The sequence below is a fragment of the Brachybacterium hainanense genome, from assembly GCF_042434575.1.
In the GTDB taxonomy this organism is placed as follows: Bacteria; Actinomycetota; Actinomycetes; order Actinomycetales; family Dermabacteraceae; genus Brachybacterium; species Brachybacterium hainanense.
Map to the genome: position 1 here is coordinate 1 of NZ_JBHLSV010000022.1, position 55,309 is coordinate 55,309.

52 protein-coding genes (1 of these 52 cut by a window edge) are annotated in these 55,309 nt (G+C 73.1%); 19 read left to right on the top strand and 33 right to left on the bottom strand.

Annotated elements, in window-relative coordinates:
* The 9 genes from ACFFF6_RS15190 to ocd all read left to right on the top strand — a co-directional run.
* On the top strand, window positions 1-726 hold a 726-nt coding region (locus ACFFF6_RS15190), incomplete at its 5' end, for a heterodisulfide reductase-related iron-sulfur binding cluster (RefSeq protein WP_376982227.1).
* 102 nt (window positions 727-828) lie between these two features.
* On the top strand, window positions 829-1,020 hold the full coding sequence (locus ACFFF6_RS15195) for a hypothetical protein (RefSeq protein ID WP_376982229.1): 192 nt from the start codon (window positions 829-831) through the stop codon (window positions 1,018-1,020).
* The gene (locus ACFFF6_RS15200; RefSeq protein WP_376982231.1) at window positions 1,017-1,754 is read left to right on the top strand and encodes a hypothetical protein; all 738 of its coding nucleotides are present in this window, start codon (window positions 1,017-1,019) and stop codon (window positions 1,752-1,754) included. The genes ACFFF6_RS15195 and ACFFF6_RS15200 overlap by 4 nt, the downstream gene beginning before the upstream one ends.
* Window positions 1,755-1,827: 73 nt before the next feature.
* Window positions 1,828-2,781, top strand: a complete 954-nt coding sequence (locus ACFFF6_RS15205; protein WP_376982233.1) for an ABC transporter ATP-binding protein — start codon at window positions 1,828-1,830, stop codon at window positions 2,779-2,781.
* Window positions 2,778-3,620: an ABC transporter permease gene (locus tag ACFFF6_RS15210; RefSeq protein ID WP_376982235.1), complete on the top strand. Its 843-nt coding sequence runs from the start codon at window positions 2,778-2,780 to the stop codon at window positions 3,618-3,620. The genes ACFFF6_RS15205 and ACFFF6_RS15210 overlap by 4 nt, the downstream gene beginning before the upstream one ends.
* Window positions 3,621-3,665: 45 nt before the next feature.
* The gene (locus ACFFF6_RS15215) at window positions 3,666-4,835 is read left to right on the top strand and encodes a sensor histidine kinase (RefSeq protein WP_376982237.1); all 1,170 of its coding nucleotides are present in this window, start codon (window positions 3,666-3,668) and stop codon (window positions 4,833-4,835) included.
* Entirely contained in the window at window positions 4,832-5,449 is a 618-nt protein-coding gene (locus ACFFF6_RS15220) for a response regulator (RefSeq protein WP_376982239.1), read from the top strand. Before ACFFF6_RS15215 ends, ACFFF6_RS15220 begins: the two co-directional genes overlap by 4 nt.
* Window positions 5,450-5,680: 231 nt before the next feature.
* Window positions 5,681-9,358, top strand: coding sequence for a pullulanase-type alpha-1,6-glucosidase (gene pulA, locus ACFFF6_RS15225; RefSeq protein WP_376982241.1), 3,678 nt, complete (start codon window positions 5,681-5,683; stop codon window positions 9,356-9,358).
* Between the two features lie 151 nt (window positions 9,359-9,509).
* Window positions 9,510-10,538: an ornithine cyclodeaminase gene (gene ocd / locus ACFFF6_RS15230; RefSeq protein ID WP_376982243.1), complete on the top strand. Its 1,029-nt coding sequence runs from the start codon at window positions 9,510-9,512 to the stop codon at window positions 10,536-10,538.
* Here the strand turns inward: ocd and ACFFF6_RS15235 are convergent.
* From ACFFF6_RS15235 to ACFFF6_RS15270, 8 genes are all read right to left on the bottom strand, one after another.
* Window positions 10,535-11,056, bottom strand: coding sequence for an AAA family ATPase (locus ACFFF6_RS15235; RefSeq protein WP_376982245.1), 522 nt, complete (start codon window positions 11,054-11,056; stop codon window positions 10,535-10,537). The genes ocd and ACFFF6_RS15235 overlap by 4 nt on opposite strands.
* 26 nt (window positions 11,057-11,082) lie before the next feature.
* Window positions 11,083-13,140 carry an iron ABC transporter permease gene (locus ACFFF6_RS15240; protein ID WP_376982247.1) on the bottom strand — a complete coding sequence of 686 codons (2,058 nt, stop codon included), beginning with the start codon at window positions 13,138-13,140 and terminating at the stop codon, window positions 11,083-11,085.
* Window positions 13,137-14,174, bottom strand: a complete 1,038-nt coding sequence (locus ACFFF6_RS15245; protein WP_376982249.1) for an ABC transporter substrate-binding protein — start codon at window positions 14,172-14,174, stop codon at window positions 13,137-13,139. The genes ACFFF6_RS15240 and ACFFF6_RS15245 overlap by 4 nt, the downstream gene beginning before the upstream one ends.
* A 20-nt stretch (window positions 14,175-14,194) precedes the next feature.
* Window positions 14,195-15,022: an ABC transporter ATP-binding protein gene (locus tag ACFFF6_RS15250; RefSeq protein WP_376982251.1), complete on the bottom strand. Its 828-nt coding sequence runs from the start codon at window positions 15,020-15,022 to the stop codon at window positions 14,195-14,197.
* 43 nt (window positions 15,023-15,065) lie between these two features.
* Window positions 15,066-15,890, bottom strand: a complete 825-nt coding sequence (locus ACFFF6_RS15255) for a GNAT family N-acetyltransferase (RefSeq protein WP_376982253.1) — start codon at window positions 15,888-15,890, stop codon at window positions 15,066-15,068.
* Window positions 15,887-17,155 (bottom strand): uracil-xanthine permease family protein, encoded by a 1,269-nt coding sequence (locus ACFFF6_RS15260; protein WP_376982255.1) that lies wholly within the window; start codon window positions 17,153-17,155, stop codon window positions 15,887-15,889. Before ACFFF6_RS15260 ends, ACFFF6_RS15255 begins: the two co-directional genes overlap by 4 nt.
* Window positions 17,156-17,179: 24 nt before the next feature.
* Window positions 17,180-18,880 carry a DUF7937 domain-containing protein gene (locus ACFFF6_RS15265; RefSeq protein ID WP_376982257.1) on the bottom strand — a complete coding sequence of 567 codons (1,701 nt, stop codon included), beginning with the start codon at window positions 18,878-18,880 and terminating at the stop codon, window positions 17,180-17,182.
* Window positions 18,881-18,992: 112 nt separating this feature from the next.
* Window positions 18,993-19,490 (bottom strand): flavin reductase family protein, encoded by a 498-nt coding sequence (locus ACFFF6_RS15270; protein WP_376982259.1) that lies wholly within the window; start codon window positions 19,488-19,490, stop codon window positions 18,993-18,995.
* Between the two features lie 39 nt (window positions 19,491-19,529).
* Between ACFFF6_RS15270 and argS the strand changes: the two genes are divergently transcribed.
* A complete protein-coding gene (gene argS, locus ACFFF6_RS15275; RefSeq protein ID WP_376982261.1) occupies window positions 19,530-21,293 on the top strand; it encodes an arginine--tRNA ligase in 1,764 nt (587 codons plus the stop codon).
* Window positions 21,294-21,409: 116 nt separating this feature from the next.
* On the opposite strand, the gene ACFFF6_RS15280 is transcribed toward argS, so the two are convergent.
* Together ACFFF6_RS15280 and ACFFF6_RS15285 are read right to left on the bottom strand one after the other, a co-directional pair.
* Window positions 21,410-22,486 carry a putative endonuclease domain-containing protein gene (locus tag ACFFF6_RS15280; protein ID WP_376982263.1) on the bottom strand — a complete coding sequence of 359 codons (1,077 nt, stop codon included), beginning with the start codon at window positions 22,484-22,486 and terminating at the stop codon, window positions 21,410-21,412.
* Window positions 22,487-22,673: 187 nt separating this feature from the next.
* A complete protein-coding gene (locus ACFFF6_RS15285; RefSeq protein WP_376982265.1) occupies window positions 22,674-23,570 on the bottom strand; it encodes an alpha/beta hydrolase in 897 nt (298 codons plus the stop codon).
* Window positions 23,571-23,636: 66 nt separating this feature from the next.
* On the opposite strand from ACFFF6_RS15285, the gene mtnN reads away from it, so the two are divergent.
* Window positions 23,637-24,383, top strand: coding sequence for a 5'-methylthioadenosine/S-adenosylhomocysteine nucleosidase (gene mtnN, locus ACFFF6_RS15290; RefSeq protein WP_376982267.1), 747 nt, complete (start codon window positions 23,637-23,639; stop codon window positions 24,381-24,383).
* A 10-nt stretch (window positions 24,384-24,393) separates the two neighbouring features.
* Here mtnN and ACFFF6_RS15295 read toward each other — a convergent pair whose 3' ends face one another.
* Window positions 24,394-25,338 (bottom strand): NAD(P)-dependent oxidoreductase, encoded by a 945-nt coding sequence (locus ACFFF6_RS15295; protein ID WP_376982269.1) that lies wholly within the window; start codon window positions 25,336-25,338, stop codon window positions 24,394-24,396.
* 82 nt (window positions 25,339-25,420) lie between these two features.
* On the opposite strand from ACFFF6_RS15295, the gene ACFFF6_RS15300 reads away from it, so the two are divergent.
* Window positions 25,421-27,172: an alpha/beta hydrolase gene (locus ACFFF6_RS15300; RefSeq protein ID WP_376982271.1), complete on the top strand. Its 1,752-nt coding sequence runs from the start codon at window positions 25,421-25,423 to the stop codon at window positions 27,170-27,172.
* Between the two features lie 28 nt (window positions 27,173-27,200).
* Here the strand turns inward: ACFFF6_RS15300 and ACFFF6_RS15305 are convergent, their stop codons facing one another.
* Window positions 27,201-28,046, bottom strand: coding sequence for a sulfurtransferase (locus tag ACFFF6_RS15305; RefSeq protein WP_376982273.1), 846 nt, complete (start codon window positions 28,044-28,046; stop codon window positions 27,201-27,203).
* 41 nt (window positions 28,047-28,087) lie between these two features.
* Entirely contained in the window at window positions 28,088-29,233 is a 1,146-nt protein-coding gene (locus ACFFF6_RS15310; RefSeq protein ID WP_376982275.1) for an endonuclease/exonuclease/phosphatase family protein, read from the bottom strand.
* Between the two features lie 72 nt (window positions 29,234-29,305).
* On the opposite strand from ACFFF6_RS15310, the gene ACFFF6_RS15315 reads away from it, so the two are divergent.
* On the top strand, window positions 29,306-30,139 hold the full coding sequence (locus ACFFF6_RS15315; RefSeq protein WP_376982277.1) for an NAD(P)-dependent oxidoreductase: 834 nt from the start codon (window positions 29,306-29,308) through the stop codon (window positions 30,137-30,139).
* Between the two features lie 2 nt (window positions 30,140-30,141).
* On the opposite strand, the gene ACFFF6_RS15320 is transcribed toward ACFFF6_RS15315, so the two are convergent.
* The 17 genes from ACFFF6_RS15320 to ACFFF6_RS15400 all read right to left on the bottom strand — a co-directional run bounded on the left by ACFFF6_RS15320 (window position 30,142) and on the right by ACFFF6_RS15400 (window position 48,110).
* The gene (locus tag ACFFF6_RS15320) at window positions 30,142-30,462 is read right to left on the bottom strand and encodes a hypothetical protein (RefSeq protein ID WP_376982279.1); all 321 of its coding nucleotides are present in this window, start codon (window positions 30,460-30,462) and stop codon (window positions 30,142-30,144) included.
* A gap of 35 nt (window positions 30,463-30,497) precedes the next feature.
* Entirely contained in the window at window positions 30,498-31,841 is a 1,344-nt protein-coding gene (locus ACFFF6_RS15325; RefSeq protein ID WP_376982281.1) for a TFIIB-type zinc ribbon-containing protein, read from the bottom strand.
* 13 nt (window positions 31,842-31,854) lie between these two features.
* Complete coding sequence (locus ACFFF6_RS15330) at window positions 31,855-33,561, bottom strand: FAD-binding dehydrogenase (RefSeq protein ID WP_376982283.1); 1,707 nt, start codon at window positions 33,559-33,561, stop codon at window positions 31,855-31,857.
* Window positions 33,558-33,821 carry a hypothetical protein gene (locus ACFFF6_RS15335; RefSeq protein ID WP_376982285.1) on the bottom strand — a complete coding sequence of 88 codons (264 nt, stop codon included), beginning with the start codon at window positions 33,819-33,821 and terminating at the stop codon, window positions 33,558-33,560. Before ACFFF6_RS15335 ends, ACFFF6_RS15330 begins: the two co-directional genes overlap by 4 nt.
* A complete protein-coding gene (locus ACFFF6_RS15340) occupies window positions 33,818-35,092 on the bottom strand; it encodes a TFIIB-type zinc ribbon-containing protein (protein ID WP_376982287.1) in 1,275 nt (424 codons plus the stop codon). Before ACFFF6_RS15340 ends, ACFFF6_RS15335 begins: the two co-directional genes overlap by 4 nt.
* A gap of 2 nt (window positions 35,093-35,094) precedes the next feature.
* Window positions 35,095-36,291, bottom strand: a complete 1,197-nt coding sequence (locus tag ACFFF6_RS15345) for an SHOCT domain-containing protein (RefSeq protein WP_376982289.1) — start codon at window positions 36,289-36,291, stop codon at window positions 35,095-35,097.
* A gap of 114 nt (window positions 36,292-36,405) precedes the next feature.
* A complete protein-coding gene (locus ACFFF6_RS15350; RefSeq protein ID WP_376982291.1) occupies window positions 36,406-38,202 on the bottom strand; it encodes an ABC transporter ATP-binding protein in 1,797 nt (598 codons plus the stop codon).
* 11 nt (window positions 38,203-38,213) lie between these two features.
* Window positions 38,214-40,457 (bottom strand): heavy metal translocating P-type ATPase, encoded by a 2,244-nt coding sequence (locus tag ACFFF6_RS15355; protein ID WP_376982293.1) that lies wholly within the window; start codon window positions 40,455-40,457, stop codon window positions 38,214-38,216.
* 56 nt (window positions 40,458-40,513) lie between these two features.
* Entirely contained in the window at window positions 40,514-40,723 is a 210-nt protein-coding gene (locus ACFFF6_RS15360) for a heavy-metal-associated domain-containing protein (RefSeq protein WP_376982295.1), read from the bottom strand.
* A gap of 123 nt (window positions 40,724-40,846) precedes the next feature.
* On the bottom strand, window positions 40,847-41,809 hold the full coding sequence (locus ACFFF6_RS15365) for a GlxA family transcriptional regulator (protein ID WP_376982297.1): 963 nt from the start codon (window positions 41,807-41,809) through the stop codon (window positions 40,847-40,849).
* 41 nt (window positions 41,810-41,850) lie between these two features.
* Complete coding sequence (locus ACFFF6_RS15370; protein WP_376982299.1) at window positions 41,851-42,657, bottom strand: class I SAM-dependent methyltransferase; 807 nt, start codon at window positions 42,655-42,657, stop codon at window positions 41,851-41,853.
* Window positions 42,658-42,720: 63 nt separating this feature from the next.
* A complete protein-coding gene (locus ACFFF6_RS15375; RefSeq protein ID WP_376982301.1) occupies window positions 42,721-43,710 on the bottom strand; it encodes a BadF/BadG/BcrA/BcrD ATPase family protein in 990 nt (329 codons plus the stop codon).
* Between the two features lie 21 nt (window positions 43,711-43,731).
* Entirely contained in the window at window positions 43,732-44,658 is a 927-nt protein-coding gene (locus ACFFF6_RS15380; RefSeq protein ID WP_376982303.1) for a bile acid:sodium symporter family protein, read from the bottom strand.
* 38 nt (window positions 44,659-44,696) lie between these two features.
* Complete coding sequence (locus ACFFF6_RS15385) at window positions 44,697-45,335, bottom strand: response regulator (RefSeq protein WP_376982305.1); 639 nt, start codon at window positions 45,333-45,335, stop codon at window positions 44,697-44,699.
* Window positions 45,332-46,417: a sensor histidine kinase gene (locus ACFFF6_RS15390; protein ID WP_376982307.1), complete on the bottom strand. Its 1,086-nt coding sequence runs from the start codon at window positions 46,415-46,417 to the stop codon at window positions 45,332-45,334. The genes ACFFF6_RS15385 and ACFFF6_RS15390 overlap by 4 nt, the downstream gene beginning before the upstream one ends.
* Before the next feature lie 14 nt (window positions 46,418-46,431).
* Window positions 46,432-47,205: an ABC transporter permease gene (locus ACFFF6_RS15395; RefSeq protein WP_376982309.1), complete on the bottom strand. Its 774-nt coding sequence runs from the start codon at window positions 47,203-47,205 to the stop codon at window positions 46,432-46,434.
* Entirely contained in the window at window positions 47,202-48,110 is a 909-nt protein-coding gene (locus tag ACFFF6_RS15400; RefSeq protein WP_376982311.1) for an ABC transporter ATP-binding protein, read from the bottom strand. The genes ACFFF6_RS15395 and ACFFF6_RS15400 overlap by 4 nt, the downstream gene beginning before the upstream one ends.
* Window positions 48,111-48,204: 94 nt before the next feature.
* Between ACFFF6_RS15400 and ACFFF6_RS15405 the strand changes: the two genes are divergently transcribed.
* From ACFFF6_RS15405 to ACFFF6_RS15420, 4 genes are all read left to right on the top strand, one after another.
* Window positions 48,205-48,744: a pyridoxine/pyridoxamine 5'-phosphate oxidase gene (locus ACFFF6_RS15405; protein ID WP_376982313.1), complete on the top strand. Its 540-nt coding sequence runs from the start codon at window positions 48,205-48,207 to the stop codon at window positions 48,742-48,744.
* A gap of 9 nt (window positions 48,745-48,753) precedes the next feature.
* Window positions 48,754-50,214 (top strand): amidohydrolase, encoded by a 1,461-nt coding sequence (locus ACFFF6_RS15410; protein ID WP_376982315.1) that lies wholly within the window; start codon window positions 48,754-48,756, stop codon window positions 50,212-50,214.
* 86 nt (window positions 50,215-50,300) lie between these two features.
* On the top strand, window positions 50,301-50,888 hold the full coding sequence (locus tag ACFFF6_RS15415; protein WP_376982317.1) for a hypothetical protein: 588 nt from the start codon (window positions 50,301-50,303) through the stop codon (window positions 50,886-50,888).
* Window positions 50,889-50,897: 9 nt separating this feature from the next.
* Window positions 50,898-51,449, top strand: coding sequence for a TetR family transcriptional regulator C-terminal domain-containing protein (locus ACFFF6_RS15420; protein WP_376982319.1), 552 nt, complete (start codon window positions 50,898-50,900; stop codon window positions 51,447-51,449).
* Between the two features lie 18 nt (window positions 51,450-51,467).
* Here the strand turns inward: ACFFF6_RS15420 and ACFFF6_RS15425 are convergent, their stop codons facing one another.
* Window positions 51,468-52,037 (bottom strand): GNAT family N-acetyltransferase, encoded by a 570-nt coding sequence (locus ACFFF6_RS15425; RefSeq protein ID WP_376982321.1) that lies wholly within the window; start codon window positions 52,035-52,037, stop codon window positions 51,468-51,470.
* 146 nt (window positions 52,038-52,183) lie between these two features.
* Between ACFFF6_RS15425 and ACFFF6_RS15430 the strand changes: the two genes are divergently transcribed.
* Window positions 52,184-53,065, top strand: a complete 882-nt coding sequence (locus tag ACFFF6_RS15430; RefSeq protein WP_376982323.1) for a serine protein kinase RIO — start codon at window positions 52,184-52,186, stop codon at window positions 53,063-53,065.
* Window positions 53,062-53,907, top strand: a complete 846-nt coding sequence (locus ACFFF6_RS15435; protein ID WP_376982325.1) for a nucleotidyltransferase domain-containing protein — start codon at window positions 53,062-53,064, stop codon at window positions 53,905-53,907. The genes ACFFF6_RS15430 and ACFFF6_RS15435 overlap by 4 nt, the downstream gene beginning before the upstream one ends.
* Here the strand turns inward: ACFFF6_RS15435 and ACFFF6_RS15440 are convergent.
* Together ACFFF6_RS15440 and ACFFF6_RS15445 are read right to left on the bottom strand one after the other, a co-directional pair.
* The gene (locus tag ACFFF6_RS15440) at window positions 53,885-54,628 is read right to left on the bottom strand and encodes a methyltransferase domain-containing protein (RefSeq protein WP_376982327.1); all 744 of its coding nucleotides are present in this window, start codon (window positions 54,626-54,628) and stop codon (window positions 53,885-53,887) included. The genes ACFFF6_RS15435 and ACFFF6_RS15440 overlap by 23 nt on opposite strands.
* A protein-coding gene (locus tag ACFFF6_RS15445) for a VOC family protein (protein ID WP_376982329.1) crosses the window boundary here: on the bottom strand, window positions 54,621-55,309 show its 3' portion. The gene runs 52 nt beyond the window's last position; only the last 689 of its 741 coding nucleotides appear in the window; its start codon lies beyond the right edge, outside the window — the gene reads right to left on this strand; it ends in the stop codon at window positions 54,621-54,623. The genes ACFFF6_RS15440 and ACFFF6_RS15445 overlap by 8 nt, the downstream gene beginning before the upstream one ends.

Genomic DNA, 55,309 nt, shown 5'->3' on the forward strand with positions numbered 1-55,309 from the left:
GGGCGGGGCCGCACCGGCGCGGAGACGACCGCGGTCTCCCTGCCCGCCTGCGTGCACACCATGTTCGGGGCGGAAGACGGCGGGATCGGCGCCTCGGCGGCGCTCGCCCGCCTCGCCGAGCGCGCCGGGGTGCGCCTCGCCGTGCCGGACGATGCGGCCGCCCTGTGCTGCGGCACCCCGTTCTCCTCGAAGGGGATGCGCGAGGCGAAGGAGGTCATGCAGGCGCGGCTGAGGGCATCCCTCATCGATGCGGCAGCTGCCGCGGACTCGCCTCTTCCGGTGGTCGTGGACGCCGCCAGCTGCACCGAAGGGGTGCTCGGCGCGCTCGCGGGGACGGACATCGAGGTCATGGACGCGATCACCTTCACGGCGCGGCATCTGCTGGACCGCCTGGAGATCCGGCGGCGCATCGGCTCGGTGACCGTGCACCCCACCTGCTCGACCACGCAGCTCGGCGCGACCGGCGACCTGGAGGCGATCGCCCGGGCCTGCGCGCAGGAGGTCGTCGTGCCGGTGGACTGGGGCTGCTGCGGCTACGCGGGCGATCGCGGCATGCTCCACCCGGAGCTGACCGCATCGGCGACCCGCGCCGAGGCGGCGGAGGTCGCGCAGCGGCCCACGGACTGGTACGTCTCCGCCAACCGCACCTGCGAGCTGGGCATGCGGGCCGCGACCGGGCGGCCCTATCGTCATGTCCTGGAGCTGCTCGAGCACGCGACCCGCTGAGGAGCGGTGCCCGCGCCGGAGGCACGGGATGTCCGTCTGTCCGACCCCGACCGCACGATGGCATCGCGAGACCGACACGGCGAACGGGAACGGAGGTGCCCCATGGGCTCGGTCAACGTCATCACGCTCACCCACGACAGCGCGCGAACGAAGCTGTGTGAGCTCCGTCAGCAGCTCGGCATGCCCGAGCGCGAGGCGCGGGCTCTCGACCAGGCCGCCGCGCTCGATGAGGACCGTCTCGAGCTTCTGCGGCGGATCGACGAACTCACCTGGCTGCTCTCGGACGACGGATGAATGACGCGAGACCGGACGCATCGGCCAGAGGCGCCGCCGATGCATTCGCGCACCGTCTCACGGAGACTCTGACCGCGTTCGTCGGGAACCCCGTCCCCGTCGAATCGCAGGAACTCGGATCGAAGCTGAGCATCAGACCAGAACATGGTCCTGTTCGCCTGTCAATCGGAGACGTCGCCCTGCTCAGCCTCGACATCCTCTACCGGTGCCGCTGGAACGAGCAGGAGAAGTATCTTTCCACCGTGGAATCGTGGGTCAAAGTGTTTCCCGGTCCGGGCACACGCGGGGAACCGCTGTTCAGGTATGAGTACGACAGGGAAACAGTCCCTGGCCTGCCCAGCGCGCACCTGCAGATTCACGCTCACCGTGACTCGTTCACCCACATCATGGCGCTGGCAGGTGCCGCGGGAGCGAAGAGGCGCAGTCCGGATCCTCGCGGGGGCACGGACGCGGCACGACTGTCGAACATCCACTTCCCCCTCGGGGGAGATCGCTTCCGCCCCTGCCTCGAGGATGTCCTGCAGATGCTCAAGGCGGAGTTCGACGTCGCGACCGGACCAACGTGGGAGGCAACTCTCCGAAGACGCCGGTTGGACTACCGCCTCACCCAGCTCCGGGCGACCGTCGATGATCATCCCGAAACGGCTGCTCTGGAAATCGAACGACTCGGGTTCCACGTGACGAGGCCGGACCCTCCCATCAGCCCGCGCATCGATCGGATCTCCGCCTTCTGAGCACCTCCGTCCGGAGGACCCCTCCTCCGAACGGAGTATCGACCGTGCCGCGGGCGGGGGCTTCACTGGCGGCATGGACACGATCACACGCAGCGCCCCGGCGATCAGCGTCCGCGGGCTCACGAAGACCTACCGCAGCCGCAGCGGCGAGCCGGTCACGGCCGTCCGCGGCGTCGACCTCGAGATCCACGCCGGGGAGGTGTTCGCCCTCCTCGGCCCCAACGGCGCGGGGAAGTCGACCACGATCGAGATCCTCACCGGCTTCCGCACCCGCAGCGAGGGACAGGTGCAGGTGCTCGGCACCGATCCGCAGCGCCCCACCCGCGCCTGGCGCTCCCGTCTGGGCCTGGTCCCGCAGGAGACGGGCGACCCGGGCGTCGCCACGGTGCGCGAGGCGATCGCACACATCGGCGCGATCTTCCCGCGCTCGCGCGACGTCGACGAGGTGATCGCCGCCGTGGGCCTCCAGGAGAAGGCCCGCTCCCCCGTCCGCAAGCTCTCCGGCGGCCAGCAGCGCCGCGTCGAGGTGGCCCTGGCGATCATCGGCCGCCCCGAGCTGCTGTTCCTCGACGAGCCGACCACCGGCTTCGATCCCGCCGCGCGGCGGCAGTTCTGGGACCTCATCCGCTCCCTGCGCGAGGACGGCACCACGATCGTGCTGACGACCCATTACCTCGACGAGGCCGCGGCCCTCAGCGACCGGGCGGCCGTGATCGCGCGCGGTCGCCTGGTGGAGACCGCGCCGATCGACGAGATCGGACCCGCCCGTGCCCGCACCCCCGTGGTGCGCTGGCGCGACGGCGGCGGGGTGCCGCGCGAGCAGCGGACCGACGAGCCCGGACGGCTGGTGCGGGCTCTGGCGGAGCACGGCGAGCCCGCCGCCCTGGAGGTGGTCCGACCGAGCCTCGAGGACGTCTACCTCGCCCTCATCGGCGAGCAGGACGACGCCGAGGATCCCGGCGTGCGGCAGGACCGTCCTGCCGCCCAGGAGGCGCAGGACGTGCAGAAGGACGGTGTGCTGGCATGAGCTCCCCGACCGCAGAACCCGGGCCGGTCTTCAGCCCCGGCCACGACCTGGGCGTCGCGATCGCCCGGATCGGCTGGGAGGTCCGCTCCTACGTGCGGCAGACCTCCGTCATGATCTTCACGTTCCTGTTCCCCATCGCCCTGCTGCTGCTGTTCTCGGTGGCCTTCAGCGGGATGGGGGAGATCGGTCCTCCCGGCTCCGGGCTGACCATGGCGGACCTGTATCTGCCGGGGATGCTCGCCGCCGGTGTGATCCTCTCCGGGGTGCAGAACCTCGCGATCGACATCGCCACGGAGAAGGGCGAGGGCGGCCTGCGCCGGCTCGCGGCGACGCCGCTGCGCCCCTGGCAGTACATCGTCGGCAAGCTGGGACAGGCGCTGCTGACCGGCACCGTGCAGGCCGCGCTGCTGATCGCGGTGGCGGCCCTCGTGCTGCGGATCCCGCTGCCCGAGGAGCCGGGTCGATGGCTCACCGCGGGGTGGGTGTACCTGCTGAGCCTGACCGTGTGCGCCCTGCTCGGGATCGCCTTCGCCGGCGTGCTGAAGGACGGCCGCGTCGCCTCGGCCGCGGTGATCCCCGTGCTGCTGGGGCTGCAGTTCGTCTCCGGCATCTATCTGCCGGGGTATCTGCTGCCGGGATGGCTGAGCACGGCGGTGGGCGTGCTGCCCTTCCGCTGGATCGGCCAGGGCTTCCGTGCCGCCTTCCTCCCGGAGGGGCTGGGCGTCATGGAGCCCGGAGGCGCCTTCGACCTGGGCACCGTCGCCCTCGTCCTCGGGATCTGGGCGGTGCTCGGCGCCGTCCTCGCGCGGCTCACCTTCCGCTGGATCCGGCGCACATGAGCGGATCCCTCCCCGTCCCCGGCCCGGATGCGGTGTGATGGTCGCATGAGGCCGCGCATCGGGTTCGACGTCACCATCGGGGTCCTCGGGGGCATGGGGCTGGTGCTGAACGCCGTCGAGCTGCTGGTCCCCTCGCCGTGGGGCTTCCACGTCCTGGGGATCAGCGGCGTGTTCGGCGTGCTGCTGCTGTACCGCACGATGTACCGGCCGGTGCTGCCGGCCGGGTGCCCCCGCCCCTGGTGGGCGAGCGTCCTGCTGGTCCTCGCCGTGGGCACGGCCTGCGCAGGCTTCACCCCGCTGATGCCGCTGCAGATCGCGGCCCATGTGATGGTCTGGGCGACCGCCGGCACCGCGGCCCGCGCCGTCACGGCGAGCGCCGCGGTCAGCGCCGCGGCCTACCTGGGGGTGCGGCTCGGGGAGCTGGGCGCCCCTGCGGTGATGCCGCCCGGGGCGATCGGAGGCATGTCCGTGCTCGCCTTCCTCGCGGCGCTCGGATACGGGTTCTGGATCCGGCAGGCGCAGCGGGACGCGAACGAGCAGGCGGCTCTGGTCGAGGAGCTGCGGGCGACCCGCGACGCCCTGACCGCTGCGTCCCGGCACGCGGGGCAGATGGAGGAGCGGGCCCGGGTCTCCCGGGAGCTGCACGACACCCTCACCCAGTCCGTCGCCGCTCTCGCCCTCGTCGCCGCGCAGGCCCGCCGGACGCGGACGCCGGAGACCCTCGACCTGCTCCATGAGATGGCGCAGGATGCGCTGCGGGAGGCGCGCGGCGTGCTCTCCGTCCTCGCGCCCGTGCCGACCCAGGGCGATGCCTCCCGCAGCGTCGAGGGCATCGCCGCCCGCTTCCGCCGGGAGACGTCGATGCCCGTCGAGGTCGATGCGGCTCCGGTGTCGATGGACGCCGCGCAGGAGCTGGTGATCATCCGCTGCCTGCAGGAGGGGCTCTCGAACGTGCGTCGGCACGCCCGCGCCTCCCGCGTCCTGGTGCGCCTGCGCGGCATGGGGGCGGATGCGGAGCTGGTGATCGAGGACGACGGGATCGGCATCGCCGCCGATGCCGAGCACGGCTTCGGCCTGCGGGGCATGCAGGAGCGGGCGGAGCAGGCCGGCGGGGTCCTCGAGGTCGGACGGGGCGACGGCGGCGGCACCCGGCTGCGGGTGCGCATCCCCGCGCTGGACGGGCAGGACGACCAGGAGCAGGAGGGCGCGACATGATCGCGCTGATGATCGCGGACGACCACCCGCTCATGCGTCAGGGCATCGCCCAGGTGCTGCGCGCGGAGCCGGGGATCCGGGTGCTGGCGGAGGTGGCGAGCGGCATCGAGGTGCTCGAGCATCCGCAGCTCGCGCAGGTCGACGTCCTGCTGCTGGACCTCAGCATGCCGCGTCTGGACGGGATCGGGGTGCTGCGCGTCCTCGCCGACCGCAGCCGGGCCCCGCGCGTCCTGCTGCTGACCGCGCACAGCGACGAGCGGATCGCCGAGGCGATCGAGGCCGGCGCCTCCGGCTGCATCATGAAGGACGCTCCGCCCGAGGAGCTGGCCGAGGCCGTGCGCGTCACGGCGCGCGGCGGCTCCGTCCTGAGCCCTGCCGCGGCCGACGCCCTGGTCCGCGCCGCCCGCACCGCGGCGCTGCCGACCGTCCTGACCCAGCGCGAGCGCGCCGTGCTCCGCCTGGTCGCGCAGGGACAGGCCAACAGCGAGATCGGCAGGCGCCTGGGGATCTCGGCGACGACGGTGAAGACGCATCTGCAGAACGCCTTCGCGAAGCTGGGCGCGCGCGATCGCGCCCATGCGGTGACGATCGCCCGGGATCGGGAGCTGCTGTAGGGCCACGGACCGCTCCCCGCGCCTCCCAGCGATCTGAAAGTTCTTTCATCTTTCTGCTCCATCTTGCAGGCGGAGCGCCGGCGATCTACGGTCGACCGTACGGCGATCTGCCCCTGTTCCCCCGCACGAGCGTCACCGTTCTTGCGACCCGTGCTGACGCCGCCGTCGGCGCAGGGGGCCTTTCGCTCATCTCCCCCTCTCCTCGACCACCGCCGGCCCCTGGAGGTCCCGATGCTCCCCGCCCCCGCACGTCCGCGCCCGGTCCCCCGCGCCGTCGCCCTCGCCGCCGCGCTCCTGCTCGGGCTCACGAGCCTGCTGGGCGCCGCCCCCTTCGCAAGCGCGCTGGGCCCCACGGCGGTGACGATCCCCGGCTCGCACGGGACGGCGCTCGGCTGCGAGAGCGACTGGGACCCGGCCTGCGCCGCCGCCCAGCTGACGCAGGACCCGGAATCGGGGCTGTTCACCGGCGCCTTCGACGTTCCGGCGGGCGAGTACGCCTACAAGGTCGCCCACGGCGGGACCTGGGAGGAGAACTACGGCGCCGGTGGCGCCGCCGGCGGCGAGGACATCACCTACCTGCACGACGGCGGGGAGATCTCCTTCTGGTACGACCCGGCCACACACCTCGCGACCAGATCCGCGGACGGCCCGCTCGTGACCCTGCCGGGCTCCTTCACCGCGGCGCTCGGCTGCGAGGAGGACTGGTCGCCCTCCTGCATGCGCACCCTCATGCAGGACCCCGACGGCGACGGCGTCTACACCTGGTCGGCCTCGGCGCTGCCGAGCGGCCGCTACGAGGTCAAGGTCGCCCACGGACGCTCCTGGGACGAGTCCTACGGCGAGGGCGGCGCGCCCGGGGGTGCGAACATGGCCTTCCAGGCCACGAGCGGGACGACGGTGTCGTTCCGCTACACGCTGGAGACCCACATCCTCGAGATCACCGCGGAGGACCCCGTGACCGACGGCATCGGCCAGCAGCTGGGCCATTTCCTGGACGTGAGCACCCTCGCCTGGCCGGCCGATCTCGCGGCGGACCCGGCCTCCGCACGCTTCGCCCTGCTCTCCGCGCCGGAGGGCGGGCTGAGCGTCGTGGACGGACAGGCCACCGGCGCCGAGGAGATCGGACGGCTGACCTACGAGCCCGCCGGGCTCACCGCCAAGCAGCTCGCGGGCCGCGGGCACCTCGCCGGGTTCCTGTCCCTGCGGCTGAGCGATCTGCCCCGCGCCGACCTCGAGCAGGCGCTGACGGGTCAGCTCGCGATCGCGCAGTACGACGCGGACGGATCGCTCCGCGCGCTCAGCGGCGTGCAGATCCCCGGGGTGCTCGACGACCTCTTCGCCGGCGACGCCCGCGCGGGCGAGGACCTGGGTCCCGTCTTCACGGGCGGCGCGCCGACCCTCACGCTGTGGGCGCCGACGGCCCGGGACGTGTCCCTGCAGCTGTTCTCCCCCGGGGCGGAGGATCCCGAGGTGCTGCCGATGCAGCGTCAGGCCGACGGGACCTGGACCATCCGGGGCGAGGCGGACTGGGAGGACCGCGAGTACCTGTTCGCCGTGGACGTGTACGTGCCCTCCTCGGACCGGGTGCTCACGAACGTGGTGACCGATCCGTACTCGAGAGGCCTTACGGTGAACTCGACGCGCTCCGTGCTCGTGGACCTGGAGGATCCGCGCTGGGCGCCGGAGGTCTGGCAGGAGGCGGCCGCGCCGGTCCTGGACCGCCCCGCGCAGCAGACCATCTACGAGCTGCACGTGCGGGACTTCTCCGCCGGCGACGAGGCCCTGCCGCCCGAGCTGCGCGGCACCTACGCCGCCTTCGGGGAGGAGCGCTCGACGGGATCGGCCCGCCTGCGGGAGCTGTCCGATGCGGGTATGACCACGGTGCACCTGCTGCCCACCTTCGACATCGCCTCGATCGAGGAGGACCGCTCCCGCCAGCTCGTCCCGGAGGTCGACGAGGAGGCCGGTCCCGCCTCGGAGCAGCAGCAGGCCGCGATCGGCGCCGTCGCCGACCAGGACGCCTACAACTGGGGCTACGACCCCTTCCACTACATGTCACCGGAGGGCTCCTACGCCCGGGACGGGCACCAGTCCGGCGGCGCGCGCACCGCCGAGTTCCGCTCCATGGTCGGGCAGCTGCACGAGATGGGCCTGCAGGTGGTCCTGGACCAGGTCTACAACCACACCGCCGCCTCCGGGCAGGCGGACACCTCGGTGCTCGACCGGATCGTCCCCGGCTACTACCAGCGGCTCAGCGCCGCCGGCGAGGTCGAGAACTCGACGTGCTGCGCGAATCTCGCGACCGAGCATGCGATGGCCGAGCAGCTCATGGTCGACTCGACGGTGCTGTGGGCCCGCCAGTACCGGGTGGACGGCTTCCGCTTCGACCTCATGGGCCATCATTCCCGCGTGAACATGGAGGCGGTGCGCTCGGCGCTGGACGAGCTCACCCTCGCCGAGGACGGCATCGACGGCTCCTCGATCTACCTGTACGGAGAGGGCTGGGACTTCGGGGAGGTCGCGGGGAACGCCCGCTTCGAGCAGGCCACGCAGGGGCAGCTGGACGGCACCGGGATCGGCACCTTCAACGACCGCATGCGCGATGCCGTCCACGGCGGCAGCCCCTTCGACATCGACAAGCGCACGAACCAGGGCTTCGGCAACGGTCTGGCGACGATGCCGAACGGACGCTCGGAGGCCTCCGAGGGCGAGCAGCTGGCGGATCTGCGCGCCCGCACCGATCTGGTCCGCCTGGGCCTCGCCGGGAACCTCGCCGACTACGAGCTGCTCGCCTCCGACGGCCAGATCCGCACCGGCGCGGAGCTGGACTACAACGGCGCCCGCGCCGGATACGCGAGCCGGCCCGCGGAGTCCGTGAACTACGTCGACGCGCACGACAACGAGTCCCTCTACGACATGAACGTGTGGAAGCTCCCGCAGGACGCGCCGATGGACCTGCGGGTCCGCATGAACACCCTGTCCCTGGCGACCACGGCGCTGGGCCAGTCGCCGTCGTTCTGGGCCGGGGGCACGGACCTGCTGCGCTCGAAGTCGCTGGACCGCGACAGCTACAACTCGGGCGACTACCGCAACGCGATCGACTGGACCGGGCAGGAGAGCGGCTTCGGCCGAGGCCTGCCGGGGAAGGAGAAGAACGCGGACGCCTGGCCGCTCATGGTCCCGATGCTCGAGGACCCGGCGAAGCGACCCGATGCCGCGGCGATCGCGAGGAGCCAGGACCAGACTCTGGACCTGCTGCGGCTGCGCTCCTCGACCGGGCTGTTCACCCTGGGCGATCCCCGTCTGGTCCAGCAGAAGGTGACCTTCCCGAACGCGGGCCCCGAGGCGACGCCGGGTCTGCTCGTGATGCGGATCGACGACACGCAGGGTCCCGACGTCGACGTGGACCTCGACGGCGTGCTCGTGGTCTTCAACGCGAGCGGGGAGCCGATCACCGAGCAGATCGACGGCCTCGCCGGGATCCCGCACGAGCTCTCGCCGGTGCAGGCGGAGGGGACCGATGAGATCGTGAGGACCTCGACCTTCGACACCGCCTCCGGCACCGTCACCGTCCCCGCCGCGACCGTCGCCGTCTTCGTCGCCCCGACGGAGACCGACGACGCGACGCCCACGGAGCCCACGGAGCCCACGGAGCCCACGGAGCCCACGGAGCCCACGGAGCCCACGGAGCCAGCCTCCCCCGCCCCGTCCGCCGAGGAGCCGGATCATCCGGTCGGACCCGCCGATCCCCCGGCCCCTCCTGCCGCCACGGCGGAGGCCGGCCCGGCGGAGCCCACCGGCCCTCTCCCCCGCACGGGCATCGCCGCGGGAGGCATCGTCCTCGCTGCGCTCGCCCTGATCGCCACCGGCCTCGCCCTCCGCGTCCGCCGCACCGCCGGGCGCCCGTAGCCCCGGCACGAGGACGGCGGGGCCCGCGGGCTCTGGGCACGCCCCGGATCCCGGCCTACCCTGGGAGGACGGCACGGGCCTCCGGCGCCCACCTCGCGCGGGAGGCCCTCGAGCGGACCCATCCGGTCCGCCGCGGGAGGAGATGAGCGCGATGACGCAGCTGCTGGATGTGGACGGCATGACCCGGTGGATCCGCACCGAGGGCGTGGAGCGGATCCTGCTGCGGATGGTGGGCTGCCTCGAGGAGGACTTCCGCCGCTGGGAGCAGTTCGAGCGGATCCCCCGGATCGCGAGCCACTCCCCCGGCGGGGTGATCGAGCTGATGCCGACGACGGACGGGCACGACTACTCCTTCAAGTACGTCAACGGCCACCCCGGCAACCCGGCCCGGGGCCTGCAGACCGTCACCGCCTTCGGGGTCCTCGCGGACGTCGGCACCGGCTACCCGGTCTTCGTCTCCGAGATGACGCTGCTGACGGCGCTGCGGACCGCCGCGACCTCCGCGCTCGCGGCGCGGGTCCTCGCCCGCCCGGATGCGGAGGTCCTCGCGCTCATCGGCGCCGGATCCCAGGCGGAGTTCCAGGCACTCGCCTTCCGCGCCGTGCTCGGCATCGAGGAGCTGCGGGTCCTCGACCTCGATCCGGCGGCGGTGACGAAGCTGCGGGCGAACCTCGCCCCGCTGGGCTTCCGGATCCATGTGGCCCGGAGCGTCGACGACGTCGTCGACGGGGCCGATGTCGTCACCACCTGCACGGCGGACAAGTCCCGGGCCCGGGTCCTGTGCTCGGAGCAGGTGGCACCGGGGGTGCACCTCAACGCGATCGGCGGGGACTGCCCGGGCAAGACGGAGCTGGACCCGCGGATCCTCGAGCGGGCGCGCGTCGTGGTGGAGCACACCGCGCAGACCCGCATCGAGGGCGAGCTGCAGCAGATGCCTCCCGACTTCCCCGTGACCGAGCTGTGGCAGGTCCTCACCGGGGCCGCGCCGGGACGCACCCGCGAGGACGAGGTCACGCTGTTCGACTCGGTCGGCTTCGCGATCGCGGACTTCTCCGCGCTGCGCTGCGCCCGGGACGCGACCCTCGGCACCGATCTCGTGCATCCCATCGGCCTCGTCGCGGAGCCCGAGGACCCCAAGGACCTGTTCTCCCTCGTGCACGCCCCCGTGCCGGTGCGCTAGGCCCCGGCCGCGACCGCGTCGAGATCCGCGAGGATCCGCGCGACCATCGCGTCCTCGCTCTGCTCCTCGTCGAAGACCACCTCACCCTCGGTCCCGAGCACGTCGCGGACCCGGTACCAGGAGGCGACATCGGCAGCGGCCACCTCGTGCGCGATCGGCTTCCCGGTATGACGACGCAGGGTCTCGGCGAGGCTCACGTCGAGGTAGTAGGCGAGCACCGGCCCGCGGTGCTCAGCGATGAGGTCCGCGAACATCGGCCCGTACCATTCGCGGCCGAAGATCCCCTCGACCACCGTGATCCGGCCGATCGACAGGCAGTGCCGTGCGATCACGGTGATCAGGCCCGGCGTGGGCGAGTGCGCGGACTCCCGCTCCCGCAGCATCTCGCGGCGCACATGGTCCTGGCCGATCACCGCGACCCTCCCCCGTGGCAGATCCCGCTGCACGCGCCGGGCGATGGTCGACTTCCCGGAGGCGGAGTTGCCGCGGATGATCACGAGCGGAGGTGCAGCGGTCATCCCGCGATCATCCCAGGCCGCGGCTCTCAGGGCCGGGAGCGCCACAGCAGCCACACGAAGTACGGTGCACCGAGCAGCGCGACCATGAGCCCGGCCGGGATCTGCGCGGGCGCGAGGAGGCTGCGGCCCAGCGCATCGGCGAGCCCCACGAGCACGCCTCCCAGCAGCATCGCCACCGGGAGGGAGCGCGCATGCCGGGAGCCGACGAGGGCGCGCGCCAGGTGCGGGGCGACGAGGCCCACGAAGCCGACCGCCCCCACCGCGATCACGCTCACGGCGGCGAGGACCGCGGCGACGGCGAGGACGAGCACGCGGCTGCGCTCCAGACGCACCCCCAGGATCCGCGGGGCATCCTCGTCGATCGCGAGCAGGTCCAGCTCACGGCGCATGCCCAGCAGCAGCGGGATCGCGAGGAGCAGCACGCAGCCCACCGGGACCGCATCGGCGAGGCGACGGCCGTAGGTGGTGCCCGACAGCCACGTGAGCATATCCGGCGTGGACCAGGCATCGCCCTGCAGCATCAGGAAGGTCGTGAGCGCGCTCGCCCCGTACCCGACCCCGATCCCCACGAGCACGAAACGCTCCGGCGCGAGGCCGCCGCGCCAGGCGAGGGCGCCGACGAGCGCCGCGGTCACGAGGCCCGCGAGGACGGCGAGCACCATCATGACGGGGCGGGAGGGACCCAGGAGCGTCGCCGCGAGCACGGCCCCGAGGCTCGCCCCCGCGGTGATGCCCAGCAGCCCCGGCTCGGCGAGCGGATTGCGGACGGTCGACTGGACGATTCCGCCGGACAGGGCGAGGGCCGCGCCCGCGAGGACCGCCGCCGTGATCCGGGGCAGGCGCTCGCCGAGGGCGCGGGCGACGATGTCCGGGGCTCCGCCCTGGAGCCACAGGGCCACGTCCCCGGTGCGCAGCCACAGGCTGCCGGCCAGCAGCCCCAGCGCCGCCGTGCCGATCAGCGCGAGGACCGCCGCGGCGGTCACGAGCACGGTGCGGCGCCGAGTGCGCAGGGCCGTGCGCGCCTGCGGCGGCTGCGCCGCGGGACCGGCGTCGGGCAGGCGCCGCGCCAGCAGCACGATGACCACGGCGCCGAGGACCGCGGTCGGCACGCCCGTGGGGACGGAGGCAGCCTCCTCGGCACCCAGCAGCTGCCGGACCAGCGCATCGGCGAGGAGCACCACCAGCGCGCCCAGCAGACCGGAGGCCGGGACCAGCAGGACGTGACGGTGCAGGGCCGGGACGAGGGCCCCGAGCAGCCGGGCGAGCACCGGCGCCCCGAGGCCCACGAAGGCGATCGGCCCCGCGACGGTGACGGCGATGCTGCTGAGCAGGACCGCGGCGAGGACGGCGAGGACCCGGGTGCGACGCACGGGCACGCCGAGGCTCGCGGCGGCGTCGTCGCCCATTCCGAGCACGTCCAGCCGGCGCGAGAGGGTCAGGCACGCCACGAGCACGAGGCCGATCACCGGCAGCGCCCGCAGGGAGGCGGTGAGGTTCAGCTGGGCGAGGGAGCCGCTGCCCCACGCGTACAGGCCCGTGGTCTCCGCCTCGAAGAGGATCAGCAGCAGCGAGGTCCCCGACTGCAGCGCCATCGCGACCGCGGACCCGGCGAGGATCAGCCGCGTCGTCCCGGAACCGGCACCGCCCGCGAGGGCCAGCACCACCGCGGCCGCGAGCAGCCCGCCCGCGAAGGCGACCGCGCCCGAGGCCCACAGCGGCACGGCGAGTCCGGCGGCCGCGACGGCGGTCAGCGCGAAGTACGATCCGGCCGTCACCGCGAGCGTGTCCGGGGAGGCGAGGGCGTTGCGGGAGACGGACTGCAGCAGCGCACCGGCGCACCCGAGGGCGGCGCCGACGGCGACGCCCGCGAGCAGCCGCGGCAGCCGGGACGCCGTGAGCACGTCGCCGACCGGGACGCCGCCCGTGCTCTGGCCGAGCCCGTGGGCGAGCAGGTCGGGCAGGCCGATCCCGGAGGTGCCCTGGGTCAGGTGCCAGGCGCCGACCAGGACGATGCCCGCACCGAGCGCAACCAGGAGGGCGAGACCGCCCGCCGCCCCGCCGCGGCGGGGAGCGCTCGCGGTCACGAACCGGCGATGATCGCGGCGTAGGCGCCGATCGCCTGCTCGCAGGAGCGGGGCCCGCCGAAGGTCCAGATGCCGGTGGGGAACGGATGCGCGCGCCCCTCCTGCACCGCGGGAAGGCCGGTCCACAGCGAGTTCTTCTCGAGCTCGGTGACATAGTCCCCGGCCGGATCCTCGGTCGCGGTGTAGAACAGGTTCGCGTCCCCGACGGCGAGGAGGCCCTCGATATCGGTCTGCCCGAGCCCGTACTGGGGATCGGTCTCGCCCGTCCACACGGGGTTCAGGCCCACCTCGGCGCCCAGCGCGGAGAACAGGGCGCCCGGGCCGAAGGGCCGGATGGCCACGTTGCCGCCGTCGATCCAGCCGTCGAAGTACAGGAAGTCGGCGGTCGGCAGCCCCGCGTCGGCGACGGCGGCGCGCGCGTCCGCGATCGTGGCGTCGAGCTCCGCGAGCACGGCTTCCGCCCGTGCGGTGCGGCCGGTCGCCTCCCCGAGCAGGGTGAACAGGGCACGCATGTGGCCGACCGGGTCGGAGGCGTCGGCGCCGATGGTCGCGAGGACGGGGATGCCGGTCGCCTCGAGCTGCCCGAGCACCGGGTCGTCCTCGGAGGTGACCTCGACGACCACGAGGTCGGGGTTCGCGGTGACCAGGGCGTCCATGTCGGGCTCCTGGCGGGTGCCGAGGTCGGCGGTGTCCTCCGGGAGCTTCTCGGCGGTGTCCCAGGTGGCGAAGCCCTCGACATCGGCGACGGCGACGGGCGCCACGCACAGGGTCAGCAGGTCCTCGGTCTGCTGCCATTCGAGGGAGGCCACGCGCGAGGCGGGCGCCGCCAGCTCGACGGTCCGGCCCAGCTGATCGGTCAGGGTCACGGGGCCGGTCGCGGTCTCGGTGGCGTCGGCGGCGCAGGAGTCGCTGATCTCCTCCCCCGGGGCAGCGACGGCACCCCCGGGGACCTCGGTGGTGCCGCATCCGGTGAGGACGGCGGCGGTCAGGGCCGTGGTGGTGGCGACGACGGCGCGCCGAGACGGTCGGATCATCAGATCTCCTGCTCAGGGGGTCAGAGGGCGGGCACGGGCCGGGCGCTGCGCCGGCCGCGGGCCTCGATGCGGACCCGGCCGTCGGCCGGATCCTCGTGGACGTCGATCGGGAGGCCGTAGACCTCGCTGAGATGCGCGGAGGTGAGCACGTCGCAGACGGCTCCGGCGGCATGGATGCGCCCCTCGCGCAGGAGCACGACCCGGTCGGCGATCCGCGCCGCGTGGTCGAGGTCGTGCAGGACGATCCCGACCGCGGTGCCGTGCTCCTCGGCGAGCTCGCGCACCAGGTCGAGGGTCTCGATCTGGTAGCGCAGGTCGAGGTGGTTGGTGGGCTCGTCCAGCAGCACGATGTCGGTGTCCTGGGCGAGGCACGAGGCGAGCCAGACCCGCTGCATCTCGCCGCCGGACAGCTCCCCGACCCCGCGGGAGGCGAAGCCGTCGATGCCGGTCAGCGCCATCGCACGGTCGATCGCCGCCCGGTCCGCAGCATCGAGCCCGGAGAAGCGCCGCCGGTGCGGGTGGCGCCCGAAGGCGACGACGTCGTGGACGCTCAGCCCCTGCGGGCTCGTGCGGGACTGGGAGAAGAGGGTGAGGGCTCTGGCGAGGCCCTTGGCGCTCAGCAGAGCGGTGCTGCGCAGGCCGTCCTCACCGGCGATCCGCACGTCGCCGGCCCGCGGCGGATGCAGACGCGCCAGGGAGCGCAGGAGAGTCGACTTCCCGCTCCCGTTGGGGCCCAGCAGGGTCGTCACCTCGCCGGGGTGCAGCGAGATCGAGACGCCGTGGACCACGTCCGTGCGCCCATGACGCAGCACGAGGTCCTCGCCGAGGAGGAGCGGAGCACGGGTCATGGGCGAAGCTTAGCCTTACCTCACCTTCGTCGCGCAATCCGTCTCAGGCGCTCGCCGCCCGGATCGCCTCGAGGTCCGCGGCCTGCATCGGCCGGGCATGGGCGGGGCGGGGCGCGGTGCCCCGCCAGGTCACGTGCACCGGGACCTGCGGCAGGCCCAGGCGCAGCGCGACCGCGATCCGGTGATTGCCGTCGAGGGCCCCGAACTCCTCGTTCACCCAGAGATCCAGGGGTGTGCGGATCCCGTGAGCGCGGATGTCCGCCTCCAGCTGGTCCAGATGCGCGGGCGTGTCCACGATCGCGGAGCCGACCTCCTCCCGGTCCACAGCCCGGTAGCGGGCCACGAGGCCCGTCGGCAGCAGCACCGAGTCGTCCGCGAGCCCCGCCCGCCGCTCGAGGATGAGACGCGCGGGCCCGCCGTCCTCATCCGTCGCCCGGCCCACGATCCCGAAGCCGCAGCGACCGTAGAGATGCCGGGCCGGGGCGTTGTCCTCATGGACGTCCAGGCGGAGCCGCACGCCGGGGAGGTTCAGCTCCGCCCAGCCGATGCAGGCCTCGATCAGGTCCCGCCCCACGCCCATGCCGCGGGCCTGCGGGTCCACCCATACCGAGAAGATGCTCGCGCTCTCCCCCGGCTCGGCGGCCGGCACGATCCGGGCCATGCCGATGACGGCTCCGGAGATCCGGGCGACGAAGCATCGACCCGGGCTCGCGAGCAGATCCCGCCAGTACTGCTCGGTGTCGCGGCGCATGGTCCCGGCGAGGGTCGAGCCGAAGGCCTCCGGGGAGGTCTGCAGGGCGCGCAGGCGCAGGGCCCGCCAGGTCGCCCACTGCTCCGGTTCGAGGGGGGTGATCTCCGTGCCGCTCATGCCGCCTCCGCATCCGTCCCGGTGATCCGTCCGATCGCCGTCATGGAATGGTAGATCGCGAGCGCCGCGAGGGTTCCCAGGGCGATGCCCGTGAAGGAGAATCCGCCCACCGACCAGTGCAGGTCCGCGATCGCGATGACGAGGGCGACGCCCGCGGTGATCTGGTTCTTGGGTCGGGCGAAGTCGACCCTCCCCTCGACCCACATGCGGAAGCCGACGATGGCGATGAGGCCGTAGAGCACGAAGGTGACGCCGCCCAGGACGCCCGGCGGGATCGTGTTGATCGCCGCGCCCACCTTGGGCGAGAGCGACAGGCCGATCGCGACGATCCCCGCGACCCAGTAGGCGGCGGTGGAGTAGACGCGGGTGGCGCTCATGACGCCGATGTTCTCCCCGTAGGTGGTCGTCGGGGAGCCGCCGAAGCATGCCGACAGGGCCGTGGCCAGGCCATCGGCGGTGAGGGTGCGCCCCACCATGTGGTCGAGGTTCCTGCCGGTCATGGCCCCGACGCTCGTCACGTGCCCGACGTTCTCCGCGAGCAGCACGACGATGACGGGCAGGAAGATGGGGATCAGGCCCAGGTCGAAGCTCGGCGCATGGAACTGCGGCAGCCCGATCCAGGCGGCCTCGCCGACGGCGGTGAAGTCGACCTCGCCGCGCAGCACCGCGATGACGTAGCCGACGGCGACGCCGACGAGCACGCTCACCCGCCCCAGGATGCCCCGGAACAGCGCGGTGCACAGGATGATCGCCACCAGCGTGAGGGTCGCGGTGAGCGGCGCCTTCGAGAAGTTGTTCTGGTAGGTGGTGGGCACCAGGTTCAGGCCGATCAGCGCGACGATCGAGCCCATCACCACCGGCGGCATGAGCCGGCCGATCCACGCGGTCCCGACCTTCTGCACGAGCAGTCCGAGCCCCGCCAGGAGGAGACCCGTGACGAGCACGCCGCCGAGCGCCGCGCCCATCGAGTCCGCCTGCGTCGAGGCTGTGATCGGGGCGATGAACGCGAAGGAGGAGCCCAGGTAGCTGGGGACCCGGTTGCGGGTGATGACCAGGAACAGCAGGGTGCCGATGCCGCTGAACAGCAGCGTCGTCGAGGTGGGGAAGCCCGTGAGCAGCGGGACCAGGAAGGTCGCGCCGAACATGGCGATCACGTGCTGCGCGCCGATGCCGATCGTGCGCGGCCAGGTGAGCCGCTCCCCCGGGGCGACGATCGCGCCGGGGGCGACGGTGCGGCCGTCTCCGTGCAGGGTCCAGCGGAACATGTCTCTCCCGAGGTGAGGGCGCGGTCAGCGCGAGGTGGGATGCGAGCCCGGAGAGGCCGGGGAGGCGGGGAACGTCTTCTTCCGGGCGCGCTCCGCGGCGATGTCGGGGACCCGGGCCAGCAGCGTCGTCCGGCCGCTGTCCCGCAGACGGAAGTCCTCGAACATGCGGGCGAGGTCCGGTGCGCCGAACTCGTCCCGGACAGGGGCCGGCACCGTGAGCATGAGTGCGGCGGCGATGCCGATGGCGAGCGCGACGCCGCCCGTGGCGAGCCCCGCTCCGGCCCCCGAGGCCAGGGAGTTGACGATGACGTCGAGGAATCCCACCACGACCAGCACGACGGCGGCGACGACGGCGCTGGCCCGCGCCTGGTCCGCGGGCCGCTCGAGCAGGGCGCGGCGGGCGAACAGGGACAGGGCCACGAAGCACGAGGCGATCACCGCATCCATGAGGTGCAGCACCGGCCCTCCCGGCCCGATACCACCGGCGGCGGCGATCGCGGCGAGCACGTTCCAGCCCGCGGTGGCGATGTGCATGATGATGCTGAACTCGAAGGCGCGCACCGCGTAGACGATCCAGTCCACGCGACGGAAGGAGAGCGGCATCGTCCGCACGAAGGACCGCGAGATCATCACCGCGTAGGCGGCGAAGAGGAACGGCAGGTACACGAAGCCGGTGGCGACGGACTGCGGGCCCGCGAACGACAGGCGCAGCGTGTTGTCCGCGATCGCGCCGATCACCAGGCCGCTGACGGCCGCGGCGGAGAACACGAACCAGGACCGCTCGCGCCGGAGGGCCGAGCCGATCACGATGCTGAGCAGCAGGGCGGAGACCAGCGAGTCGGCGAGCTCGCGCAGCGAGAACGCCCAGCCGGTGGTGATGACCCGCCCCGCCAGCATGACCAGGTTCAGCACGAAGCAGGCGGCGGCGGCGATCCCGATCCCGAGGATGACGGTGCGGGCGCGGCTGCGGGCGGTCTCCGCAGGCAGGTAGCCCTCGTGGGCGCGCGGCTCGATGCCCACGATCACGCCGACCAGCAGCAGCGACACCCCGGCTCCGATCCCGACGGGCGGACCGTCCGGCAGCGGCGCGAACAGCACGGGCAGCGACAGCACGAGGTCCGCGACCAGGGCGCCGAGCGCGACCAGCAGGGCGGGGGCGAGCCCGGCCACGCGGATGACGCGGATCAGCCGCAGCCGGGGCAGCTTCGGGATCCAGCGCAGCAGATGCACCAGGATCAGCACGGCAAGGGCGAGGCCCACGGCGGCGCGACCGCCGGTCTCCAGCAGCCGGAAGCTGCCCAGGGTGAAGACCGTCGTGAGCGAGGAGACCAGGCAGACGAGGGCGACCACGTCGCGGACCGCGTCGAACAGGCCCAGCGCCGCGAAGCGCGGAGGGAGGGCGAGCAGGGTCCGGGCTCCGGCCGCTTCGTCATCGGCCGCGTTCGGGGTGCGCCCGCTGCGGGCGTAGCTCGCCGGAGCGGAGGGACGGATCTGGGCGATGGGGCCCGTGTCCCCGGCACGGCCGCGGCCCTCGGGGTCTCCCGGCGGGCGGGCGGGCTCGGTGTCGCGGGCCATCAGCGGCGCGGCGTAGCGCTCGAACTCCTCCCGGCTCGGGAGGCGGTCCGTGGGCAGGGTGCGGGGGTCCGCGCGGGCGAACAGCCAGTCGGAGTCTCCGCCGCGATCCGTCCCGCGGGATTCCCCGGTATCCGTGCGGTCCTTCGCCATTCCCTACGTCCCTCCCGATCGGCGCATGCGTGCAGGCATATGCACTGTGCATCCTAGGGAACCGGGAGCCCCCGAACCCTCCGGCACGCCGGAGACAGGTCTCGGCGCGATCTCAGCGCAGCTCCCGCGCCTGGGCGGCGAAGCGGATCGCCGGATCGCCGCCCGCGCCCTGTGCCATCTCGACGACCGGTCCCACGTGCAGCAGATGCGTCGCCGCGACGTAGCGGTGCTCGACCCGCACCGCGAAATGCGCGAGCGCCCCGCGGATCGCGGCGTCGCCATCGGCCGTGCGCTCCACATCGACGCCCTCGAGCATCCCCAGGATCGGGGCGCCGGGCGTGCCGAGGCGGTCGGCCAGGGCGTGCTGATCGCCGGACAGCACGGAGAGGCAGAAGTGCCCGGCGTCCTCGACGGCCTCCCCGATGCGTGATCCTGCATACAGCGCCACCAGCATCGTGGGCGGATCGTAGGAGACGTCGAGATAGGAGTCGACGGTCGCGGCGACGTCATGACGGCCGCTGCGCGTGGTCACGACGGCGAGCCCGGCGGTGACGAGGTCGGACAGGCGCCGGTACTCCTCGACGTCGACGGGTGGAAGGGGGGCGGGCATGCGCACCAGTATGCGGGGCTCACGACTACCCTGGAGGGCATGCCAGCACCCGAGATCGTCCTTCACGCACGGTTCCAGTCCGCCTTCGCCGCCGCCTTCGGCGAGGAGCACCGCGACGCGGATCCGATCATCCGCCCTTCGCAGTTCGCGGACTTCCAGTGCAACGCCGCGATGGGTCTGGCCAAGCGCCTCGGGAAGAAGCCGCGCGACATCGCCGCGGAGATCCTCGCGGTGCTCGACGTCGACGACATGGCCCAGACCCCGGAGATCGCCGGCCCCGGGTTCCTGAACATCCGCCTGCGCACCGACTGGGTCGCGGCGCAGGCGGCGGAGCTCGCGGCCGATGCACGGCTCGGGGTCCCCGCGCCCGAGCGGGCCGAGCGGATCGTCGTGGACTACTCCGCGCCGAACGTCGCCAAGGAGATGCACGTCGGGCATCTGCGCACGACGGTCGTCGGCGACGCCCTGGTGCGCACGCTCGAGAAGCTGGGCCACACGGTGATCCGGCAGAACCACATCGGCGACTGGGGCACCCCCTTCGGCATGCTCATCGAGCATCTGCTCGAGGTGGGCGAGGACTCCCCGGAGGCAGGCCTGCTGGAGACCGATCCCAACGCCTTCTACCAGGCCGCGCGGGCGAAGTTCGACGCCGCGGAGGCCGAGGGACCTGCGGCCGACGAGAGCGATTTCGCCTCCCGCGCCCGCGCCCGCGTGCGCACCCTGCAGTCCGGCGACGGCGACACCCTCGCGATCTGGACCCGCCTGGTGGACCTGTCCAAGCAGTACTTCCACCGCATCTACGACATGCTGGACGTGACCCTCACCGACGACCACCTGGCCGGGGAGTCCAGCTACAACGCGGCCCTCGAGATCGTCTGCAAGGACCTCGAGGCCGATGGTCTGGCCCGGATCTCCGACGGTGCGCTGTGCGTCTTCCCCGAGGGCTTCACCGGCCGCGACGAGCAGCCGCTGCCTCTGATCATCCGCAAGACCGGGGGCGGCTACGGCTACGCGACCACCGACCTCGCGGCGATCCGGCACCGGGTCGACGACCTGCGTGCGGACCGCATCGCCTACGTCATCGGCACCTCGCAGGAGCTGCACCTCGCGATGGTGTTCCAGGCGGCGCGCGAAGCCGGCTGGCTGACCGACGCAGTCGACGTGCGGCACGTGAAGATCGGCTCCGTGCTCGGCGAGGACGGGAAGATCCTGCGGACCCGCTCGGGCGCCTCCCTGCGGCTGATGGCCCTGCTCGAGGAGGCCGTGACCTCCGCGCGCGGCGTGATCGACGAGCTGCGCCCGGACCTGCCCGAGGACGAGCGGGCGCAGGTCGCCTGGCAGATCGGCATCGGCAGCGTGAAGTACGCGGATCTGTCGACCTCGCACGACACCGACTACACCTTCGACCTGGACCGCATGCTCGCGCTGACCGGCAACACGGCGCCGTACCTGCAGTACGCGGTCGCCCGGATCCGCTCGATCGGCCGCAAGGCGGAGGCGCAGGGGATCGTCGCGGCCGATGCCCCGCGGGTCGAGAACGACGCCGAGCGGGCCCTGGCCCTGCACCTGCTCGAGTTCGGGCCCACGCTCGCGAAGGTCGGCGACTCCTACGAGCCGCATCGTCTGGCCGCGTACCTGTTCTCCCTCGCGCAGGCCTTCACGGGCTTCTACGACGCCTCCCCGATCCTCAAGGAGGCCGACGAGCAGGCCCGCGCCGGTCGCCTGGCGCTGGCCCGCCTGACGGAGAAGGTCCTGGTCGACGGCCTGGACGCCCTCGGCATCAGCGCCCCCCAGCAGATGTGACGCCCTGCGGCCACCTGGGCCGCATTCGCCGAGTTCTGTTCCAGATCTGTGCCTCCGATGGAACAGAACTCGGCGAATCCGACTCCAGGGTGCGCTCTGCCTCGGGTGCGCGGAGCTCACGTGCCCACCTCGAGAGAGAGCGGGTGGGCGTGCAGGGAGGCCACGTAGCGACGAATCCGCTGCTCGGACGGGACGGCGAGCCCTCGCTCCCCCAGCGTCCGCGCCAGGCGCAGCAGGATCCGCAGCGGATGCGCGAGATCGTCGCCGTTGGCGCGGGCGAGCGTCCATCCGTACGAGGCGAGCTCATCCCGGCGGGCCTCGTCCCTCCGCCACTGCTCCTTCGTGACCCGATGCCCGTCCCCGTCATATTCGAGAGCGGCCATCGCCGCCTCCCATGCGAGGTCCAGGTACCGGCGCCGCCCGGTCCGCGGGTCGCGCACGGGCAGGTTCGGATCCGGCTCGGGGAAGCCCGCGCCCACGATGAGCAGGCGCATGATCGTCTCCCCGTACGACCGGACCCGCTCGCGGGAATGGCCCAGGGCATCCCTCAGCACCGCGCCGCCCGTGCTCCCCTCGATCCGTCCGGCATGCGCCGCGATGTCGTCCCGCGTGACGCCCAGCGCGGACCTCTCCGGGCAGAGCAGAGCATCGATCGCGGCGACCACGTCTCCCCAGGGAAGGATCAGCGCCAGCTCCCGCAGCACCTCCACCGGCATCGAGACCCGCAGATCGCCCAGCATCCCGACCGGTCCCGGTCGCATGCGGTGCACGGTGATGCCGCGCAGCGTCCGGGCCGAGCCTGCGGTCCCGACCCGCAGGTGGACCGTCGGGATCCTGGCGCCGGTCCGCAGGGAGGCACCTGGCCTCACGGAAAGCACCTGTCCGTTCCCCGGCCGGGGCGCGCCGTTCGTCGGCGGCTGGAGGAACGCCACCCCGTTCTCGAGCTTCCAGGGCAGCGGGATCCCCTCGAGCAGCGCCGCCGTCGAGAAGGAGGCGACGCTCCCCGGCAGCACGAGCTGCTGGGCAGTGCGCACGATGACATCGATCGAGGCCGGGTTGTCGGTCGGGGTGTGGAATCCTCGCAGCACCGGTGTGAACTCCTCGCCCGCGAGATCACGGGGGTGGAATCCCCGGTCGAGCCAGCCCTGACGGGAGAGGAGGAGACCGGCGTGGCCTTCGGGATCGAGCTTCATGCTCTCGCACGCTAGAGCGCAGCGATCCGCCCGTCATCCGCCCCCGGAGGACGGTGGAGGACTCTGCTCTGGGGAGGAGAAGCAGACCTTCTCATTCGCCGAGTTCTGTTCCAGAAACCCAGCGGAGATGGAACAGAACTCGGCGAACGTCGAGATGGGGGACGAGCGGGCGCGGGGACGGGCGTCGTCAGCGGGTGAGGGCGCGGCCGATGAAGGCGGACTGCTCGCGCACGAGACGCGCGACATCTTCGCCCTTGCGCAGCCACGGGATCATGCTGATGCGCCCGCCCACCTCGCGGTAGGACACCTCCACGTCCAGCTCCTCCAGCTGGAGGCGGAGGATGCGCGTGTCCGTGAGGAAGATGTCGCGCGTGCCCGCGGACAGGTGCACGGGCGGAAGGCCGGCGAGGTCGGCGTTCATCGGCGAGAGGGCCGGATCGTCGACGGGCGTACGGTCCGCATAGGCGCGGGCCGCGGCACGCAGCATGCGCCGCTCGTGGACCGGGTCCACGCCGGCCGTCTCCGTCACCCCCGTGTTGGCGAGCTCCAGATCCGTCCACGGCGCCATGAGGACGAGACCGGCAGGACGGATCGCACCCTCGCGGTGCTGCAGGCGGCTCGCGATCGACAGGGCCAGTCCGCCGCCCGAGTTGTGCCCGGTCAGCACCCACGGGGCGCCCGCGAGCGTGCCGCGCTCCTGCAGCGCCGCGAGCACCGCCTCCGCGTCGTCGAGGGCGACGGGGTGGACGTGGTCGGGGGCGAAGCGGTAGTCGATCATGAGGGCGGCGCACTCATGGGCATCGGCCAGCTGCGAGATCCATTCCCAGTCGCCCTGGAAGGGGCCCGAGACGTAGGCGCCGCCATGGAGGTGCACGATCACCCCGCGGTCCGCGCGATGCCGATCCAGCCACACGGCACGGGTGCGGTCGATCATCTCGACGTCGACGGCATGGCGCTTCTGCACGGCACCGGGCGGCAGGGCTCGCCTGGCCTCGCGCATCGAGCTCGTATAGACCCCTGCCGGCACCGGCAGGCGACGCACCGTGCGCGCCCCGATCAGCACGACCTCGCGGATCCGACCCATGACCTGCTCCTCACTCTCGGCAGCGGCCCCAGCCTATCGGTCCTGCCCTCGCCTACGCTGGGCTCCATGAGCCCCGGTTCCCATGCGGCAGATCCCGCCGCCTCCCCCGTCCTGATCCTCGCCGCGATGCCCGAGGAGGCTGCTCCTCTGCGGGCCCGGCTCCGGGAGGCGGAGGAGCTGGCGGTTCCCTTCGTCCGCGCCGTGAGCGCCGTCCGCGGCCTGCTCGAGGGCCGTCCCGCCGTCGTCGTGACGACCGGCATCGGCATGGCGGCGGCCAGCGCCGCCACGACCTGGGCGATCCTCGTCTCCTCGCCGCGCCTGGTGATCAGCGCCGGCTCCTGCGGCGGCCTCGCGGCCGATGTCGAGGTCGGCACGCTCGTCATCGGCGAGGCCGCGACCGGCTCGATCGCCGATGCGACGGCTTTCGGCTACGCGCCCGGCCAGGTCCCGGGCGACCCCGAGCGCTACCTCGTCGACCCGGAGCTCGTGGCTGCCGCGACCGCAGCCGCGGGCGGCTCGCCCGTCCGCACGGGACTCATGCTGTCCGGGGATGCCTTCGTGACCGCCGATCTCGCCGCCCCGATGCGGGAGCGGTTCCCCGGGGCCGTCTCCGCGGACATGGAGACGACCGCGATCGCACGGACCGCCGATGTGCTGGGTGTGCCCTTCATCCCGCTGCGCGCGATCTCCGATCTCTGCGGCCCTGCGGCGGGGCAGCAGTTCCACCTCGAGCTCGAGGTGGTCGCGGAGACCTCCGCCGCCGCGGTCGCGGCCCTCGTCGCCGCGCTGCCCGCAGAGCCGAGCATCCGCTGAACGGGCGGGCTCAGCCCCGCGGCGCCTCCGCGTAGAGGGGTCGGCCGGCCACGTGGGCGGCGAGGTTCTCGGCGATCCGGGCATCGGCCCCGACGGGACGCCCGCCCGCGCCGTGCGGGGTGATCAGCAGGTGGGGCGCGTCCCACAGCGGGTCCTCGGCGGGCAGCGGCTCGGGGCTCGTGACGTCGATCGCGGCCGCGCGGATCTGCCCGGTCTCCAGGGCGGTCCGCAGCGCCTCCTGGTCGACGGTGTCGCCGCGCCCCACGTTCACGAACAGGGCCCTGTCCGGGAGGGCGGCGAAGACGTCCGCGTCGACGGCGTGCCGGGTCGCGGCGGTCGCGGGGAGGATGTTCACGAGCACGTCGGTGCCGCGGAGAGCGGCGGCGACGTCGGCCTCGGCGATCACCTCGAAGCCGCTGCGCTCCCCCGCGCTGCGGGCGACGCCGCGCACGGTCGCGCCCAGGGAGCGGAGGATCGGGGCGAGCGTCTGCCCGATCTCGCCGAATCCCCAGATCAGCACGTCCGCGCCGAGCAGGGTCGTGATCCGGTCGGCGGGGTGCAGCTCCTGGACGCCGCCCAGCTCTCGCGACCACTCATGGCGCTCCTGGGCGGCCGCGCTCTCGGGAAGCCGGCGCACGAGGGCGAGGATGAGGGCGAGGGCGTGTTCGCTCACCGTCGCGGAGTGCAGGCCGGCCCCGGCGGCGATGCGCACCGAGGGGGCGAAGCCGGCGGCCTCGATCGCGTCGATCCCCGCGGACAGGGACTGGATCATCTCGAGGTCCGGGAGCGAGCTCGCGGCGGAGGCGAGGTGACGGCGCGAGGGGCCCCAGACGACGAGGGCGCGGGCGTCGCGGTGCTCGGCGGGGATCTCGGCCCGCGCGTCGACGACGACGGGCTCCCACCCCTCGGGCAGGGCGGGCGAGAGCGGCATGGTGTCCGGAAGCAGGATCTTCATGCCTGCCAGGCTACGTCGCACGGAGCGGCGGCGGCAGGAACGGCCACGCAGGGCCGCGGGGACCGTCCGATAGGGTCGCCTCATGCGATCGATCCGCCGCTCTGTCGCGTCCCTCCTCGCCGCTCTCACGACGACCACGCGCCTGACGCGCCGCAGCCGTCGCCAGGAGGTGACCCGGGCGCTGGACAGCGGAGGCTTCCTGGGTGCGAGCATCGCGAGCTGGGTCGCGACCTCTCCGTCGCTGCTCCCACGCACGTGGTGGATGTGGGCGGTCAACATCGGGCTCTCGCAGATGTACGGGTACGCGAGCGGGGTCGTCGTCTCCCGCGCGATCCAGCACACCGCCGAGGCCCTGGGCGTGCGCGTCGGGATCATCCCGGAGCTGCGCAGCCGGGCCCGCTGGCTGGGCGGGGCCGCGCTCGTGGGCATCACGGCGTACAGCTGGATGCGCGGCGTGCTCCGGCAGCGCGAGATCAGCCATCTGGTGGGTCGCGAGCCGAAGAACGTGGCGACGGCGGGGGTCGGGGCGGTCGGGGGGCTCGGTCTGGCGCTCGGGGCTCTCGTCTCGGTGCGGGCGGCCGTCGGCACGGGGCGCATGTACCGGGCCGTGCTGCGCCCCTACCTGCCGGCGCGGGTGCTCGGCGTCGTCTCGATCTCGCTGACGGCGGCGACGGTCGCGGTGCTGCTCGAACGCCTGATCCGCGGGCGGCTGCTCGAGCAGGCGATCGAGAAGGCGGAGGCCGCGAACCGCCTGATCTCCCCGGAGGTGCGTCGCCCGGTCTCGGCTCTGCGCTCCGGTTCACGGGAGTCGAGCCAGTCGTGGGCCTCGCTCGGCGCATCGGGCCGGCGGATCGTCGCCGGCGGGGCCGAGCCCTCGGTGATCGCCGGGACCATCGGCGCTCCCGCGCACGAGCCGATCCGCGTGTACGCGGGCCGGTCCAGCAGCCGCGGCCTGCCGGAGGCGGTCGAGGCCGTCCTCGCGGAGCTGGACCGCACGGGGGCATGGGATCGCGAGGTGCTCGTCCTGTTCACGGGAACGGGCACGGGGTGGCTGCAGGAGTGGTCGCTGTCCGCGATCGAGTTCCTCACCGGCGGGGACTGCGCGACCGCGTCCCTGCAGTACTCGGTGTACACCAGCGCGCTCAGCGCCGTGCTGGACCGGCATGCCCCGCGCCTGGCGGGGATGCTGCTGTTCCGGGCGGTGCGCGAGAGGCTGGACCGGATGCCGCAGGAGCGCCGTCCACGCCTGTTCGTGGCCGGGGAGTCCCTGGGCTCCTACGGCGGGCATGCCGCCTTCCGCGACCCGGCGGAGATGCTGCGCGGCGTCGACGGGGCCGTGTGGACGGGCACGCCGGGCTTCACGCCGATCTGGCGGACCCTCACGCGGGGTCGCCGCGCCGGCTCCCCCGCGATCGCCCCGGTCATCGACCATGGCCGGCATATCCGCTTCGTGACGACGCCCGCGGATCTGGAGACCGACTTCTACGACGGCCTGTACCTGCCATGGGAGGCACCGCGGATCGTCTACGCCCAGCACGCCTCCGACCCGATCGTGTGGTGGCGGCCCTCCCTGCTGTGGGAGGCCCCGGACTGGCTGCGGGAGAAGGCCGGGCGCGATGTGACCCGCCATATGCAGTGGTTCCCGTGGATCACGTTCTGGCAGGTCGCGGCGGACATGCCGCTGTCGGTGACGATGCCCGGCGGGCACGGGCACTCGTACCACGAGGAGATGGTCCCGATCTGGGCCGCGGTGCTGGGCCGGGACGATGCCGACGTCCCGGCGATCGTCGCCGCGATCCGGGCGCACGTGGACCTCGGGAAGAACGGCGGCTGACGCCGCGAGGCGTGCTCGCGGCACCCTCTCAGGGCTGCGCGCCGCTCGCGACGGGACGCTCCGGATCGGCGCTCCACTGCGACCACGAGCCGGGGAACAGGCGAGCCCGCGTGTAGCCGGCGCGCTGCAGGGCGAGCAGGTCGTGGGTCGCGGTCACGCCCGATCCGCAGTAGACGATGACCTCCTCCTGCGGGTCGAGGCCGGCGCCCGCGAAGCGCGCGGCGAGCGCCTCCGGGGCCAGGAAGCGACCGGTCTCGTCGACGTTCCCGGCGAACGGCAGGTTGATCGCGCCGGGCACGTGCCCGGCGCGCGGGTCCACCGGCTCGACGTCGCCCCGGTAGCGCTCGGGGGCGCGGGCGTCGACCACCGGCACCGCGGCCGCGGCGACCTCGTCGATGCTCGCGAGCTGGGCCTGCGCGAAGTCCCGCTCGGCGAGGTCCCCTGCGGGCGGGGTCACGTCATCGGTCGCGAGCTCGCCGTCCCAGGCGGAGAGCCCGCCGTTCAGCAGCGCCGCCTCGAGGCCGAGCGCCCGCAGCATCCACACGAGCCGACCCGCCTGGGAGCCGTCGGTGTCGTCGTATCCGACGAAGATCATGCCCTCGTCGGCGCCGGCGCCGCGAAGGGTCGCCACGAGGTCCCGGGCCGCGGGCAACGGGTGCCGTCCTGCCTGCGGGGACGCCGGAGCGGCCAGCTGGGTCTCGAGGTCGATGTACACCGCGCCCGGCAGATGCCCGGCGAGGTAGGTGCTGCGGCCCTTGGAGCCGTCCAGGGCCCAGCGCACGTCGAGCAGACGCACCGGGGCGGAGCCCTCGCGACCCTCCAGGAGGGACATCAGCTCGGGCAGGTCGATGACGGGGGCGATCTTCGGCGACATGGCACGAGCCTACGCCCGGGTCGCGGCAGGGACCTCCGGGATCAGGAGTCGACGCGCAGGTCCAGACGGACGAGCCGATGCGCGGTCGCGTCCAGCAGCGCGGCACCGCTGTCGCCGCGACGAGGCCAGAACACGCCGGAGGCGATGACATCGAGGTCCGAGGTCGGCAGGACATAGTCCACCCGCAGGTCGCCGGGTCCTTCGGGAGCAGGGGCGAAGCTCGCGGTCCGCTCGGCCTCGGTGCCGGTGCCCGGACCTGCCGCCGCCTCCATGGCGCCGTCGCTGCGCGGATGCGTGTCCTGCAGCCGCGGATGATCCAGCAGCTGGGCGGCCGCCCCGGTCCACGCGATGCGCGAATCGGGATCCGTGCCCAGGGTGCCGAGGACGAGGGCGGAGGCATCGGCCTCGAGTCCGCCGGCGCGACCCGCGTCGTCCCGGATCCAGGAGGCGCGGGATCCGCCGGTGAGATAGTCCGCCCAGAAGCGGAGCTCGTCATGGTTGCGGCGGGCCAGACGTCGCTCCGGCCCGTCCTCGAGAGGCAGCACGGGTCGACTGACCAGCAGGTGGATCACGGAGGAGCCCACCGTCACGGGCACGTCCCAGTGGGCTGTCGAGGACAGCGGCATGGTCGTGCCGACCTCGGCGCCGTAGTGGCTCTCGGGGAACAGGTTGCTCGGCATCGACCTCCAGGGAAGCCGCTGGAAGGTGCGCACGTCCCTCTCCCGGATGGGGAACCGGGACAGGACCGCCGTCCCGTTCTGGCCCGGGAAGGCGGGCGCCTCCGCGACCGGGTCCGCAGCCCCCGGACCGGTGTACGCGTAGGGGTAGTGCACGGAGGTCGAGCCGTCCTGGGAGACCTCGAGATAGTTGCGGCGCAGGAGGTCGAGGGCGGCGCCGTCATGGTCCAGGTCGATCCCGCTCAGCAGCAGGATGTCCGGGTTGTTGATCTGGACGATCTTCGCGATCTTCCGCGCCCGCGCGTCCCCGCGCGTGTGGAGGGCTGCGACCAGCGCCCCGCCGGCCGCGCGCGACAGGCCCGCGTCCAGGGTCGCGACCCGCACGTCCAGCTGCTGACCCCACCCGCCGAACGCGGGCTGCGCGAGCGCCTCGACGGAGCTCAGGGCGAGGCCCGTGGCGCCGGTGGCGGCGGCGGCGATGGCGGAACGGCGGGAAATGCGGGGCGACATGCCTCCCATTGTGCACAGCTTCCTCCGGAGAAGGAAAGGCGGGGCCCTGCCGCGGCTGGCAGACTCGGGGCCATGAGAATCGCATTCCTCGGCACCGGCCGCATGGGCACCGAGCTCGCCCTGCACCTGCTCCCGGATCATGAGCTCACTGTGTGGAACCGCACGCCGTCCAAGACGGAGCGCCTGGTCGAGGCGGGGGCGGTGCGGGCCGCCTCCCCGGTGGAGGCGGTCGCGGGCGCGGAGCTCGTGATCTCCTCGCTCTTCGGCCCCGATGCGGTCCGGGAGACCGTCGTGGAGGCCGCGCTCATCCCCGCCGGAGTGCCGTGGCTGGACACGACCACCGTCTCCCCGGCGGACGCGGAGGAGTTCGCGGCCGCGGTCCCCACCTATGTGGGCGTCCCGGTCGTCGGCTCCCTGGGCCCGGCGCGGGCGGGCATGCTCGGGGTGTACGTCGGCACCGCGGATGCGGCGCTGCGGGAGCAGGCCCTCGCCCTCGTGGCGCCCTGGGCGGATCCCGAGCGCCTGCACGGCGTCGCCTCGGCGCCGCAGGCCGCGGTCGGGAAGCTGCTCGCGAACCTCGCCCTGGCCGTGAGCGCGCAGGGGCTGCGGGAGGCGCTCGCCCTCGGCGAGGCCACCGGGACGGCGCCGGAGGACGTGCTGGCGATGCTGCAGGGGACGGGTCTCGCCTTCATCGCCGGGATGAAGGGCCCCTTCGTGCGCGGCGAGCGCAGCACCGAGGGCGGTGACTTCAGCGTCAACGCGATCGCGAAGGACGCGCGGCTCATGCTCGCCACCGCCGGGGACCTGCCCGCGGTCGCGGCGGCGCTCGCCTCCCTCGAGGAGCAGCAGACGGCGGGCCGCGGAGAGCACGACTTCTCCGCGATGCTGGTGCCCGGGATCGGCTGACCCTACCCCTCGAGCCGCATCTGCTGGACGCGCTGGAGGTGCTCGGACTCGTTGCCGCCGTCCATGCGGCGACCGGTGACCCGGCGGCGGTGGTTCACCTTCTGGTCGTGGACCATCATGTTGCCGACGTCGACCTTCGCCTCGCTCTCGAAGCGGTAGCGCTTGTCCTTGTTGCGGTAGCGGGAGTAGATGCCCATGTAGACGAGCACGCCGGAGACGGGGCCGGCCGCGAGGATCGCGAGGATCCCGCCGCCGCCCTCGTCACCGCCCTCGGCGAGGAGCATCGGCCCATCGGCCATCAGCGGGAGCAGATCCGTGATCATGGGGGACTCCTTCGAGAGTCGGGCTCAGAAGAACCTCAGAAGAACAGGGCGCCGACGGTGATGGCGACGCTCAGCGCGGTCACGACCGCGGCGACCGCGCACGACGCCCCGATCGCGCGGGGCTGGCTGATGGGGATCGACCCCATGGTCTGCCCGGTGCGGCCGTTGACGGCGACGTAGTGGGAGAGCTGGCCGTCGTACTGGGAGTACAGCCACACCGGCAGCAGCACGGCGACCCAGCGGGTGCCGCGGATGCCCACGCCCTCGCCCTCCCAGCGCACCCCGCGGTCGTAGCGGCCCAGCGTCGGAAGCGCCCGGGCCCGGGCGATCGACAGGAACTTGTCGACCACCTCCTGGTCGATGTCGCCGATGTCGAGGTCGCGCTTCTCCGAGCTGAAGCCCGTGAGGTAGCCCGGGTTGTACACCAGGGCGTCCTCCGTGTCGAAGGGCTGGATGGCCCGCAGCACGTAGTTCGTCGACATGGTGTTGTTGTCGCGGTGGTAGCGGGTCGAGGACTGGGTGGCGAGGTCGTCGACGAGGAGGTCGAACTTCCGTCCCACCTGGTAGACGTCGACGTCGTGGTAGGTCCGGGTCTCCGCGTTGTCCCCCGATCCGACCCGCTCGGTGTAGGTGCGGACCGTGTCCTCGCCGGTGCCGACGAGCTCGGCATGGATGTTCGCATCGACCATGAGGTACGGCATGAACACGCCGAACACGTTCTCCGGCGTGAACTCCGCGAGGAAGCGCCGGTCGGCGAAGGTGCGCCGCGCCCCCACGAACTCGCGGACCTTCTCCATCGCCTGCTCACGGGTGATCGTGAAGGGGAGGACCGCATCGGGCACCGCCCCGTTGGGCACCTGGGTCGCGACGGACAGCGTCTGGCGGCACCAGTGGCAGCGGGCCTGGAGCGTCTCGTCCGTGCGGATGACGACCTCCGCCCCGCAGCCCTGGCACTTCATCGTCAGGACGCCCGAGTCCTCGACGATGTCCTCCGATCCGGCGCCGATCGTGGTCCCGCGCAGCTCGAGGATCGGCGCGGTGAAGCCGAAGGTCTCCTGCGCGTTGGGCTCGTTGAAGGTGTCCCGGCAGTAGCTGCACACGAGGGCTCTCGAGGCGATGTCGTAGGCGATCTCGCTCGACCCGCAGCGGGGGCATTTGTCGAGCCCGTGCGCCTTCTGCCGGCGGGTCCTCTCTTCCACGCGCGGACCGTCCGGGGCGAGGGACTCCTGGACGGCCTCGGCGAGATCGGCGGCGGGATCGTCGGTCGGCGCCGCAGGAGGTGCTCCCTCGGCGCCGCCGGGCGCCGCTGGAGGCGTCGCCCACGGAGGCGGCGGGAACTGGTGGCCGCCCTGCTGCGGCGGCTGCTGGTGCTCGCTCATCGTCCCCGCTCCTTCATGCCTGAATCCCTGGTCCTGATCCCCGCTGGTCCTGCACGACGCCCCGCCCGGCCTGTCTGCCGGAGAAGAGGCAGCCGCCCAGGAACGTCCCTTCGAGGGAATTATGGCCGTGGTAGCCGCCTCCGCCGAATCCGCTGACCTCGCCGGCGGCATACAGCCCCGGCAGCGCCGTCCCTCCGTCCTGCTGGACCCGCCCCTCGAGGTCCGTCTCGAGACCGCCGAGGGTCTTGCGCAGCAGCGTCCTCAGGCGCACCGCGATCAGCCCGCCCGCGGACGCATCGAGCAGCCGATGCGGCGCGGCGGTCCGGATCAGGCGGTCCCCCACATACCCGCGGGCGGCCCGGATCGCCATGATCTGCTGGTCCTTGGTCAGGCGGCCCGCGGCCTCCGCGTCGCGGGCACGGATCGTGGTCTCCACCTGGCCGGCGTCGAGCAGGTCCTCGCCGACCAGCGCGTTCATCTGCGTCACGAGCTCCGGGACCGTGTCGGCGCGCAGGAAGTCCTCGCCATGGTCGAGGAAGGCCTGCACGGGCGGCGGGGGGCCGGGGCGCAGCCGCGCGGCGACCCTGCGCCAGTCCCGTCCGGTGAGATCGGGGTTCTGCTCGCTGCCCGAGAGCGCGAACTCCTTCTCGAGGATGCGCGGGGTGAGGATGAACCACGAATGGTCCCGGGGACCGGGGTGCCGCGTCTCCGCGCCCGTCGCCGCGGTCCGCAGGTGGCGCAGGGTCGCGCGGGTGTCGAACCCGGGAAACGCAGGGGCGGGGAGGCGTCTGCCATGGGCGTCGAGCCACAGCGAGGACGGCCCCGGGAGGATCCGGATGCCATGACCGCGCCAGACGGGATCCCAGTTCGCGACGCCCTCGGTGTAGTGCCACATGCGCTGCGGGTGGATCCAGCGGCCGCCCGCTGCCGCGCCGAGCAGCAGACCCTCGCCGTCGACCGAGGCGGGGACGCCGTGCAGGACGTCCCGGGGCATGGTGCCGAGCTCGGCGGGCCAGTGCTGGCGCACGAGCGCCTCGTCTCCGCCGATCCCGCCGGTGGTGAGCACCACCGCCCCCGCCCGCATCTCGAAGTCCCCCACCGTCTCGCGGGAGGATGCGACGCCGCGGGGGCTCGCATCGGGTTCGAGGACGTCGCCGCGGACGCCGACGATCCTTCCCTCCTCGCGGATCAGGCCGTGCACGGCGTGCCGGGTCAGGACCCGGATCCGCGGATGCGCGAGGACGCGGCGCAGGAAGGGGTCGACGACGCCCGGGCCGGTCCCCCAGGTGATGTGGAAACGGGGCACCGAGTTGCCGTGCCCCTGCGCGGTGCCGTCCCCGCGCTCGGCCCATCCGACCACGGGGAAGATCCGGTGGCCGAGCTCCCGCAGCCAGGAGCGCGCCTCGCCGGCGCTGAAGCGCAGGAAGGCCTCCGCCCAGGCGTGCGGCCAGGCATCGTCGGGGCCCTCGAAGCCGGCCGAGCCGAACCAGTCCTGCCGGGCCAGCTCGAGGGAGTCGCGCACGCCGAGCCGCCGCTGCTCCGGGGTGTCGACGAGGAACAGCCCGCCGAAGCTCCACCAAGCCTGCCCGCCCAGGTCCTGGGCGCCCTCCCGCTCGAGCAGCAGCACCTCGAGCCCCGCCTCGGCGATCTCGCGGGCCGCGACGAGACCGGCGAGGCCGGCCCCGACGACGATCGCGTCCGCCTCGCCGCGGGCGGTCATCGGACCTGGATCTTCTGCACGCGCACCAGCGGGGAGGTGCTGTTCATCGCCGAGATGGTGGTGCTGCGCTGCCGGTTGTTCTCCCCCACCAGCTCGTCGCCGCTGCGGAGGTTCGCGACCGCCGTGTCCGTGCCGACCTCGTACCGGTAGCGCACCACGAGGTCGCGGTTGCGCGAGGAGATCACGGAGTGGACGATCAGCGTCGTGACGAGACCCGCGAGGCCGCCCAGGAGGACCAGGCCGAGCCCGAGGACGATCATGTGCTCACCGCCCCGAGGATCATGAGGAGCAGGCCCAGCGCGCCGAGGGCCCCGGCGACGATCCCGCCCGGGATGCATGCGTCGAGCCAGATCCTCCCGCTCGAGACGGGCACGGAGCCCTGGGTGATGCCGCTGCGCCCGTTGACGGCGATGTAGTGCGTCCCGGCCTGCGGCCCCTCCGGCGGGCTGTAGCTGTACAGCCACACGGGCACGAGCACGCTCACCCAGCGGGTTCCGCGCACGGCGACGCCCTCGTGCTCCCAGCGCACGCCGCGGTCGTAGCCCGCGATCGTCGGCTCGAGGCGCGTCCGGGCGATCGCGAGGAAGCGGTTCTCGACCTCGTCGTCGACATCCGTGACATCGAGATCGCGGCGCTGCGTCGAGAAGCCCGTGAGGTAGTTGCTCGAGAACACGACGGCGTTCTCCGTGTCGTACGGGGCAAGAGCCCGCACCACATGATTGGTCACGTGCGCGACGTTCCCGGTGAAGCGCTGCGAGGACCCCACGGCCAGATCGTCGATGAGCAGGTCGAAGGACCGGTCGACCTGATGCACGTGCGCATCGTGGTACGTGACGTAGGTGTCGCCCTGCTTGACCTGGTACGTGCGGGTGGTGACCTCGCCCTTGCCGTGCAGCTCGGCGTGCACGTTGCCGTCCACGACGAGGTACGGGATGTACACCCCGAACACGTTCTCCGGCCGGAAGTGCTCCGTCACGAAGGACCTGGCATACCGCCGACGGGACCCGATGAAGGACGCGATCCGGGCGACCGCGTCCTCGCGGGAGATCGTGAACGGGAGGATGCCGTCGGGCACCGCCCCGGTCGCGACCTGCGTGGACACCGAGAGCTTCTGTCGGCACCAGTGGCAGCGGACCTGCAGCTGCTCGGCGACCCGCAGCATGATCTCCGCCCCGCAGCCCTGGCAGCGCAGCGTCATCAGGCTCGCGTCCTCGCGCACATCCATCACGGCCGAGCCGAGCTGATGCCCGCGCAGCGCCATGATCGGCGCATCGAGGCCGAAGGCGCGCTCGGCGCCCGGCTCGTTCCAGCAGCTGCGGCAGTCGCTGCAGTACAGCGCGCGCAGCGTGATGCTGTAGGCGATGTCGGTGCTCCCGCAGCGGGGGCACTTGTCCAGGCCGTCCGCGACGGGCCGCTGCGTGTCCACGACCTGCGGCCCGCGGGCGAGCGCCTGGCGGGTCTCCGCGCCGAGGGCCGGCAGCGGGGCGGGAGCGGCCGCAGGCGGCAGCTCCCACCCCTGACCAGCGTCCATGCTCAGAGCCCGAGGGCCTTCTTCTTCGCGGCCTCGTAGTCCTCCGCGGAGATGAGGCCCTGATCGAGCATCTGCTTGTACTGCGCGAGCTGTGCCACCGGGTCCGGGGCAGCGGCCGGCGCCGCCGGTGCAGGAGCGGCCGGCGCAGGGGCCGCGGGGGCCGGGGCGGGCTGCTGGTCGAGGGGGCGGACCATGCCGCCCGCCGCGCCCATGCCGGCACCGAACATGGCCAGACCCGCGCCGCCGCCGGTCTCCCCCGCCGCCTGCACGCCGCGGGCCGCCGCCTGGTTGACGAAGGACTGGGAGCGGGCGCCCGAGAGCGCATCGGCCTTCTGCACGTCCGCGAGCAGCTCGCGGGTGCGCTGGTCGTACTCGATGGCCGCGATCGCGACCTTGATGATCGCGAGGCCGCGATCGCTGGACCAGCGGTACTCCTCCTCGACCACGGCGGAGAGCGACTGGGCGAAGCCCACCGCATCGGACTGGATGCGGGTGATGCGGTTCCCCTTGTCGGGGTCGTTGACGTACCGGGAGAAGGCCGCGGACAGCGAGGAGACGACCTCGCGGAACAGCTGACCGCCCGCGGGGTTGTCCACGTCGGAGAAGTCGAAGACGCCTGCGCCCGCGGTGATGTACGCGGCGGGCACGAAGTTGTGCACGAACAGGAGCGGGTCCAGGATCCGCATCGTGTAGGAGCCGCGGGTCAGCGCGCCGACCTGCGTGTTCAGGTAGGCGTCGTCCCAGTAGATCTCCGACTGGGTGCCGAAGCGGTTGTCGGGGATCTCCTTGAGGTTCACGAAGAAGGCGAGCTGCTGCGAGGACGGTCGCCCGCCGAACTTGAAGCGCTCCCAGGAGGTGGTGATCGTCGGGCTGACCAGGCCGTCGCCCGCGAAGATCGACTGCGAGTCCTGCGAGTCGGCGCGGAACTCGTAGCCGCCGGCCTCCGCGATGAAGCCCGTCGCCCTGCCGTCCACGATCGTGATCAGGCCGTACCCCTCCGGCACGAGGATCTTCGAGCCGTTGGAGATGATGTTCTCCGAGCCGCGCACGTTCGAGCCGCGGCCCGCGTTCTGGCCCTGAGGAACCGAGGGGAACAGGGCCGCGGTCGCCGGAACGCCCCGCGGGACCGTGTGGAAGTCCTTCCACTGGTCCGCGAACATTCCCGAGATCGCGCCCTTGAACGCCTGGATGAAGCCCATGTCCTGCCCCCGTCTGGTCGGTGTCCGCACCCTGCGGTGCGCTGTGTCACGGGGCACATCGTAACCGCCGCGAGCCGGATGGCCCCAGAGCGGAGCCGATCAGCCCGTGTCCGCTCAGCCCGTGATGTCGAACCTCGCGAGCTGCTTCGTCTTGCCGGAGTTCTGCAGGGCGAGCAGCTGGGCGTAGATCCCGCCCGAGGCGGCGAGCTCCGCGGGCGTGCCGATCTCGTCGATGTGCCCGTCGCGCAGGGTGATGATCCGGTCCACGCCCGCGATCGTGGAGAGACGGTGCGCGATGATCAGCGAGGTCCTCTCCGCCATCAGCTCGTCCAGCCCCTTCTGGACCTGCCGTTCCGCCTTCGTGTCGAGCGCCGAGGTCGCCTCGTCCAGGACCAGGATCGGTGCGTCCTTGAGAATCGCGCGGGCGACCGCGATGCGCTGGCGCTGCCCGCCGGAGAGCTTCAGCCCCCGCTCGCCGATCAGCTGGTCGTAGCCGCCGGGGAAGCGGCCGATGAAGGCGTCGGCGTTCGCGCGCACAGCGGCCTCGCGGACCTCCTCCTCGCTCGCGCCCGGCCGCCCGTAGGCGATGTTCTCGCGGATCGTCCCGGAGAACAGGCTCGCGTCCTGGAAGACGACGCCGATCCCGCCGCGCAGCTGCTCGATCGGGATCTCGCGCGCATCGTGCCCTCCCACCCGGATCCGGCCCGACCCCGGCTCGTACAGGCCCAGCAGCAGGTTCACGATCGTGGACTTGCCGCCGCCGGACTCGCCGACCAGCGCGATCCGCTCCCCCTGCGCGAGGGTGAAGTCGATGTCGTGCAGGACCTGCTCATCGGCCTCGTAGGCGAAGTCGACGTGCTCGAAGGCGAGGGCGGGAGCGCCCGCGACCGGCGTCAGCGTGCGGGCCGCTCCCGGCAGGGCCGCGGTGCGCGGATCATCGGGCGTGGACATGACGCGGAAGTAGTCCGTGGAGCCGGCGATCGCCCGCTGGGAGGAGTCGATCACCCAGCTCATCGACTCCACCGGCGACTTGGCCATTCCCATCAGCTGCACCAGCAGCACCATCTCCCCCAGCGTGAAGTGACCCTGCACCGTGCGCACGAAGATGATCGCGTAGATCCCGAAGAACACGAGGTTCAGGACGGAGCGGCGCAGCACGTCCATGCGGTGCCAGTGGGTGGACTGGGCGCGGGTGGTCGCGTCGGTCGAGCCGAAGCGGCGGGAGAAGTCCTCGAGCTCCCCGCGCTCGCGCACGAAGGACTTCACGACCCGGATCTGGCCGATCACCTCGGCGAAGCGTCCCGAGGCGATGTCGACCTGCTCGTTCTTCTCCCCCTCGAGGCGCTGCCACTTCTTGGAGGTCAGCGCCGTCAGCCACACGTAGATCGGGAAGATCGCCAGCAGCAGCAGCGCGAGCGGCCACGCGTACCAGGCGCTGATGACCAGCACCGCCGCGGTCGTGATGAGCATCGAGGCGAAGGAGTTCGACATGGTCTTCGCGAAGTTCGTGACCTCCGCGATCGAGCGGTTCAGCCGGGCGACGATCGTCCCGGTGATCTCGGTGTCGAACCAGCGCTGCGGCAGGTGCAGGAGCTTGTCGTAGTAGCGCACCGAGAGGATGGTGCGCATCCGGTTGCTCATGACGTCGCCGAACCAGCCGCCGACGTTCGCGATCACGGTCGTCGCCAGCTCCGCGGCCAGCACCGCGAGCGCCAGCAGGAGCACGGTGCGGACCGCGGCGTCGGCTCCGATGCTCCCTCCTACCGCCCCGGCCACCGTGTCCGTCGCTCGCCCGATGAGGAACGGCACGGCCAGCGTGGTCGCCGCCGTCAGCACCGAGCAGGCGATGACCGCGAGGTAGAGAGGGCTCAGATCACGGGTGAAGCGGATGATCCGCAGGAGGGAGGACACGGAGAAGAAGGCTACTCGGCTTCGCGGACCCGGAACGTCCGCAGACGCAGGGAGTTGGTCACCACGAACACGCTCGAGAACGCCATCGCGGCCCCCGCCAGCATCGGGTTCAGCAGGCCCAGCGCGGCGATCGGGATCGCGGCGGTGTTGTAGGCGAAGGCCCAGAACAGGTTGCCCTTGATGGTGCCGAGCGTCCGCCGGGACAGGCGGATGGCATCGGCCGCGGAGCGGAGGTCCGCGCGCACCAGCGTGATGTCCGCGGCCTCGATCGCCACATCGGTCCCGCTGCCCATCGCGAGGCCCAGATCGGCCTGGGCGAGAGCGGGGGCGTCGTTCACGCCGTCGCCGACCATCGCGACCGTCCTGCCCTCGGTCTGCAGGGCGCGGACCGCCTCGACCTTGCCCTCGGGGAGCACGCCCGCGATCACCCGGTCGATGCCGACCTGCGAGGCGACCTGCTGCGCGACGGCCTCGTGGTCCCCGGTCAGCAGCACGGGCTCGAGGCCCAGGGCACGCAGCTGCGCGATGGCGGCGGCGCTCGTGGGACGGACCTCGTCCGCCACCTCGAGGAGCCCGCGGACCTGTCCGTCCCAGGCCACGCGCACTGCGGTGCGACCGGCGGCGCGGGCTGCGGACTCGGCGGCCTCGAGCTCGGGGCCGATGGTCGCCGCGATGTCGCGACCCGCCTCGACCTCCACGCCCTCGACGGTGCCGCGCACGCCGAGCCCGGCGCGGCTGGTGAAGCCGTCGACCTCGGGCAGCGGTCCGAGCTCGGCCTCGGCCCCGCGCGTGATCGCCCGGGCGATGGGGTGCTCGCTCGCGGCCTCGAGGGCGCCGACCCGGCGCAGCAGCTCCGTGCGATCGGTGCCGGGGGCGAGGTGCACGCCCTGCAGGGTCATGGTGCCCGTGGTGACGGTGCCGGTCTTGTCCAGCAGGATCGTGTCGACGGCGCGCGTGGACTCGAGGACCTCGGGGCCCTTGATGAGGATGCCCAGCTGGGCGCCGCGCCCGGTGCCGACCATGAGGGCGGTGGGCGTGGCCAGGCCCAGCGCGCAGGGGCAGGCGATGATGAGCACGGCCACCGTCGCGGTGAAGGCCATGACCGGTCCGGCGCCCAGCAGCAGCCAGGTCACGAGCGTGCCCAGCGCGATGACCAGCACGATCGGGACGAACACGCCCGCGACCCTGTCGGCGAGGCGCTGGATCTGCGCCTTGCCGCTCTGCGCGTCCTCGACGAGCTTCGCCATGCGGGCCAGCTGCGTGTCCGCGCCGATGCGCGTCGCGCGGACGACGAGGCGCCCGCCCGCGTTCACGGTGGCACCGGTGACGGCGTCGCCCGGGGCGACCTCGACGGGCACGGACTCACCGGTGAGCATGGAGGCGTCCACGGCGCTGCTGCCGGTGACGACCACGCCGTCGGTGGCGATGGTCTCGCCGGGGCGGACCACGAACTCGTCGCCGACCACCAGCTGCTCCGTGGGGATGCAGACCTCGCGGCCGTCCCGCAGCACGGCCGTGTCCTTCGCGCCCAGCTCGAGCAGGGCGCGCAGCGCGGCCCCCGCCTGCCGCTTCGAGCGCTTCTCGATGTACCGCCCCAGCAGGACGAAGGTGATGACGCCCGCGGCCACCTCGAGGTAGATGCTGTCGAGACCGCCGGAGCGGGACAGGGTCAGGCTCAGCTCGTGGTGCATGCCGGGCATGCCGGCTCCGCCCAGGAACAGCGCGATCACGGACCAGACGAAGGCTGCGGTCGTGCCGATCGAGACGAGGGTGTCCATGGTCGCCGCGCCGTGGCGGGCGTTGATGAGCGCGGCCCGGTGAAACGGCCAGCCGGCCCAGAGGACCACGGGCGCCGCGAGGACGAGGGAGGCGAAGCCCCAGTAGTCGAACTGGATCGCCGGGATCATCGCGAGCAGGATGACGGGGATCGAGAGGGCCGCCGCACCGATCAGGCGGGTGCGCAGCGCCGCGAGCTCCGGGTCCGCGGGGGCGGTTCCTGCTGCGGGGTCATCGGTCCCCGCAGGCCCGGCCGGGGGCGGCGGGAGCTGCGCGGTGTACCCCGTGCGCTCGACGACCTCGATGAGCTCCTGCGCGCCGATATCACCGTCGACCTGCACGCTCGCCCGTTCGGTCGCATAGTTGACGCTCGCGGTGACGCCGTCGACGCGGTTGAGCTTCTTCTCGATGCGCGCCGCGCACGAAGCGCAGGTCATCCCGCCGATCTCGAGATCGATGGTGGTCGGTGCGATCTGCATGGCCGTTCCTCGTTCCTCCCCGTGTTCCTCTCCTGCCCGCCGCGGCGCCCTGGTGCTCAGGCGCGGGACGCGGCGTACCCCGCCTCGTCGACGGCCGCGATGACCTCGGCGTCGTCGAGGGGGGGCTCGCTGGTCACGCGCAGCGCCCCGGTGGCGGCGCTGACCTCGATGCCGGTGACGCCGGCGAGCTGGCCGACCTCCTCGCGCACCGCGGACTCGCAGTGGCCGCAGGTCATGCCGGTGACGGTGTAATCGGTGACGGTCATGGGATTCCTTCCTCCAGGTGGCCCCGAGCGGGCCCGACACCCTGAATATATACCCCTTGGGGGTATCCGGCAAGCGGGGTTCGCCGAGCTCCGCGTCCGCCGCCGGCCCGTGACGCGGGCCGGTCACGGACGGCCGCGGTCCCGGAAGGCAGCCCGGTAGGCCGAGGGCGAGGTGCCGAGCACCGTGCCGAAATGCCGACGGAGATTCGTGTCGGATCTCAGCCCCGCTGCCTCTGCGACCCGGGCCATGGGAAGGTCGGTGCGCTCCAGCAGCTCGCGGGCACGATCGATACGGGCCCGCAGGAGCCACTGCATGGGGGTGATGCCCGTGTCCTCGAGGAACCGTCGCGAGAAGGTGCGCGCGGAGACGCCCGCCTGGCGGGCGAGGGCGCTCAGCGTGAGGTCCTCGTCCAGATGGTCCAGCGCCCACGCGCGGGTGGCCGCGAAGGCGTCGCCCAGGGGCTCCGGGATGCTGCGGGGGACGTACTGCGCCTGTCCGCCGCTGCGATACGGAGCGCTGACCAGCCGCCGCGCGACGCGGTGCGCGAGCGCGACACCATGGTCCCGTCTGATGAGGTGCAGGCAGAGGTCGATGCCGCTGGCCGCGCCCGCGCTGGTGAGGACCTGTCCCGCATCGACGAAGAGGACGTTCTCGTCGACCTCGACCTCCGGATGCCGCTCCCGGAGGACCTGCGTGTAGTGCCAGTGCGTCGTGGCGCGACGCCCCTCGAGCAGCCCCGCGGCGGCGAGGGTGAAGGCACCCGTGGAGATCGCGGCGATCCGGGCGCCGCCCGCATGCGCCGCGCGCAGCGCGTCGAGCACGGCGGGCGGGACGGACGCCTCGGCCGGATTCCGACAGCCCGGAACGAGCACGGTGTCCGCCCAGGCGAGCGCGCGGAGATCATGGCCGACCGCGTACGCCAGGCCGTTCCATCCGTCGACGGTTCCCGCACGTTCGCCGCAGACCCGGACCTCGTACGGCATGCTCGGCCTCTTCGCGAAGACATGCGCGGCGATCCCGACGTCGAGCGCCTTCGCCCCTTCCAGGACGAGCACGGCCACCCGGTGATCGCGGACGTCTCCCATGGAGGTGAATCTAGCGCGCTGCCGTCCCTGCGACAGGACGGTCATGCCGCCGGCGGCCGGGCCACGAGGAGCCGCAGGGACCCGTCGAAGGTCGGGCGCGTGCGCAGCGCCCCGTGGAGCTCGTCCCATGCTCCGGAGGCGAGATCCGCCCGGAGCCGCCGCTCGAAGCGCTCCTCGACCTCCGGGCCGACGAAGCTCCACGCCGAGTTCGCACGGCGAGCACCGGCATCCAGGAGCAGCTCCGGCCTGCCGTAGTAGGCCTCGGAGAACCCGTCGACGCATGCCAGCGGGATCGGCAGCCCCTGAACCGTCACCGCGCCGCCGATCCCCGCGACGAGATCCGCGATCGCGGGATAGCGACGGGCCTCGGTCGCGATCACCTCGGGCGCGTAGTCCACGAGCCAGGAGCGCCGGAGAGCGGCGGGATCGCAGGTCAGGATCACGACCGGTCCGCGAGCGACCCGCCGGGCCTCCCGCAGCCCCCGGGACAGGTCCTGCCACTGATGCACCGTGAAGGAGGCCAGCACGGCGTCGAAGGCGGCCTCGGGGAAGGGGAGGTCCTCCGCGACCGCATCGACCGCCCGGGCCGCGCCCGCCGGACGCTGCGCCCGCATCACTGCGCTGGGCTCGACCGCGGTGACCTCGAGATGGCGCGGCTCGTACGATCCGGCTCCCGCCCCGACGTTCAGCAGGGTCTGCGCGTCCCCGAGGGCTGCTCGGATGGCGTCGACGAACGTCGGCTCCGGACGCCGGTAGGTCGAATAGCCGGGCCCGATCGCTTCGTAGTCGGCGTCACCGGCGCTTCCGTCCCCGGTCCGGCGGGCGTCTTCCTGTCGCTGCTGCATCATGGCTCCACCCCATCGCAGGTCCGCGTCCCGCACCAGCGGCTGCGCGGACGCCGAGCGTACAGATCACGCCATGCCCGCCGGCCCTCCGGGCGATCCCCCGGCGGGGGCCGTCGCGGAGCGGGCGCAGGCGATCGCGAGCAGCGCCGCGCCGTGCAGCGGATCCGCGGCCGCCGGGACGAGGACCGCGCCCGTGCCCCGCTCCCGCAGGCGCCGCCCGACCGCCCGCGAGAACGCCTCGGTCTGCGCGAGGGAGCCCACCAGCGCCACGGGGACCGGGTCGGCCGCGACCATCGGGGCGAGCAGCGCGATGCCGTCGACCGTCTTCGCCGCGAGCTGGGCGATCGCCGCATCGGCCACGAGCGAGCTGCCCGCGAGCTCGGTGACGGCCGGAGCCAGGGCACCGTGACGCCGCTTCGCCTCGTTGCGGTCCTGGGCCCCGAGCACGAGCAGGGCGCGGCGCAGACCCGCCACGTCACGGGCGTCGAAGTGCTCGAGGACCCGCGGGAGAAGCAGGTCCTCGGCCTCCGCCTCCTCCGCGAGGATCCGGTGCAGCGCCTCGTGGACCAGGTGCCGGGCAGCACCGGCGTAGTGCCCGAACTGCCCGCTCTCGATCTCCGTGCCCTGCTCGTCGATCGCGAGGATCATCGACCCCGTCCCCGCGACCACGACGATCCCCGCCCGGCCCTCGAGCGCCCCGCGATGCGCGATCACCGCGTCGTTCACGATCACGCGCGGACAGTCCAGGCCAGGAAGGCCGTAGACCTCCTCGACCCAGGCGTTCGCCGCATCGCCCCGATGCTGGGTCGACCCGGCCCGCTCGTATCCGGAGGTCCCCACGCCGAGCGCGGCCGCGTCCTCGATCCGCAGCCCGGCGGTCCGCAGCGCGCCCCGGATCGCCTGCTCCACGTTCCGCGCCGCGTCATGGTTGTGGGTCGGGCTGCCTCCGCCCGCCCGATGCTGGGCGATCAGGCGCCCGTCCAGGTCCAGAAGACCCACGCGGGTATGGGTGCCTCCGGCGTCGACGGCGATCACGAAGGGCTGCGCTGCGCTCATGCGCCGAGAACCTACCAGCGCCTACCGCCGCCGCGCCTCCGCGATCCCGATGAGCGCTCCGAGGCTCGCCCTCTCCCCCGCCCGATGCCGACGGACGGCACCGGTGACCAGCGCGTACGGCACGAGCATGCAGAATCCGACCGCGCTGACCAGCAGCACCGCGACGACCATCTCGTCATGGTCCGGGGCGGAGCGCGCCACCAGCAGGGCCGCGGCGATGTTGCGCTGGCTGGTGAGGATCGCCGGGCCGTCGGCCACCGTGAGCGTCGGCCCGGACAGCGCCCCCGCCAGCCGTCCGCCCGCGAAGGCCAGCGCCACCAGGCCGGCGGCGAGCAGCATCGTCGGCGAGAGCACGAGATCCACGACGAGCCCGGAGTTCGCGCCGAAGCCGGACAGGAACATGAGCACCGCGCTGACGGCGGCGACGCCCCCGGCCGTGCGGGCCAGCGCATCGGCCTGCCGCGGCAGCAGATGCCCGATCCCGATGCCCGCGACCATCGGCGCGAGCATCGTCCCCACCAGCAGGGCCGCGACATCGAAGACCCGCACCTCGACCCCGTCGAGGAGGAACGGGACCGTCAGCGGCATGACCAGCACCGTGCCCACGAGCAGCACGGCCATCGGCCCGGCGACCTCCTCGTACGGGACGCGCGCCATGGTCCCCAGCTGCAGCACGAAGGGAGCCCCGGCAGCGCACAGCACGAGCACCATCCCCTCCAGCACCCCCACGGTCGCGAGATCGCTCAGCAGATCCAGCAGCACGATGCCGACCGCGGGGACCAGCAGGAAGTTCACGGCGGCGACCGCGAGCACGGACCGCCGGTCCCGCAGCTGGGCGGCGAAGGTCTCGACGGGCGTGCGCAGGCCCATCGAGAGCATCGAGGCGATCGCGAAGACGGGAACGGAGATCCCGATCAGGAGCCCCAGGACCTCGACGATGGCGTGCACGCAGGCAGACTATCCCCGCCGGCTCGCCGGGCGCCCGCTCATATCCACCCGTTCTCGGTGGCCCCGCGCACCGCCTCGGCGCGGGTGGCGACCCCGATCTTCCCGATCGCGGAGGAGATGTGGTTGCGCACGGTGCCCTCGGACAGGAACAGCTCGGCGGCGATCTGCGCGGTCGAGCCTCCCGCGGCGGCGGCGCGCAGCACCTCGGTCTCCTTCGCGGTCAGCGGGCTGGGGCCCACCGACAGGGACTGGGCGGCGAGGTCGGGATCCACGACCCGCAGACCCTGCTGCACCCGCCGGATCGCGTCGACGAGCCGCTCGACCGGGGCGTCCTTGACCATGAACCCCTCCGCCCCCGTCTCCATCGTGCGGCGCAGGTAGCCGGCACGGCCGAAGGTGGTCAGCACGATGATGCGGGGGCGCGCGCGGCCCGCCCCGCGCAGGCGCGCAGCGACGTCGATGCCGTCGTCCGGGCCGGGCGCGCCGTCCCTGCCCCGCCCCGCGGGCATCTGCACGTCCAGCAGCAGCACGTCCGGGTCGGTGCGCTCGACGAGCTCCAGGGTCCCGGCACCGTCGGACGCCTCCCCCACCACCTCGAGGTCCGCCTCGAGGCGGAGCAGCGCGACCAGGCCCGCCCGCAGGATCGACTGGTCATCGGCCACGGCGATGCGGATCATCGCAGGGTCACCACCAGCTGCGTGCCCGAGGGCGTCGAGTCCACCTGCAGACGACCCCCCGCCTGCTCGACACGTTCGCGCAGGCCGTCGAGGCCGGTCCGGGTCGCCCCGGGCGGGATGCCGGTGCCGTCGTCGGCGACCTCGACCCGGTCCTCCCCCAGCACGATGCTCGCCCGGCCGGCCCGGGAGTGCCGCACCACGTTGGTGACGCCCTCGCGGATCGCGTACCCGAACAGCTCGGCGCGCGCGTCGTCGAGCGTGGGCAGGGCGGAGGGGACATCGGCCCGGATGCCGGCGGCCTCGAGGACGCTGCGGGCGGCCGCGATCTCCGTCGCCGCGCGCACGGTGCGCATGCCGCTCGCGGTGGTGCGCACGTCGGCGAGCGCCTGCCGGGAGATCTGCTCGATCTGCGCGAGCTGCTCGCGCGCGGCCCCCGGATCCGCCTCGACCAGGCGCTGGGCGAGCTGCGCGGAGACCGTGATGGTGGTCAGCGAATGCCCCAGGATGTCGTGGAGGTCGCGGCCGATGCGCTCGCGCTCGGCGGCGACCGCGAGCACGGCGTTGCGCTGCTCGGCGGCCTCGAGACGACGGGAGAGCCGCTCCCGCTGGATGCCGGATCCGACGCCGAGGGCCATGAGCAGCCCGACGACGGCGAGGATCGGGAGCATGATCTCGCCGATCACGAGGCCGACGACGCCCGCCGCGGCCGCGATCGGGATCAGGGTGGGGACGGCGGGGCGCCACGGCAGCACCAGCACGTGGATCATCGCCTGGAAGACGACGAGATAGGCCACCATCGGCCCCATCATCGGGATGAGCACGAGGATGATCAGCCAGCTCGCCGCGTACCAGCGGATCCGCAGCCGCAGCGGGTACAGGGCGATGCCGCAGGCGTACAGGAACAGGTATCCGTACACGAGCAGGATCGCGGTCGCGAGGATCATCGGCCCCAGCGGTCCGTAGGCGAACCCGAAACCGATGACGAGCGCCAGGTAGATCAGCGAGGGCGCCGCGAAGACCAGGCCGCCCGTCTCGCGGGCGGCCTGGTGGATGCCGCGCAGGGTCACGGGTCTCTCTGCCACGGGACAAGTCTCGCTCATCGGCCGGCGCCGCCCTGGGACCTCCGCATCCCCAGCAGCACGATGCCGCCGAGCACGAGGACCCAGAGGCCGACCACGAGCACGCCCGTGACGGGGAAGCCGGTCCCGCCGAGAGCCCAGATCCCGGCCTGGCTGAGCCAGTGGGTCGGCAGGCCGTGGCCGATGGTCTGCATCCAGGACGGGAACATCGACAGCGGCATCCACAGGCCGCCCGCGATCGCGAGCAGCATCATCGCGACGACGCTGCCCGCGCTCGCGGCGCTGCCGCGCAGGAACATCCCGAGCACGAGGCCGATGAGGATCGCGGGCAGCAGCCCCAGCCACAGCACGGCGATGCCCGCGACCATGCGTCCCGGCGCGAGGTCGACGCCGGTGAGCGCCCCCACCAGGAACACGGCGATCAGCGCCGGCAGCACGATCGCGCTCGCGGAGGCGAGGGAGCCGGCGAGGAAGCCGCGCGGGGTGATGCCGGCGACCATGAGCTGGCGCAGGAAGCCGGTGCGCAGGTCGTCCTGGATGCGGGCGCCGGCGTTCATGGCGGCGCCGAGCCCACCGTAGGCGGCCATGTTCACCATGATCCCGGCGCGGGCGGCGCCGCCTCCTTCGTCGCCGAACATCATCGCGAACAGCAGGTACATGCCGACCGGCAGCGCGATCGTGAACACGACGAAGGGCACCTGGTGCAGGGTGATGCGCACCGAGTGGAGGGCGTAGGCGGCGGCGCGGGCGAGATCCGAGGGGGCGGCGGGCGTCAGGTCGGCGGTGGTCATGCGTGGGCTCCTTCGGTGAGGCGGAGGAAGGCGTCCTCCAGGCTGGGCGGGCTGACCTCGATGCCGTGGGCGCCCGGGTGGGCGAGCAGGAGGGCACGCAGGGTGGCATCGGAGTCGGTGCAGCGGGCGAGCACGCCGTCGCCGTCGACGACGGCCTCCGTGACCCCCGGGAGCAGGGCGACCTCGGCGGCGTCCGGGCCGACCACGCGCAGGCGCCGGCCCGCGACGGAGCGGGTGATCTCGGCGCCCGGGCCGTCGGCGATGATGCTCCCCGCGTCCAGGACGACGACGCGCTCGGCCTCCGACTCGGCCTCCTGCAGGTAGTGGGTGGCGAGCACGATCGTGCGGCCGCTCGCGGAGACGTGCCGGATCCGCTGCCAGAACGACAGGCGGGTCTCGACGTCCATGCCGACCGTCGGCTCGTCCAGGAGGATCACGTCCGGGTCTCCGAGCAGGGCGATGGCGAAGCGGACCCGCTGCTTCTGGCCGCCGGAGAGCTTGCCGATGCGACGGGACATGAGGTCGGTGATGTCGGCGCGCTCGGCGACCTCGTCGAGCGGGAGGGGGCGGGCGTGCAGGGAGCGCAGCAGACGCAGCATCGACCGCACCGTCTCCTCGTCCATGAGCACGCCGTTCTGGAGCATCGCGCCGATGGCGCCGTGCCGGCTCGCATCCTGCGGGCTGCGGCCGCCGATGCGGACGGCGCCCGCATCGGGCCGGACGATGCCGAGCATCATCTCCATGAGCGTGGACTTCCCGGCTCCGTTGCGTCCCAGCAGGGCCAGGACCTGGCCAGCGGGGATGTCGAGGTCGACGCGGTCCACGGCGGTGAGGGAGCCGAAGCGCTTGGTGACGCCGGTGATCTGCACGGCGGGCGCCTGATCCGGGGGCTGGTTGGTGATCATGGCCCCAGCCTTCCGGACCGGGACGCGGGGCGGATCGGCCCGCTGTCACGACCGGCCCGTGACAGCCGTCATGGCCATGGGGCAGGCTCGGGGCATGAGCATCCGTGATCTGCTGCGCTCCCTGCCCGCCCTGACCGGGACCGCCCCGGGCCCGCTGCCGACCTCCCCTCCGGTCCGCGCCGAGGACCTGTTCCGCGCATGGCTCGAGGAAGCGATCGCGGCCGGGGTTCCGGAGCCGCACGCCATGACCGTCGCGACCCTCGGCGAGGACGGGGTCCCCGATGCGCGCGTGCTGATCCTCAAGGACGTCGACGCCCGCGGCTGGGCCTTCGCGAGCACGGCCTCGAGCACGAAGGGCCGCCAGCTCGCCGCGGCGCCGACGGCGGCGCTGACGTTCTGGTGGCCGGCGCTGCTGCGCTCGGTGCGGGTGCGCGGGCCGGTCCGCGAGGCCGATGCCGGGGAGACGGCGGCGGATCTCGCCGCCCGCAGCCCCGCCGCGCGCGAGGGCGTCGCCCCCGGGGACTGGCGGCTGTGGCGGGTCGTCCCGGACACCGTCGAGTTCTGGCAGGGCCGCGAGGATCGCCGTCATGAGCGGCTGGTCTACGACCGGGACGGGGCCCGGCTGCTCGGATAGGGTGCTGCGGTGCTGATCCGCTCCCTGCGTCTGTCCTCCCGCCTCTGCGATCTGCGCGTCGAGGACGGGATCATCGCCGAGCTCGCCCCAGATCTCCGGCCGCGTCCCGGCGAGGAGGTGCACGATGCGGCGGGTGCGGTCGCGATCCCCGGGCTGTGGGATCAGCACGTGCACGTCGGCCAGAGCGCGCAGGGCCATGCACGGCTGGACACCTCCGGGGCGGCCTCCGCCGCGGACTGCGTCCGGCTGGCCGCCGCCGCGCTGCGGACGCGGCAGGACGGCACGCTGGTCGGCTTCGGGCATCGGCTGGTCGACTTCCCGGACCCGCCGACGGTCGCCGCGCTCGACGCCGTCAGCGCCGCGGTCCCGATCGTCCTGATCGGCGGCGACGCCCACCACGCCTGGATGAACACCCCGGCCCTCGCGGGGCTGGGACTGCCGCCGCGGCGCGGCATCGTCGCCGAGGACGAGTGGTTCGACGCCATCGCGCATCTCGACGACCTGCCGGGGGTGTCGGCGGGGCTGGAGGCGGGCGTCGACCACCTCCAGCGCGAGGCGCTGTCCCGCGGGGTCGTGGGCCTGGTCGACATGGAATGGGGCGACAACCATGCACGCTGGGCGCGTCGGCAGGCACGGGTGCGGGTGCGCACGGCGACGTACGCCTCCGGCCTCACCCGGGTCCCGGGCCCATCGGGCTCACCTGTCGGCTCCTCCGGCCTGGTCGAGGTGGGGCCGCTCAAGGTGATCCTCGACGGATCGCTGGGCTCGCGGACCGCCTACTGCCGCCATCCCTATGACGTCCAGGGCAGCTCGGCACAGGGCCGGGGCGTGCTCAACGTGGACGAGGCCGCTCTCGAGGAGCTCCTGCGGGGCGCGCAGCAGCGGGGGCTCGACGCGGCCGTGCATGCGATCGGCGATGCGGCCGCGCAGCTGGCGCTCGAGGTGCTCGCCCGCGTCGGCATCCGCCGCTCCCGTCTCGAGCACGCGCAGATGCTCGCCGATCCGGACGTGGCGGCGATGGCGCGCCTCGGCACGATCGCCTCCGTGCAACCCGCCCATCTGCTCGATGACCGCGATGCGACCGCGGAGCTGTGGCCCGGTCAGGACGGGCATGCGTTCCGCTTCCGCGACCTGCTGCGGGCGGGCGTCCCGCTGGCCTTCGGCTCCGATGCGCCGGTCGCGCCGATCGATCCGTGGCTCGCCATGGCCGCCGCCGTGCACCGCAGCGCCGATACGCGGCCGGCCTGGCACGCCGAGCAGCAGCTCACGCCGCGGGAGGCGCTCGCCGCCTCGACCGACGGCGTCGCCGAGCTCGCCGTGGGCGGTCGTGGTGACGTGGTGCTGCTGGAGGAGGATCCCTTCGCCGATCCGGCCCCCGGGGATGCGCCGGCTCGTGAGGCGGCCGAGCACCTGCGCTCCGTGCGCCCGCTGGCCACGATCGTCGCCGGCCGGCTCGCCTTCTCCCGCTGAGGGTTCCCCGCGCAGCGCGGGCCCTTCCCCCTCCGGGCATACACCTGTATGGTCTAGTGCATACATTCGTATGACAGGAGGTCGTGATGGTCCGGATCATGTCGCTGGTGGGCCTGCTCGCCCCGCTGCTCGGCGCCGCCCTGCTGCTCCGCTTCCGCCGCCGCGCCCGGGGGGCGGCCGCCCTGGGGCTCTGCGCCTGCGCGGTCGCGCTGATCGGCTCCGGCCTCGGCCTCCTCGGCGAACGCACGGCGTTCCTGGGCGGAGACCTCGAAGGCGTCGCCCATCACCTCGAGAGCTGGAGCCTCGCCCGGCTGGGGGCGACGGGTCTCGCCCTCGTGCTCCTCCTCGTCGCGGCGATCAGCGGGGAGCACGCGACGCGCAGCTGGCTCGCCCCGGCCGCGACCGGCCTGGTGCTGAGCCTCGCGGGGGCAGGAACCCTGCTGGTCACGGTCGATCTCGGGCCCGAGCACCCCGGACTCGCGGTGCTGGTCGGGCTCGCCGTCGAGACGCTGCGCTTCGCCCTGCTCGGGCTCGGGACGGTGCTGCTGTGCCTGGCGGCGGTCGCCTCCCGTCCCGCCGTGGAGGACCGCGCCGGGGACGAGCCCCTCGCTCTCGCGGGCCGCACGGCAGCACGTGCCTGGCGCATGTACCGGGAGCTCGGCCCCCGCCGCTAGGCTCGGAGGATGTCCCGGGACGCGATCCAGCACAGCATCGTCGAGATCGTCGCCGCCTCCGGCGTGGGCGGGCTGAGCGTGCGCGCCGTCGCCGCTCGAGCAGGCGTCGCGATCGGCACCGTCCAGCACCACTTCCCGACCCGTTCGGCGATGATCGCCGCCGCCATGACGATCGTCGAGGAGACCGCGGAGGCCATCGAGGCGGGCAGCGGACGATCCGATCCCGTCGAGCGCCTGACCGGGCTCACGGACCTGCTCATCCCCTCCTCCGTCGAATCGACCGCCGGCCGGGTCTGGCTCGCCTTCGCCGCTCAGGCCGCCGTCGACGAGGCCGTCGCGGCGCAGTACCGGCGCACGTGGAGCCGGCTGCAGCGCTCCCTCGCCGAGCTGCTCGCCCGGGCCAGGCCCGAGCTCGCCTGGTCTCGCGCCGATGCGGCGGCGACAGAGCTGCTCGCCCTCCTGGACGGGCTCTCCGTCGCCGTGCTCGTGGAACCCGGGCGCATCTCCGTCGGGACCGCCCGGGAGATCGCGCAGCGACGTCTCGCCGAGCTGCTCACCTGAGGAGGACGACGGGAGGGTTCACGGGACGTCCGGGCGGCTGGGCCAGGGACGGCCGCCGAACCAGAAGCGGCGGTGCCCGCTCCGGGAGTCCTCGCAGCTCCCGCCTGCCGCGTCGATGACCGCTCGCGAGCCGACGTTCTCCTCGAGACAGGTCACGAGGACGGGGTCGATGCCGCGAGCGCCCGCGTCCTCGAGCAGGAGGCGCAGGGCCGCGGTCGCGACGTCCCGGCGGCGCGCCGCGGGCCGGACGCTGTAGCCGATGTGCCCGCCCTGGTCGAGCAGGAAGGTGTTCAGCCGGTGACGGAGGGCGGCGAAGCCCAGCAGCGGACCGCCGCCCTCCCAGTCCTCGCCGACGATCCAGGTGTAGCTGCAGTGGACGCGGCCGGGGGCCGGGGGCCGCGTCTCATCGGCCTCGGCCGCACGGGCCGCGAGGTACTGTGCGAAGTCCTCCGGCGCGGGATCGAGGGCCTCCCCTGCCGCATACCCGGATCCGTCCATGCCCGTGCCAGCGAAATCGCGCACCGCATCCCGCCACGCATCGAAGCGGTCAGGATCGGGGAGGACGAGGCGGATGCAGAGCTCTGACATGCGCAGATCCTATCGGTCGGATATTCGCTGGCCCTGCGCGGCGGCGCCCGCATATCCTCGCCCAGACCGTTCCCGGATGAAGGAGGACCCCATGGCTGTCTTCGCGCTGACCCCTGCCGTCCTTCCTCACCCCTGGAGCACCACCCATGACATCGTCCTTCGACTGGGACACCTTCTACGCCCTCTCGCTCGCCGCTGACTCCGTCGCCGAGCTCGATCAGGACCAGCGCTGGTCCACCTGGCCGGAGACGGCCCACACCCTCGACCGCGGACCGCAGCCCTTCCCCGACTGGGTCGTCCAGCACGAGGGCGCGATCGACACCGAGCTCGGCATGCTCAAGACCGGCAAGGAGGCGGACGCCTTCCTCATCGAGCGCTCCCTGCCGGCGGAGGACCTCACCGGAGCGCCCGGGGAGTCCGTGCTCATGGTCGCCAAGCGCTACCGCAGCAGCGAGCACTCCTCCTTCCATCGCTCCCACGCCTATACCGAGGGGCGGCGCGGCCGGGACTCGCGGGAGGCCCGCGCGATCGCGAAGAACACGGCCTTCGGCAAACAGGTCGCAGCCGATCGCTGGGCCCGGGCCGAGTTCGACATCCTCTCCCGGCTGTGGCGGGCGGGGCTGCCAGTCCCGTACCCCGTGCAGATCGCGGGCACCGAGCTGCTGATGGAGTTCATCGGCACCGAGGACGGCGCGGCCTCCCCGCGGCTGCAGGAGACGAAACCCGATCCGCAGACCGCCACGAACTGGGCGGAGGACCTGCGCTCCTTCGTGATCGACCTCGCCGCCCTCGGCCTCGCCCACGGCGACCTCTCCCCCTACAACATCCTCATCGACACCCGCGACGGGCAGTTCGACCCCGTCGTCATCGACGTGCCGCAGGTCGTGGACCTCGTGGCGAACACGAACGGGACGGCCTTCCTGCGCCGGGACTGCGAGAACGTGTGCGCCTGGCTGCGTGCCCGCGGCGCGGATCCCGCCCTCGCCGACCCCGAGGAATGGTTCCGGAGCGCCCAGGAGGCCGCATGATCCCCGACCGCCGTCTGCACGAGATCGCCCGCCGCGTGGCGCAGGTGCCGGGGGTGCGCGCCGTCGTCCTCGGCGGCAGCCGTGCCCGGGGCACCCATCACGCCGGATCCGACGTCGACCTGGGGCTCTACTACGAGACGTCGACCCTGGATCTCGCGGCGCTGACCGCCGCGGCCCGGGAGATCGGCGGCCCGGACGTCGCCGTCGCGGGACCGGGCGGCTGGGGCCCCTGGGTCGACGGCGGAGCCTGGCTGCAGGTCGAGGGCACGGCGGTCGATCTGATCCTGCGCGATGCGCAGCGGGTCGCCCAGCAGCGGGACCGGGCGATCCGCGGGGAGTTCGTGGCCCATGCGCAGACGGGGCATCCGCTGGGCTTCCTCGACGTCGCCTATGCCGGGGAGGTCGCGACCTGCCGATCTCTCGTCGATCCGGAGCAGCTGATGCCGCGGCTGCGGGCGGGCCTCGACCCGTATCCGCCGGCGCTGCAGGAGGCGCTGATCGAGAACCTGTGGACTGCGGAGTTCCTCGCCGCCGGCGCCGCGAAGGGCGTGGCCAAGGGCGACGTGGCCTGGATCCAGATGATGTGCGCGAGCGCGCTGATGTGGTGCGCGCACGCCTGGCATGCGGCGGCCGGCAGCTGGGTCACGAACGAGAAGGGGCTGATCCCCTCGGTCGCCGCGCTGGCGCTGCGGACCACCGGCATCGGCCCTGCAGAGTTCGCGCGCAGGGCCGACGCCGCGCTGCGCGACCTGGGCTCTGCGGATCCCGCGAGGCCGATCGCCGCGGTGCAGGAGCTCGCGGCCAGGACGCGCCAGGTGCTCAGTGCGGCCGGTGCGCCCTGACCAGGTGCCGGGTCGAGGCATCGACGAAGGGCTCGCCCACGCGCAGCCGCGCGTCGAGCTCGCGCAGCCGCGGCAGATGCTCGCCGGCCGTGAACCCGGGCACCCACCAGGGGCACTTGCGCAGGATCCAGACGATCGCGCCCACGTCGTGGTACTCGATGCGGCAGGTGGCGGTGCGGATCTCGTCGACCACCAGGCCCGCGGCCTCGGCGCGTGCCGCCTCCGCCTGCGGGTCCCGGCCCTTCCGCGCCTCGGGCTGCGGACCGAGGAACCATTCGATGAGCTCGAAGCAGGACGCGGGACCGACGTGCTGGGCGAGGTAGGCGCCGCCCGGACGCAGGAGCCGGTGGATCTCCGGGAAGTCCGGCACGACCGGATGGCGGGAGGTGACGAGCGCGAAGGAGGCGTCCGGCAGCTCCGCGGTCCCGGGCACGATGCGCACGCCCCGCGGGCCCAGCAGCTCCCGGGCCCGCTGCGCGTTCGGCTCCCAGGCCTCGGTCGCGACCATGTGCGGCGGCAGCACCGGAGCCTCGGAGAGGACCTCGCCGCCGCCGGTGTCGAGATCGAGGGCGGAGTCGACCTGCGCGAGGTGCTCAGCGAGCAGGTGCGCGTAGCCCCAGGGCGGGCGCTCCTCCGTGGCGCGGCCGTCGAGGTAGCCGAAGCCCCAGCCGGTGACGTCGGCGGCCTCGGCCTCCTCGATCAGGTCCTCGAGATCACGCATGCTCGTCTCCGTCGCTGGTGGGGACCGGCAGGACGCAGAACTCGTTGCCGGCGGGGTCGGTGAAGATGCGCCAGGGCAGCTGACCCCAGTCGTGGGCGGGCTCGGCGCCGCCGCGTGCGAGGACCTCGCGGGCGACCTGATCCATGTCGTCCCCCGGGTCCAGGCGGATGTCCAGGTGGATACGGTTCTTCCGGGAGGCCTCGGGGCGCGGCTGCGGCCACAGCTCGAGCACCGGCCCGGCGAGGCTCGGATGCCGCAGAGCCGCCGGGGCCGATGCCGCGACCGGCACCCAGCCGCTGAGCGGGCCCCAGAAGTCGGCGGCCGCGGCCGGGTCCGCGACATACAGAGGCAGGCTCGCGACGGGGCCGGCGCCCTCCTGCTCGGGACGGGGCTCGAGCACGCAGAACGGGTTGTCCTCCGGGTCCGCCAACACGATCCACGGCGCGTCCCCCTGCCCGTGGTCGAGGTCCCGTGCACCCAGCGCGCGCAGGCGGTCCGCGGCGGCGTCCTGATCCTCGCCGGGATGCAGGTCCAGGTGGAGGCGGTGGGCCCCGGCCGCGGCATCGGGCACGCGCGGGAAGCACAGATCCAGGAACCCGGCCTCGCCCAGGTGCAGACGGGTCTCGAACCCCTCCGCGACATCGGTCAGCTGCTCGGTGCCGAGGGCCTCCTGCCAGAAGC

Excerpts from the sequence above, each read along its gene's own strand:
- pulA (WP_376982241.1), top strand. The coding sequence starts at position 5,681 with ATGCTCCCCGCCCCCGCACGTCCGCGCCCGGTCCCCCGCGCCGTCGCC.
- ACFFF6_RS15285 (WP_376982265.1), bottom strand. The coding sequence starts at position 23,570 with ATGGGTCGGATCCGCGAGGTCGTGCTGATCGGGGCGCGCACGGTGCGT.
- ACFFF6_RS15335 (WP_376982285.1), bottom strand. The coding sequence starts at position 33,821 with ATGATCGTCCTCGGGCTCGGCCTGGTCCTCCTGGGCGGCCTCGCGGGT.
- ACFFF6_RS15250 (WP_376982251.1), bottom strand. The coding sequence starts at position 15,022 with ATGACCCGTGCTCCGCTCCTCCTCGGCGAGGACCTCGTGCTGCGTCAT.
- ACFFF6_RS15280 (WP_376982263.1), bottom strand. The coding sequence starts at position 22,486 with ATGAAGCTCGATCCCGAAGGCCACGCCGGTCTCCTCCTCTCCCGTCAG.
- ACFFF6_RS15365 (WP_376982297.1), bottom strand. The coding sequence starts at position 41,809 with ATGGGAGACGTCCGCGATCACCGGGTGGCCGTGCTCGTCCTGGAAGGG.
- ACFFF6_RS15405 (WP_376982313.1), top strand. The coding sequence starts at position 48,205 with ATGAGCATCCGTGATCTGCTGCGCTCCCTGCCCGCCCTGACCGGGACC.
- ACFFF6_RS15245 (WP_376982249.1), bottom strand. The coding sequence starts at position 14,174 with ATGATCCGACCGTCTCGGCGCGCCGTCGTCGCCACCACCACGGCCCTG.
- ACFFF6_RS15305 (WP_376982273.1), bottom strand. The coding sequence starts at position 28,046 with ATGTCGCCGAAGATCGCCCCCGTCATCGACCTGCCCGAGCTGATGTCC.
- ACFFF6_RS15420 (WP_376982319.1), top strand. The coding sequence starts at position 50,898 with ATGTCCCGGGACGCGATCCAGCACAGCATCGTCGAGATCGTCGCCGCC.
- ACFFF6_RS15265 (WP_376982257.1), bottom strand. The coding sequence starts at position 18,880 with ATGGCGAAGGACCGCACGGATACCGGGGAATCCCGCGGGACGGATCGC.
- ACFFF6_RS15385 (WP_376982305.1), bottom strand. The coding sequence starts at position 45,335 with ATGATCCGCATCGCCGTGGCCGATGACCAGTCGATCCTGCGGGCGGGC.
- ACFFF6_RS15210 (WP_376982235.1), top strand. The coding sequence starts at position 2,778 with ATGAGCTCCCCGACCGCAGAACCCGGGCCGGTCTTCAGCCCCGGCCAC.
- ACFFF6_RS15235 (WP_376982245.1), bottom strand. The coding sequence starts at position 11,056 with ATGACCGCTGCACCTCCGCTCGTGATCATCCGCGGCAACTCCGCCTCC.
- ACFFF6_RS15375 (WP_376982301.1), bottom strand. The coding sequence starts at position 43,710 with ATGAGCGCAGCGCAGCCCTTCGTGATCGCCGTCGACGCCGGAGGCACC.
- ACFFF6_RS15355 (WP_376982293.1), bottom strand. The coding sequence starts at position 40,457 with ATGCAGATCGCACCGACCACCATCGATCTCGAGATCGGCGGGATGACC.
- ACFFF6_RS15270 (WP_376982259.1), bottom strand. The coding sequence starts at position 19,490 with ATGCCCGCCCCCCTTCCACCCGTCGACGTCGAGGAGTACCGGCGCCTG.
- ACFFF6_RS15425 (WP_376982321.1), bottom strand. The coding sequence starts at position 52,037 with ATGTCAGAGCTCTGCATCCGCCTCGTCCTCCCCGATCCTGACCGCTTC.
- ACFFF6_RS15295 (WP_376982269.1), bottom strand. The coding sequence starts at position 25,338 with ATGAAGATCCTGCTTCCGGACACCATGCCGCTCTCGCCCGCCCTGCCC.
- ACFFF6_RS15195 (WP_376982229.1), top strand. The coding sequence starts at position 829 with ATGGGCTCGGTCAACGTCATCACGCTCACCCACGACAGCGCGCGAACG.
- ACFFF6_RS15315 (WP_376982277.1), top strand. The coding sequence starts at position 29,306 with ATGAGAATCGCATTCCTCGGCACCGGCCGCATGGGCACCGAGCTCGCC.
- ACFFF6_RS15320 (WP_376982279.1), bottom strand. The coding sequence starts at position 30,462 with ATGATCACGGATCTGCTCCCGCTGATGGCCGATGGGCCGATGCTCCTC.
- ACFFF6_RS15395 (WP_376982309.1), bottom strand. The coding sequence starts at position 47,205 with ATGACCACCGCCGACCTGACGCCCGCCGCCCCCTCGGATCTCGCCCGC.
- ACFFF6_RS15325 (WP_376982281.1), bottom strand. The coding sequence starts at position 31,841 with ATGAGCGAGCACCAGCAGCCGCCGCAGCAGGGCGGCCACCAGTTCCCG.
- ACFFF6_RS15255 (WP_376982253.1), bottom strand. The coding sequence starts at position 15,890 with ATGAGCGGCACGGAGATCACCCCCCTCGAACCGGAGCAGTGGGCGACC.
- ocd (WP_376982243.1), top strand. The coding sequence starts at position 9,510 with ATGACGCAGCTGCTGGATGTGGACGGCATGACCCGGTGGATCCGCACC.
- ACFFF6_RS15200 (WP_376982231.1), top strand. The coding sequence starts at position 1,017 with ATGAATGACGCGAGACCGGACGCATCGGCCAGAGGCGCCGCCGATGCA.
- ACFFF6_RS15340 (WP_376982287.1), bottom strand. The coding sequence starts at position 35,092 with ATGGACGCTGGTCAGGGGTGGGAGCTGCCGCCTGCGGCCGCTCCCGCC.
- ACFFF6_RS15360 (WP_376982295.1), bottom strand. The coding sequence starts at position 40,723 with ATGACCGTCACCGATTACACCGTCACCGGCATGACCTGCGGCCACTGC.
- ACFFF6_RS15220 (WP_376982239.1), top strand. The coding sequence starts at position 4,832 with ATGATCGCGCTGATGATCGCGGACGACCACCCGCTCATGCGTCAGGGC.
- ACFFF6_RS15440 (WP_376982327.1), bottom strand. The coding sequence starts at position 54,628 with ATGCGTGATCTCGAGGACCTGATCGAGGAGGCCGAGGCCGCCGACGTC.
- ACFFF6_RS15430 (WP_376982323.1), top strand. The coding sequence starts at position 52,184 with ATGACATCGTCCTTCGACTGGGACACCTTCTACGCCCTCTCGCTCGCC.
- ACFFF6_RS15330 (WP_376982283.1), bottom strand. The coding sequence starts at position 33,561 with ATGACCGCCCGCGGCGAGGCGGACGCGATCGTCGTCGGGGCCGGCCTC.
- ACFFF6_RS15435 (WP_376982325.1), top strand. The coding sequence starts at position 53,062 with ATGATCCCCGACCGCCGTCTGCACGAGATCGCCCGCCGCGTGGCGCAG.
- ACFFF6_RS15310 (WP_376982275.1), bottom strand. The coding sequence starts at position 29,233 with ATGTCGCCCCGCATTTCCCGCCGTTCCGCCATCGCCGCCGCCGCCACC.
- ACFFF6_RS15215 (WP_376982237.1), top strand. The coding sequence starts at position 3,666 with ATGAGGCCGCGCATCGGGTTCGACGTCACCATCGGGGTCCTCGGGGGC.
- ACFFF6_RS15300 (WP_376982271.1), top strand. The coding sequence starts at position 25,421 with ATGCGATCGATCCGCCGCTCTGTCGCGTCCCTCCTCGCCGCTCTCACG.
- ACFFF6_RS15260 (WP_376982255.1), bottom strand. The coding sequence starts at position 17,155 with ATGTTCCGCTGGACCCTGCACGGAGACGGCCGCACCGTCGCCCCCGGC.
- ACFFF6_RS15415 (WP_376982317.1), top strand. The coding sequence starts at position 50,301 with ATGGTCCGGATCATGTCGCTGGTGGGCCTGCTCGCCCCGCTGCTCGGC.
- ACFFF6_RS15370 (WP_376982299.1), bottom strand. The coding sequence starts at position 42,657 with ATGATGCAGCAGCGACAGGAAGACGCCCGCCGGACCGGGGACGGAAGC.
- mtnN (WP_376982267.1), top strand. The coding sequence starts at position 23,637 with ATGAGCCCCGGTTCCCATGCGGCAGATCCCGCCGCCTCCCCCGTCCTG.
- ACFFF6_RS15400 (WP_376982311.1), bottom strand. The coding sequence starts at position 48,110 with ATGATCACCAACCAGCCCCCGGATCAGGCGCCCGCCGTGCAGATCACC.
- ACFFF6_RS15345 (WP_376982289.1), bottom strand. The coding sequence starts at position 36,291 with ATGGGCTTCATCCAGGCGTTCAAGGGCGCGATCTCGGGAATGTTCGCG.
- argS (WP_376982261.1), top strand. The coding sequence starts at position 19,530 with ATGCCAGCACCCGAGATCGTCCTTCACGCACGGTTCCAGTCCGCCTTC.
- ACFFF6_RS15205 (WP_376982233.1), top strand. The coding sequence starts at position 1,828 with ATGGACACGATCACACGCAGCGCCCCGGCGATCAGCGTCCGCGGGCTC.